This window comes from Desulfitibacter alkalitolerans DSM 16504 (genome assembly GCF_000620305.1).
In the GTDB taxonomy this organism is placed as follows: Bacteria; Bacillota; DSM-16504; order Desulfitibacterales; family Desulfitibacteraceae; genus Desulfitibacter; species Desulfitibacter alkalitolerans.
In genome coordinates, this window is the sequence record NZ_KK211102.1 from 84,504 (window position 1) to 142,174 (window position 57,671).

Sequence of the window (57,671 nt, forward strand, 5' to 3'; positions counted from 1 at the left end):
TATTTTATCATATTCGTCCTTGCTAGTGCCATATAACATTTTGAGTATAACATGTAACATGTTAGCTTAGCAAGTAAAACTTGTACAACCTAAAGCTAATTTGCTATAATAACTATATCAACTGTAGGGTGTGATATGGTGAATATTAAAAAGGCTCCAAGCTTAAAAGAACAGGTATATGATTATCTTCGTGAGGCTATCTTAAATACTGATCTTGAAATTGGCAAGCTTTATTCTGACCAGTGGGTTGCCAATAATATTGGTGTCAGCAGGACCCCAGTCAGGGAAGCTGTTTTGCAGCTGCAGCATGAAGGGCTAATTGATGTTGTGCCCTACAGGGGCTTTATTATAAAAATGATTTCCAAGAAAGAAATAATTGATATCTTCCAGCTTAGAGAAGCAATTGAAGGCTTTTCCATAAGACAGCTTATCCTTTCAAAAAAAAGCTCCCCTGCCAATTTTACAGACCTTTTGCATGAATTAAACCAGGCAATAAAATGCCAGGAAATAGCCAATCAAAAGGAAGACTCAAAGGACTTTTGGAACGCAGATAGATTATTCCATGAAAGCATAGTCAAGCATTGCGGCAATAAATGCTTTAATGATATTTACAGATCCCACCGCGACAAAATACAGCTAATTGCCCTGGAGACACTCAAGGATAAAAGCAGATTATATTCTGCCTTATCAGAACATAAGATTGTTGTGGAAGCAATAGAAAAAGGCACAGAGCTTGAAGCTTATGAAAAAATATCATTTCACTTAAACAGCACCAAATCCTTGATTATGAAAGCACTTGAAAAATATAATCTAGGCGCAGAAGCTTCTAACAATTAGCTAACTCTTGCCCCCACCTTCTTGTCTTTATACCTTGCGTTTTCTTGGTAAAAAGGGGGCAGCTTAGGTGTTCCCTGGCTGGCCCCTTTAAATAACCTACTTGGTCCATTTTAGATAAGCGCCCTTCATGGGTGAGGTGGCCATGGATTGAAATAACCCTAGAACACCCTTGTTCTCTTTAACTGGTCTAGTCCAGTTCTTTTTACGCTCTGCTAGTACTTTTTCAACTTCTTCCTTACTTGTTTCTTTGCCTGCTATTCCTACTATTTCCAGCTTCCTTGCAGGAATGTTTACTGTAATCAGGTCTCCTTCTTCTACTAGGGCCAGGGGCCCTCCTGTTGCTGCTTCTGGGGACACGTGACCTATTGCCGGTCCTCTGGTTGCTCCTGAGAATCTTCCGTCTGTTATCAGTGCTGTTGTTGCTACTAGTTCTGGGTTTGTATATATAGCTTCTGTTGTTCTAAGCATCTCCGGCATTCCTGCTCCCTGGGGTCCCTCATATCTAATGATAATCATGTCTCCAGGCTTTATTTCTCCTGATAATATTGCTTCTACTGCTGCTTCTTCACTGTCATATGGTTTTGCCGGTCCTGTGTGGACGTGCATTTTGGGGTCTACTGCTGCGTGTTTTACTACTGCTCCTTCTGGGGCCAGGTTTCCGTATAGTACTGCTAGTCCTCCACCCTGCTTGTATGGCTTGTCTATTGGTTGGATTACTTCTTCTGTTGTCAGGCCATAGTTTCTTAGGTAGCCCTTGCCCACTTGGAAGTAGCCGTCTCTTTCTAATTCTTCCAGGTTTTCTCCTACTGTTTTGCCTGTGACTGTCAATGCATCCAGGTGCAGGTAGTCTTTTAGCTGCATCATTAGTCCTGGTACTCCTCCTGCAAACCACAGAAGTTCTGTGGGCCATTTGCCGCTTGTTTTCAGGCTTACTAGTACTGGTACTTTGGCGTGTATTTCTTCAAACAGGTCTGCTGTTATGTCCAGGCCTACTTCATGGGCTATTGCCGGTATATGCAGGGTTGCATTTGTTGAGCCTGAGATTGCTGCATGGATGACGATTGCGTTTTCAAAGGCTTTTCTTGTTAGTATTTGTCTTGGGGTTATGCTTTTTTCCATGAGCTCTTTTACTTTTTCTGCTGCTTTATACGATAAGTGCTCCAGCTGGTTGATGCTTGCCGGCATCAGGGCGTTGCCCGGCAGGCTCAAGCCCAATGCTTCTGACATGGTCTGCATTGTGCTGGCTGTGCCCATGAATTGACATGCTCCACAGGTTGGGCAGGAGTTGATTTGTTCTACCAGCAGTTCATGGCTTGTGATTTCCCCTCTTTTTTCTTTGAAGCCTGAGCCATAGAGCTTTTCTGATGATAGATAGTCTGGTCCTGGCATCATTGCTCCACCACTAATATGGATCCCTGGCATGTCAAGTCTTGCTAATGCTTTGAGATGGGCCGGTATTGATTTGTCACAGCTTGATATGAGCATGATGCCGTCAAAGGGTGAGCTCAGGGCATGGATTTCCACCATCATTGCTATGACTTCTCTTGACACCAATGAGTAGTTCATTCCGTCATGGGCCATGGCTATTCCGTCACACATGTCTGTTACCGTGTATACTGCCGGTTTGCAGCCCACGCTGTATAATCCATTTTTTGCTGATTTTACTAATTTGTCCAGGTGATAGCTTCCTGGGTGGCTGTCTCCAAATACACTGTCTATTAACACCTGCGGCTTTGCAAGGTCTGATGGTGTCCAGCCGCTTCCCAGGCGCAGTCCATCTCCCTGGGTGTTTACTTTTCTAAGGTGCTGGCTTTTTAGCATGGTTTTTTCTCACCCCGATTTCACTATAATTGGTTTTTATATTTGCAAGCTCCACTCTAGTTTTCTTCTAATGCCTTCCTAAGCTTTGCTAATTCTTCCTCACTAATCTTGTAGCAGTGCTCCGGACCTGGGAAAGCAACATTCTCAACGTCTGCCTTGTATTCAAGAAGTGCTTTTTCAATATACTCATTCATATTTGCATATTGCTTAACAAACTTGGCAACATGTCCTCCAAAAAAACCCAACAGGTCATGTACCACAAGAACCTGACCATCACAATAGGGGCCTGCACCAATACTTAAGATAGGAATTCTTGCCCTTTCAGTAATAATCTGGGCTACTTCAGCAGGTATAGCTTCCAATAGAACGCTCACACAGCCTGCTTCCTCAAGGGCTTTTGCATCTTCTATGAGTTTAATTGCTGCTGAAACATCCCTGCCTTGAGCTTTAAATCCACCAAGCATGGCAACTGACTGGGGAGTAAGTCCCAGATGTCCCATAACTGGAATGCCTGCCTTTGTAATAGCACTGATTCGGTCCACCATTTCAATACCACCTTCAAGCTTAACACCATCAACGCCAGCCTCCTGCATTAGCCTTCCTGCATTAGCAACGGCCTGTTCAACAGATACTTGATAGGACATGTATGGCATATCACCTATTACGAAACAATTTGGAGCTCCCTTTCTTACAGCCCTGGAATGGTTTACCATCATATCCATGGTTACCGGCAGTGTGCTGTCAAACCCGTAGACACACATTCCAAGAGAATCTCCCACTAAAATAATATCAATACCTACTTTGTCTTCTATAGCAGCAGTGGGAAAATCATAGGCTGTAATAAAGGTGATTTTCTCTCCCCTTGCTTTTTTCTCCATTAGGGTATGAATTGTAACCTTCTTTCTTGTTGAAGCTTGAGTTGGTGCTGTCCAAGTACTCATATTTATTCCTCCTCGTTTATGCAAAAATACAATCTCTATGTTATCAAACACTAAGGGTGGGGAGGAGGAAGTGGTTTTTATGCAGCCACTTCCTTTCTCAAAAGCTGGTATTAGCTGTATTTTTCTATTTTTTAACTATAGGAAAAGTATTTGCACCTTGCGGCATAACAGTTACTTTCGGATTTGTAGTTCCACATTTTTCATAAGCAATCTTTAAAGCATCCTCAATGGAAGTTACAGGAATAAGCTTGGCCTTTTTAGCAAATTCAGCGTTCTCCGGTTTTGTCAGCAGGATAAAAGGCCCCTTGTCACTGCACTCTACCTCTTTAAAAGCAACCCAGCCTGGAATTGTAAAGTTTGCTCTTAATGCCCTTTCCATCTCATAGGTTGATTCATAATTAAACCACTGGGTAAACTCCTCAGGCTCCATAATATCTGGACATTCTGATAAGATAATGGCAGCTCCGCCCTTTTTCATGGCATAATAGGCATTATCCATTGTCTTTCCTGTCTGGTAAAGGTTTATATCCTTTGGATATCCCCCGGCAGTTGCAATAACAATATCAGCTTCCTCCTGGATTTCAATTCCATACATTTTGTCCACAAGCTCTGTTCCATGGAGCCATGCTGAAATCCAGTTGCCGGCAAAAACCCCTGCTATATCCCCTTCAGGATTAGGAACAACATTTACTATAAAATCTGGGTTGACAAAGGCTGCTATTTCCATCATGTCCTCATGACATTCATTGCCCCTGGTATATTTTGAAGCAGAACGTGGATTTGAGCCGCTTCCTAGTTCAGGTCCCATGGCCCACAGGTGGTTTTGCTGAATGGTCTTAATTGAAGCAATCCCAGGTAAAACACTTTTTCTTCCGCCACCATATCCAACCATATAGTGATAAATGATACCACCAGTTAATATAACCTTGTCAGCTTCTGTAAAGATTCTATTAACTGAGACCTCAGTGCCTCTACTTGTCTTGCCAAGGTATACCATGTTCTTAGTATCCCAGGCGTCATGATTGACAACTTTAACCCTGTTATAAACTTCCTCACAGCATAGTTCCCTGCATTCTTGCTCCGTATTTGCCCTGTGCCCACCTACAGCAATAACTATGGTAATATTCTCATCAGGTACCCCTGCTGCATTTAAATAGTTAATAAGAAGGGGCAGTGTTAAATAATTTTTCTGCCATGCTCTTGTAATATCGCTTACTGTAATAGCCACAGTATCCCCGGGCTTAATAATTTCTTTTAAGGGAGGAGCATCAATGGGATGATCAAGGGCTGTTAAATATGCTGCTTCTAGATTTTCAAGTGCCGGATAGTCTGCACCCAGTACAACATCAAGAATTTGTTCTTCCGGAATGGAAAATGTTACTGTTCCTTTGCCATATTTAAGATTAAACTCTCTTTCTGCCAAGACTTACGCCTCCTTGTGCATATTTGTAAAACCATTCAGGATTTATCTAAGAATACTTGGCAACCATAAGCTTAGCCCTGGGAAATAGGTAATAACAAGTAAGGCTATAATTGATGCCAGTAAATACCACCAGTTAGCATTTATGAGCTTTTCTATTGGCATCTTCCGCATACTAGATGCAACAAAAAGATTCACGCCAAGGGGTGGTGTGATCATACCTATTGCCAGGTTCACTACCATGATAATACCAAAGTGAATTGGATCTATTCCCAACTGAATAACTGCAGGGAAAAGTATGGGAGCCAGAATAATAATAGCCGCATTTGTTTCCATAAATGTACCAACAACTAGTAACAGCAGGTTTAAGATCATAAGCAGCATTATAGGATTATCTGTAATGGCTATTAACATTTGCGCAACCTTCATGGGAATCTGCTCTCTTGTTAGAATTAAACCAAAAGCTGATGCCGCCGCTACAATTAGCAGAACCAATGAGCTGCTGATAGCTGCAGTTCTCAAAATTTGGGGTAGATCTTTAAAAGATAATTCTTTATATACAAATAAACCTACTATTAAACCATAAACAACAGCTATATTGGCAGCCTCTGTGGGTGTAAAGATACCCCCATAAATACCACCAAGTATGATGATAGGCATGAATATAGCCCAGATGGCATCCTTAAAAGAAGCCCAGATCTCTCCAGGAGTAGCTGGCCTGTCAGCCCCGCGATAGTTATTCTTCTTGGCAATAATAACTGCTACTATAGCAAGGGATAAACCAATAACCATACCTGGCACAAAGCCCGCCATGAACAAGCCGCCAATTGATGTGCCAGTTACTACACCATAGGTAATCATGGGAATACTAGGAGGAATAATAACTCCTATATAACCGGAACTAGCCTGGGTAGCCGTTGCAAATTCTTCCTTGTAGCCATTTTTGACCATGGCTGGAATCATAATAGCACCAATGGCAGCCACAGTGGCAGGAGAAGAACCTGAAATAGCAGCAAAAAACATGGATGCCAGGATTGTAACCAGTGCAAAGCCCCCAAAAAAGCTTCCTACTAATGAATTAGCAAAATTAATCAGCCTTTTAGAAATACCTCCCCTTTCCATTACAGCTCCAGCAATCATAAAGAAGGGAACTGCCATTAATGGAAAGGAGTCTACAGCTGTAAACATTCTTTGTGCTGCCACTTGAACAGCAACAATGTCAGTAACCCAGATTGTTAAAATAGTAGCCAGCCCAATACTAACTGCAATTGGCACACTAGCTATTACAAGTACTGCAAAAAGTCCAAAAAGCAATGCTGCAACCATATTACCTTACACCCCCTCTTGCTTAAATTGTCTATAGGTTGCTTGTAAAAACCTAATACTCATTAAAACAGCTCCAAAGGGAAGTGAGGCATAAGCTATCCAGATTGGAATAAGCATGGCAGGAGATTTTTGTCCGGTTTTCATTAAAAATGATACTATTATTAATGACAAGTACACCAATAATGCAGAAAAAATAAATGATACAAACATTGCAAAAACCCTCATATATTTATTAAAGGGCTTGGGTAATGAACCTACAACTACATTAATACCAATGTGAGCCCCTTCCTTAGCAGCAATAGCTGCACCAATAAATACAGCATAAGCCATAATATATCGTGCTAATTCCTCTGACCAGGGAAGCGAGGACTTAATCACGAACCTAAAAAATACCTGCAAAAATATAACTACTATCATAGTTAAATAAAGAATTGTTACAGAATAGTCTTCAAATTTGTCTAAAACAGTAAAGAAGGAAGATTGCTTTTTTGCTTCCATGATTTTCCTCCCTGACACTTTCATAATAATATCAGTGTCTATTATCATTTTAATTTTGAATTAGATTTTATTATATAGTTGAGCAGGAATTAAATCCTGCTCAACTCATTTGATATTTGGATAGACTTTATTCAGCAAGCTTTCTAATTTGTTCAATTAAGTCCTTGCCAATTGTATCTTCCCATTTGTCATATACTGGGGCCATTGCTTCCTGCCATGGACCTTTATCAGGAGTTGTAATCTGCATTCCTGCTTCTGCTAATTTATCTACTAGCTCATCATCCATATCCTGAATCATTTTTCTCTGAATTGCTGTAGCTTCAATAGCTGCCTGCGCAAATATTGCCTGGTCCTCAGCGCTTAACTTATCCCAGGTAGCCTGACTGATTAACAGTGGAGCTGGAGCATAGAAGTGACCTGTTAAAGCCAGGTGTTCCTGAACCTCCTGGAATCTGGAAGTATAAATAATTGGTAATGGGTTTTCCTGTCCATCAACAGTTCTTTGCTGTAAAGCTGTAAATAATTCACCAAATGCCATTGGAGTAGGATCTGCACCGATTTGTCTAAAGGAATCCATATGGATTGGGTTTTCCATTGTTCTAATCTTAATGCCTACCATGTCTTCTGGTAGATTAATTGGTTTTTTGGAGTTGGTAATATTTCTAAATCCATTTTCCCAGAAAGCTAGACCTTTAATTCCAGTACCTTCTAATTGTGCAAATATACCTTGCCCAATTTCACCGTCTAATACTTTATGGGCATGGGCCTTGTCGACAAACAAGAATGGAAGGTCAGTTACCAGGAAGGCATCTGAAAAACCTGCTAGTGGAGCAGTTGATACAACTGTTAAATCTACTGTGCCCATTTGCACACCTTCAATAACTTCTCTTTCTGAGCCCAACTGTGCAGCAGGGTATACTTCTATTTTATATCTTCCTCCAGTTCTTTCTTCTATCATCTTACCATACTCTATCATACCAAGAGCATATGGGTGAGTTGCGTCAGGAGTAACACCTGCTTTTAGCACAACCGTTTTAACCTCTTCTCCGCCGCCTCCAGTACCTGGATCTTTAGATCCTCCACCACAACCAGCTGCTAGTGCCATGGCAAATAAAGCCACTACTAAAAGCACTAAAATCTTTAAACTTCTCTTTTTCACAAATACTCCTCCTTAGTGTTTGTAATCTGTAGTTTAAATCTAGTACACCTTACAGTAAATCATTTCTGATTGCCTATCACCCCCTTAAAATACTATGGCCTCGTATAAAACCTTACATGGTCCTTGCTATACGACAAATTGCAAAATCTCTTTGTCCTAAAACTTCTGACTTCGTCTGCTTCCCATTTATAACCTGTAGGTATTCTTCATATATTTCTCTGCCAACTTCCTCAACAGTTTTGCCGCCAGTCATAATTGTACTTGCATCAATGTCAATGTTATCCATCATTGTTTTAACTGTTTTGGGATTTCCACAAACCTTTACAACTGGTGCTATTGGAGCACCTGTCGGTGTGCCTCTGCCAGTAGTAAATACAATTAGTTGCGCACCACCGGCTATCATGCCGGTAATTGACTCTATGTCATGTCCTGGAGTATCCATTACCACTAAACCCTTTTCACTGGGTTCCTCTGCAAATTGAATCACTTCATTTATAACGGAAGATCCTGCCTTATAGATACATCCAAGAGATTTTTCCTCTATTGTTGTTAAACCTCCCTCAATATTACCAGGAGTAGGGTTACCCCCTCTAATATCAACTCCAAGTCTTTTTGATTCCTTTTCAACATTTGCCACTATCTCATAAATCTGCCTGGCTACTTCAGCATTCTTGGCCCTTTTAGCCAGAATATGCTCGGTACCAGTTAACTCCGTTGTTTCTGAAAGAATTACAGTACCACCTGCTTCAACAAGCAGGTCAGATGCAAAACCTGTTGCTGGATTAGCAGCTAATCCAGATGTGGTATCAGAACCTCCACATTCTGTCCCCAGAATAATGTCACTTATGTCTACTGGTTGTCTTTGAATCTGAGATGCATTCATAACCATATCCCTGACTATTTCTGAACCCCTGGCTACAGTTTTTAAGGTGCCTCCCTCATCTTGAATTGTCATATGAGCTACAGGCTTTCCTGTCACCTCTATTTCAGCAGCAAGGTCTTTAGGCTGCAGGGTTTCACATCCCAGGCCAACTACAAGTACTGCTGCCACATTAGGATTTTTGCCAAAGCCTATTAAGGTACGCGCAGTTTGCTCCTTATCACTTCCAATTTGGGAACAGCCATGTTGATGTATTATAGGGATGGCCCCTGGAACCTGAGCCGCTATCATTTCCACTGCCCTGTTGGCACAGACAACTGATGAAATAATAACCACATGATTTCTTATGCCTACCTGTCCATTTTCCCTGCGAAAACCAGTTAATTGCATCTTATATCCCCCTTAATTACTCAAATCCCCTCTACCCCTCTGGCTCAATACATTGTGCACATGAACATGCTCGCCCATGGATATATCTTCCGTTGTTACTCCAATTTCCTCTCCATATTTATATACTGGGCTTCCCTTTTTAATGTCTTTTATTGCCACCTTATGCCCAAACTTAATGTCTGCTTGAAGGGTAATAATAAATGCTTCGCTGCCTGTTTCAACTGCAATTTCCTGACCCTTTTGCAAATCTACTGTAGCTGTAGCCACATTATCCTTTGGATTTATAACAATTAATTGCTGCATTATTCCACCCCCTACAAAACCTGTTTATCATCTAAAAATGCTTCATTTTTATATCCTAATTCCCTGGAAATAGCCATGGCAGTGCTCTTAACTTCTTCAACTATTTCATTAAATTTCTGCCCTATTATTTTTGCTGTTGGCCCAGACACACTTATAGCTGCCTTAACCCTGCCATAATTATCAAAGATTGGCGCCGCTACACAACTTACTCCACTAATTAACTCTTCATTATCCAAAGCATAGCCTTTTGCCCTGATTATTTCTAATTCTTTTACTAACTCTTCAATATTTGTTATAGTTTTATTTGTATAACGGGGCATGCCTCTTTTTTCAACTATGCTTCTTGCTTCATGGGTTGGCATATATGCCAGCAATGCCTTGCCTACTCCTGTACAGTGAGTTGGCATTCTCATTCCAACCTGTGTCACTACCCTTAATGAAATACGGTGCCATTCCCTTTTATCAATGTAGAGCACTTCATTGCTGTCCAAAATAACAAGGTGTACCGTCTCCCCCAAATGCTCAAGCAGCCTTTGTATGTGAGGTGATGCAACTGTTCTTACATCCCAATTATGAGAGACTATGGTTCCCAGTTCAAAAAGACGTATTCCTAGTCTATACTTGCCATTAAAGGGCGACTGCTCTACATAGTGATAGTCTCTTAATGTTGACAGCAGCCCATGAACTGTGCTTTTTGGAAGCCCTAACTGATTAGTTATTTCCCCAAGGGCCATCTCTCTATTTGCTGATGCTAAAATGTCAAGTATTTTTGCGGCCCTGGCCACAGATTGTATTTGGTTATTTTTACGTACATCAGCAACCATGTCTTTTATACAGCCCCTCACTCAAAAATTCTTAAAACCCCCAAAAACAACATGAGTGTAACATGTACCATGTTACGCTAAGGCGCTCCATTATCAAGAGCTTCCCTTCTTGCTTTGCCATTATTAACCGTGAAGTTACCAGTATTGAAATAACTTGACTTATATTCTAAATATTCAAACCTTTTAAGACCACTATTTATTACACTTTTATTAGTTGTATCTTTTCGACATTAGTTTGTTTATTCCTGCAGGAAATGTTCGGCAATATCGAATTGTGTTCGGTTATTTAGTCAGCAATGACACTAACTTTATTTCTCCGGCAGCCATCCCATGCTCTTAGATATTGCCCTGCCCGCTTCCTGAACTGAATCCACCAGGCCCTTAATGGTTTCAACAGGAAACTGAGAAGCAGACCCAGAGGCACTAATGGCAGCTATTATATTTCCTTTATAATTATATACTGGCACAGCTACACAGTTTAGGCCTAATTCAAGCTCCTCAAGATCCAGTGCATATCCTAAAGCTCTAGCCTTTTGCACCTGTTTTAGTAATTCATATAAATTATCTACCGTGTTGGGAGTTAATTTATTAAACTCGCTTTTGGACAGTGCTTTGATAATTTCTTCATCAGGGATTCCCCCAAGAAGTATTTTTCCAACAGCTGTGCAGTATAGAGGCACTCTCTTTCCAACCCGGGAGTATCTAATCATGCCCTTGGGCGGCTCAACCTTGTCAATGTATATTGCTTCCCAGCCATCCATAACCACAAGGTGGACGGCAATCCCACAGGCTTCTGCAAGCTTTTCAATGTGTGCTCTAGCTCTATGCCTAATGTCCATATTTGCTGCTACCATATTGCCCAGTTCAAATAGCTTTAGTCCTAATCTATATTTACCGGTACTTTCATTTTTTTCTACAAAACCTTCCCTTTCCAGGGTAAAGATTGACCTGTGCACAGTAGTCCGGTGGATACCTGTAATCTTACTTATTTCTAAAACTGACAGTTCTTTTTTATTATAATCGAAGGCAGATAAAACCTTGACACCTTTAGCGAGAGAGTGTACAAAGTAGCCATCTAGTTTATTAGTCAAAAGTGAATCCTCCCTGATTGATGCGACTATTTAGGCACTATGTTTCATGTTACATGGGCGAACATAAAGTTCAAACGCCTATATTATTCTATTTGATTCACAAATATCCTTTTTTATTTTTAAAATTTTTATAAATGTGCGAATTAATCCTAAATCTTAAATTAAGCCTGTTTTTTACCTGACCAGAGGCAGAAAAAAATCCAGCAAGCCTTAAGCCTACTGGATTTCTATAAGGAGGAGGTTAAAAAAATTTCATTAAATACTAGATTTTTTCTTAAACAATGGAGCACATATTGCTATAATTGCCAAAGTTAATAAAATAGCACTAATAGGCCTACTAAAGAATATTGTATAATCCCCATTTGCCATTTGCAGTGCACGGCGAAAATTAACTTCAGCTAAAGGTCCTAGAACTACACCCAGTATTATAGGTGGTAAGGGAAACTTGTTTTTTTCTAAGTAAAACCCAATAACCCCAAAAATTAACATTATCCAAATATCAAATATCGAATTTCTTACAGAGTATGTTCCTATAATACATAAAACTAAAATAATTGGACCCATAACAGTATAAGGCACTCTCATGATTTGGGAAAATAATGAGATAAATGGTTTGGAAAAAACTAAGATTAATAGATTTACCAAAAGCAAACCCATAAAAATACTATAGACCAAGTTTGGTTCTCTTACAATTAACATGGGTCCTGGCTGTAATCCATGAAGAATAAAAGCCCCTAAAATTACTGCTGTTGTGGCACTACCGGGGATTCCAAATGATAACAATGGAACCATAGCACCCATGGCTGCAGCATTATTAGCGGATTCAGGAGCAGCAATCCCTTCAGGTATCCCTGTACCAAATTCTCTAGGGTTTTTTGACCACCGAACTGCTTCACTATAACTAAGCATAGCCGCTGTAGTTGCTCCAACCCCAGGAAGTATTCCTACAAAAACACCAAGGAGTGATGAACGGGCTATTGTACTAGCTATGCGCTTGAAAATTGAAAGATCAAAAATTTTGGTTTGAACTTTCTTGAAAGTAAGTTTTATATTTTTTTCACCTGATTTTCTAAAAATTTCTGAAACGGCAAACAACCCAATTAGTACAGGTATAAGGTTAATACCTTGAATAAGATTTAAAGAGTTAAAGGTAAAACGCAAGGTTCCTGTAAGTGGATCCATTCCAATGGTCGCAATGAATAATCCAAAAAGTACACCAATTAGACCAAAGATTAGCTGTCCACCACTCAAAGAAGCTACAACACTTAATCCTAAAACTGCTAATGCAAAATATTCAGCAGAGGAGAACTTCAGTGCAAAAGATACTAATATCGGAGTTAGAAAAATTAGCATAACTACCCCGAAAGTTCCACCTGTTACAGAGCTAAATATTGCTGTTCCCAGTGCTCGCCCTGCATGCCCCTTTTGGGCCATTGGATAGCCATCAAATACTGTTGCAATAGCCTCTGGTGTGCCAGGTGTTCTAAACAAGATGGCACTTATCATTCCAGAGAAAACAGAAGCAGCATATATACCTGTCAACATTAAAAATGCAGAGACCTTATCCATACCATATGTTAAGGGTAATAATATAATTACGAGCATAGTTCCACTTATACCAGGTAACGCTCCCCCAAGAAAACCTATAGCAACTGCTAAAAAAAGATAGAATAAATGCAAAGGCTCTAAAACCGAGAGTAACCCATAAAATAATCCTTCTAACATTGTTTTCCTCCTCCATATTTTCTACATATATTTTCATTTAATAAAACCATAAACTAATATTCCTGAAAATTCCAAATCCGCGAGGCAATGGAATTTCTAAAAAAATTGCAAAAACATAAATTACCCAAATACTACTTATCACAGTCATTAAAGTTAGATGAGTCCAACGTCTCATTCCCAGTACCCAGGCTGAAGACAGAATTAATAACGGCGTTGCAATTATAAATCCTATATAATTTATAAATAAGGCATATAAAAACAGTAATAAGATAATAATCCAATAACGATTAGGATAAGCAATCTTTGATTCAACGAATTCCTTTTCTATTTCTCCTGACTCATCGGCCATAACCTCATCTTTTTTATTTTTTTCTACCTTATTTTTATATGTTTGAACAAGTAACATTACACTAAGTATAAACATAAGACTTAAAATAGCAGTTGGCCAAAAACCGGGACCTAGTAGTCCAGCTGTTCGGGCGGCAGGAAATTTCAATGCATAAGGCAAAAATAATATTGGAAAAGCAATTGTGATAACTCCTATTATCCAATTAAAACTCATAGCTTACCTCCCAATTAAGAATTTTGGAGATAAGCCTAAGCTTATCTCCTTTACCCACTCCTATAGCTGATGTAAATTCTATCTATTAAGTTCCTCAAGTACTGCCTTAAATTTAGCTATATCTTGTTCCAGTTTGGCAGTATATTCTGCTGAGCCCATCCAGCCTGGTCTCAGATGTAAGAAAGATTGTTTTTCATATTCTTTGTAAGTAGGTGTTTCCATTGCTTGTTTAATTGCACTTTCTAATTTTGCAATAATTTCAGATGGAGCATCAGCACGAATAGCAAGGGCCCTTTCTACACCAGTTGTTAAATCCCAACCATACTCTACAGTAGTTGGAACTTCTGGAAAATCTTCTAATCTTTTGTCATTAAATATTACAATTGGGATTACATCTCCACTTTCAATGTATGCTATGGCAGGGCCTATCTCTTCTATCATGGCATCAATATGACCACCTAAAAGCTCAGCATGCATTAAACCAGCCCCATCAATGGGTATATAGTTCAATTCAATGCCAGCCATGTGCGCAAACATTGCTGCATGCACTTCGTCTACACCCATAGAACCTGTTCCACCAATTGTTATTTGGCCCGGGTTTGCTTTTGCTGCTGCAAGAAATTCATCCAGGTTCTTGAACCTGTCAGGCCTAACTTGTACAGCAAAAGTATCTGCCTGCACCCGGGCAATTGGAATTAGTTTGTCTAATCCATTTGGATTTGTCCCTGCTGCTGTTGTATAAGGGAATGAGGAAAATACCACAAGGGTGTACCCATCAGCTGGTGCCAGGGCAGCATTTTGTTTAGCTATTACACCTGCCCCTCCTGGTTGGTTAATAACTATAATGTTAACACCAAGGATTTTTTCCATTTCTTTAGCAATTGCACGGGCAAAAAGATCTGAGCCTCCTCCTGCACCATGTCCCACTAAGATTTCAATATTACGTGTGGGATAATTATCTGCAGGGTTTGAAGATACATCATTTTTCTCTTGTTGATTTCCACAAGCTGTTAAAACTAGACCTAGTATTAATACGAAAGACATTAAAACAAGCCAACTTTTTTTCATAAAAATCCTCCTCGTTTTAATAATTTTTGAATTTTCCATCTTCTCATGATAAAAAGAATAGAAAGAGCTTAATTCACCCTAACTATTTAAATTATTCTGGACCATTTTAACAGCTAATTTCATTGCTTGCATTTGGGCACCAGGGTTAGCTATTCCTCTTCCCACTATATCAAATGCTGTGCCATGGGCGGGGGTTGTTATTACTACAGGTAACCCTCCACTGATAGTTACTCCCTTATGAAACCCTAGTAATTTCATCCCCGTTTGTACTTGGTCATGGTACATTCCAACTAAACAGTCAATTGGATTGTTTTGCAATCTCAGGAAAATCGTATCTGCAGGATAGGGGCCAGCTACATTTAATCCCTGTTGTTTAGCTTCATTAATAGCTGGGATAATTTCATCAATTTCTTCTCTCCCAATTAATCCTCCATCGCCTCCATGGGGATTTAATGCACATACAGCAATACTTGGATTTTTAAAACCAGCCCGTATTAAGTTGGCATTAGCAAATCTAATTATTTCACCAACTCTTTTCTTGCTAATTAACCCACTTACTTCTTTTATGGGTACATGGGAAGTTACACGGGTTACCCAAAGGTTTTCCATTACATTTATTTCTCCAAACCTTTCTAGACAATTAAACGTATCAGCAAAGAAGTGAATTTCATCATTAAAATCTAAACCACCCTTATGTAGTGCTTCCTTATTTACAGGGGCATATACTATTCCATCAAGTTTTTTATCCAAAGCCAATTCCAGGGCATACTTTAATGTTTCCCCAGTTATTTTTCCAGACTTTTGAGAAATAGTACCCATTTGAATAGTATTAGGATCAATGTTTTTTAGGTCAATCATCCAAATAGAAGCCTCATCAGTAATAATCTCATCAGTGGATTGGATTTTTTTATAAGGTATAGTTAGCCCAGCAATATCCTGACCCAGTTTGCATACTCTTTCGTCACCAATTAAAACCCAGACTGCCATTTGTCGTACTTCACTCACTTGAAGGGCTTTAATAATTAATTCAGGACCAATACCTGCTGTTTCTCCAAATAGTAATCCCATAACTGGCTTTCTTCTTTGCCTCATTATTCTTCCCCCTCTTACAGACATCCTCTACCCTGGTGCCACTTTATATTAGCTTACCTCTTGAATATACTTGCTTAATTCTTTTAAGATTAGTGCAGCTCTTTCAATATTAAATATTCCACACATACATGGCTTTGCCAGTTCAAGGGCTGCATCTTCTGCTGAAATACTTCCATTTCGTACTCGCTTAATCATATATTCAACTAACTGGGCAGGAACCATAGCGTGACCACACATGGTGGTAACAGTTAAAATGTCCTCAGGGGGTAAAAGTTCAGTATTGCCCCACATTTTTAGTGAACGATTTTCTGTATGGAGCTTCAAGCCTGCTTTTCCACAACATTCTTTTACAGATTCAAAAATCCCTTGAACAACTACAGATAATCCTAAGTCTGCCTCTTTTAGCGCCTTTAAGTAATTAACTAATTTCTCTTTATCACTAAAGCAAGCGGTTACAACAGCTCGATCTTCTATGGCATCTAAAAATTTTTCTCTGCTGCCATGCCACCATTCATTCCCTAATCTGGCATCTCCAACATTTACTGCTCCATGTTCAATGGCCATTTCCAAAAATTTTCTTAGTTTTGGTCCGGAGCCAACGTGATTTATGTCTTTTGATGGCATACATAAAACTACAAAGTCCTGCTCTACGCCAAATCTTCCTCCAATACGATGTAGTGAATGTGTCATAATTTAATCCTCCTGTATCTATTTTTATATTATTTAGCTAATGCAAGGGGACGCCCAAGGCCTACATTATTTTTTGAGTTTGGCCGATATTCAACTCCTAGCTCATCTAGGATAGGTAATACTGGGTTATTCATATTTTCATCTAGTTTACTGGCTACACATAAGCTGAAAACAGTGTTTATTTCTTCAGAAGCTTCTCTTAATTTTTCTATAATCTGCGGCAGTTTATCAAGGTCAGTTTTTATTTCAATAATTGCTGACAGGCACCTTTCTTGTAGTACTTCTTCTTTGAATTTACCTGTTTTTTTATCTTCAATTAGACTTGTAATTGGGTTTTGAGGCTCAAATTCGACATCTAATTCTGCTAATTTCATGGCAACTTTTTCTACTTCCACTAGAAGAGTTGATACTCCATGTCTTCCCATTTCAACACCTATACCAACTTCACCAACACCAAATCTAGCTGTTACTTCATTAGTTTTCATTTCTTCTGTACCACGGCCGGAAATTCCTGATTCTTCTGCAACTGCTAGTTCATCGCTCATTAAATTGCGAATAGTGCGAGGCCAAACAAGTTTTTGGCAATAGAGTGCATCTTCTTTACATCCGCTTTGGCGATAGCAATTGTAACACTCTACACATTTGTCCAGATCTACTTCATAATATTTTTTGCTCCTGTTTAAACTAATTGCATTCATTGGACAATAACGAGCACATTTACCACATTTACTGCATTTATCTCTTAAAATGATCATTTAAAAACCTCCTTGGTAATATTGGTAAAGCATTCATGATAAAGATTTAAAACTGCAACCCGCCCTCCTTTCGCAATATTAGCAATATTTTAATTATTAAATTAAAGTCTAGTCACTACCCCCTTTCGGTAAGTTTTTTTTGCAAAATAACAAATATAATGTAAATATATGTCTTAATTTATATTTTGTGGTGTATTTTTGTATACATTCAGAATTAAAAAATTACTTAACTTTTAAACAAAATAGGAGTTTGTGTATTTTTGTATACATAGTAAGCTTAAAAAAATGTGTGATTTGTTTGCCTAAAGTATTTAATAAAATTTTCTGCTGAAATTTACAAGGTGGGACATACAAACATAAGGTGCAAAACCAAATAGATATTAGTACGGCTATACCTGGGGTAATACCTGGGGTGTTAATAAATTATTTGCTTCACCTTCTAATCATCTTTGCTGCTAACTCGAGACAAAATAGTTCTTCTGGCTTCTTCTAAGTGCTCTTTCATACTTTGACATATTGCTTCATTATCTTTTCTTTTAATATTCTCAAAAATTCTTTTATGAGCTTCAAATGATTCTTTTGCCCCTTCCATACTACTTAAGCTTATGCTCCTGTAAAGGGCCAGATAATCCCTAAGGCCTATTAATATATCAAATAATTTATCATTATTGCTGGCATTAATTATAACATCATGAAATTGTGTATTTAGTTCAACTATTTTCTTGTAATTTTTTCTTTCTATCAGCAATTCATTTTCTATTAATATTTCTTCCATTTTTTTAATATCTTCTTCTGTGAAATTGTGTACGGCTTTTTCTACAGCATAAGTTTCTAGGAGAATTCTTAATTCAAATACTTTATTTATTTCTTCAGTAGAAATTTGCGATACCTTTACTCCGCCACCTGCTAGGTTTGTTAAAAGTCCTTCTTTTCTCAATTTATATAATGCTTCTCTAACAGGCGTCCGACTAACCCCTAGTTTTTTTGAAACTTCCACCTCTTTTAATCTCTCTCCAGAAGGGATTTGTCCATTAAGAATAGCACTTTTAATTGTGTTATAAACTTGTTCTGCTAAAAGAGATCTATTTGCATTTATTGGTTTCAAGGTATTGTTTAACATTGATCCACCCCTCAATAATTTAGCGCTACATTTTTAGTTTTTTTATTTCGTTTAATCTTATGTCCGTGTATACATGTATTCTTCGCAAGAAAAAAGAATCCTGCTAATTATTTAAATTTTTTAAAAATAATTTTGACTGGGTTTTTATATTAACCTTATTGCAAATTGGGGGCATGCTGGATAACAGTAACCACAAAGTATACATTTGCCATGATCTACTTCTATATTTTCATTGCCCAAATGTAATGCACTATTAGGGCATGCATCAATACATATGCAGCACTTTTCACAGAGAGAGTCTCTTACAAATATTTTCTTAGTGTTTTTTAACTTAGACAGCATGTCAAAGGTGATTACATCGCCATTAAATATTTTTAGGTTTAATTCCAGCTCCTCTTTTCTTATCATGCCTACAGCAATTGAGTGAATTCCTTTAGTATTCCTAACAAAACTAACAGCTTCAAGAAGTTCACCAACTAGGTTCCCTCCTGCTAGAGCTTTCATGGCGTAAAGACCTTTACCAGCTGCATGACATTTCTCAATAGCTTTAGCCATATCTGCAGCAGTACCATTTACTATTCCTCGACTGCTCTTATTAATCAATGGATGCACTATATCAATTTCAGGTACAGTTGATGCCAGCTCTGCTACCTTAACATTATGTGTAGCTATACCTGTGGCACGTACATGACCTTTTTGTTTGTAATCTAGTATGCATTGAAGGGCATCTCCCCTCTCATTAAAGACGTCAGTATCTGCTCTGGCTGCATGCAAGTGAAAAATATCGATTGCATCTCTCTTTAAAGCTTTAAGAGCACCCTGGATAGCGTCTTCCATACCCTTATAGTCCGATGCCGCTGATTTTGAAGCTATGACAACTTCTCTTGGAAACCCATGAGTTCCCCTTAAAATATGTTCATAGGTTCCATATAATTCAGCCGTATCTATAAAGTTAATTCCCATCTCTAGTGCATGTCTTATTAAAGCTCCTCCTTCTTGCGAGGAGATATTTGCCTGTATAGGCCCCATTGGTAATAAGCCAAAGCACAGCTCAGAAACTGTTATATCTGCTAAACCGAGTTTTTTGTACTCCATTGTTTTCCTCCATTAAAACGGCTATATACAAAACACCTGTGCAATTTGCACCACGCCTTTGTGTATCCATGTATACATTATTCTCTGTATAAATCAAGAATCCTGCTTTATTTGGAAAAATTTTAATAATTAGTACAAAAATCCAGCAGACTATAGGGCCTACTGGATTTCTAAGGAGGAGGTTATTTGTCAAGGGTCTTTGCTAAAATTTCAAGTGAATATTTGCCGCATACTTACTAAAATAGTTATATTGATACTAAAATCCTAAATCTAAAAGCTTTCTAATAAACAACCATAACCATGTATTTTTTCGTGTACTCCTGATAGTCTTAAGCAATCCCAAAAGGTTGCTTGTATTGCCGAAATTACTGGTTTGTTAAGGTCCTTTTCGAGAGTTTTTATTATAGGAATACTTCTAATACCTGTACATGCAATAAATATCCCATCAGCATTTTCTACATCTGTACTTTTAGCTAAATTATAAACAGTTTCAAGATCCTGCCTGTTTATATCATAGTCTTCGATCAAACCTAATCCAGCTAAATTTAATACCTTAAAACCCTTTTCCTGCAAATATTTTATTGCTCTTAAATTTATTTCTTCAACATAAGGAGTTACCACCGCTAACTTATTGACTTTTAATTTATCCAATGCCTTGCTAACAGCACTTGCAGTGGTAGTACATGGTATCCCATTAGTTACTTCCTCCATGCTTCTTATCAGGTTTTTATCATATTCTGACCCATTTATAAAGCTTCCACTAGTACATCCTAATACTATGACATTTAGTGGAGCCGTCGCCAGTAATCGTGCCGCCTCAATGGAAGCTGCTGCTATCTCAGTTACCCCTTTAACATCTACGGTTTTTAATTCAACCCTTGTGGTATGAATGGAAACTCCTTCTGGCGCCATTGCATAAAATTCTGGTTCCATTACCCAACCAGAAGCAGGATAAATCAAACCTATTTTAGCTCTCCATCCATATAATTTATCTTGCATTGCTTAAATCACCTTCACTACCAATTATTTTATAGAAAGTCTTTCGTGGCATTAACAAAGGAAGATATATTTACATTATTTCCACTTATAATAGTAACAACATTATCCCCAACATTTTTAACGCCTTTCTTTAAAAGTGCAGCAACCCCCGTGGCTGCAGCCCCTTCCACAACCATTTTATGGTTTTTAAAAATATAGGACATCCCTTGAGCTATTTCTTCTTCAGAAACAAGTACAAATTCATCAATATATTTTGCCAGCATACTAAAGGTATATTTATTTTCTTCACCCAATCCACCCAATAAGCTATCCGCTAAAGTATCTACCTCATCTAGTGCAACCTGCTTACCTGCTTTTAAGCTATGATACATTACTGCCCCATTTTCCATTGATACCCCTACAACACGAATGCCAGGTATCAGGGTCTTTACGACCAATGCAATTCCGGCACATAAACCTCCACCAGATACAGGAACTATAATTGTATCAATATTGGGCAATACTTCTATAATCTCAAGGCCGATAGTTCCCTGACCTGCAATTACAAAGGGATCATCAAAGGGCTCAATAATAGTTAAACTTTTTTCTTTTGCTAGCTGATAGCAATATCTTTCTGCTTCATCCTGACTTTTTCCATATATCTCAATGTTGGCACCTAGTTTTTTTAGAGAATTGACTTTAACATCAGGCACACGACTAGATATGCATATATAAGCTGGAATAGCAAGCTTTTTTGCCATGTATGCCACAGCCAAACCATGGTTGCCTGTGGAAAAAGTTGCTACTCCTCTGCTTCTTACATCTTCTGAGAGACTCAAAATTTTATTTGCCGCCCCTCTAATTTTAAAAGCACCAATTTCCTGCAAATTTTCAAGTTTAAGAAGTATAGATTTATCGAAACAGAGAGAAAGCTCCTGTGAAGCTATTAATGGGGTTTTTACAACAAAGGGCTTTATCCTTTTATGAGCTATATATACATCACGAATATTAGGATAGTTAAGTTGATTAGAAGGTTTTGCATTATTCATTCTTAGCCTCCAACAATTTACTCAGTTTAAGGTTAGTGATATAGATAATTTAAGGATATTATTTTTTAACTGCTATAACATCGATCTCTATTAGAGAGTTTCCTGGAATACCACTTTGAACAGTGGTGCGTGTTGGATATGGCTTTGTAAAATATTGGCCATATACTTCATTATATCCACTAAAGTCATTTATATTTGCCAGGTGACAGTTAACCTTAACCACATCATCCATTGTGCAGCCAGCAGCTTCAAGAATTCCCTTAATATTCTCCATAACCTGCCTAGTTTGAACCATAATATCCCCCTCCACAAGCTCATCTGTTCCTGGTTTCTCAGGGGTTTGGCCGCTTACAAAAACTAAATTGCCTGCAATTAATGCTGGTGTATAAGGTCCTGCTGGTACTGGCGCACTTTCTGGATGGACCGGTATTTTATTCATTATATAACACTCCCTCGTACATTATTTAAAAATTCCAGCTGCATAAAGAGAAAGTGCAGGGGATTTTCTCCCCTGCTAAATTCATATTTGAGGGGATAGTTACCTCAATGCTTCAACTTCTTGAACCAAAAGGTCCAATATTTCCTTTCCTCTTGGTCCCGCAATGCTAACAAACCTTTCTCTTGCAGGCATACTAGCTTGTCTGAATAAATCCCTTTCCTCTTCTGTTAATTCGATAACATTTAAACTGGGCCGTGCTGCCTTCATGGCCTCTAGTCTTTCACTATTTAAACGCTTTTGAACTTCAAAAACATATTCATTGCATTCCTCAACTGCTTCAGCAACTATATTTTTAAGCTCATCAGATAATCCTTCATAAAAATCTGTGCCTGCAGCTAAATAGGCCACAAAGGTATCCTGCTTAGAAAGCATTATATAGTCCTGAACTTCATAAAACTTCATTTCCTCAATTGCAAAAAGTGGATTAACCTGCCCTTCAATCAAACCAAGCTGCAAACCGCTATATACTTCTAAGTATGGCATTGGAGTTGGGTTAGCACCATATGCTTCATAAGTAGCAACAATTAAAGGTGATTGCATTGTTCTCATCTTAAATCCTCTAAAATCATCTGGTGTTCTTAGAGGCTTATTGGCAGTCCACATCATATAACCCTCTGGGAACCAGTCTAAAACTTTAAGACCATGTTCTAAATGTAAATCATTAAGCCTTTCAATAGCTTTACTTGTATTCAGTATTTCACGAACCTGCTCTTCATCATCTGGCAATAAAAAATGCAGATAGAATAATTGTGTCTCTGGAATTGTAGTTCCAATATTTCCAGGGTTAGTTAATACAAATTCTAATACCCCAGATTGAACAAACTCAATATGCTGAATTGCATCTCCAATCTCTCCCACTGGATAAACTTCAACCTCTACAGCTCCATTAGTTTTTTGTTCAATTAACTGCTTAAATCTTTGAGCATATTCATCCTGAACACTACCTGGAATTTCTTCATGGGCAATCTTCCAAACCTGTTTTTCTATTTTGTCACTACCACCTTTATCAGCTTGTTGACCCCCACCGCAACCTGCCAGAAGTAAACCAATCATTAGGAATAAAGCAAGTAAAATTATACTTTTTTTCATTAATTCCACTCCTCTCCTTTTTTAAAAAAGTCAATATCATCTTAAAACATCCTACCTAATACACTAAAAACACCTGTGTGAATATCACCTCCTTAATTAAATAATGGAAAGATGCAATTTAATTCTCTTTTTGCAAAAAACTCATTGCAGTTTTTACATGAAATTCAACACCTAGAGGTAAAACATCCTCATCTATATTGAAGCATTGATGATGCAACGGGTAGTCTGTCCCCTTATCCTTGTTTCCAGACCCCAAAAAATAGAAGGCACTAGGAACCATCCTGCTAAACTCGGCAAAGTCCTCTCCTGCCATGCAGGAGTAATTTACAATTTTAGTTGTATCACCCAAAATATCTTTAGCAGCATTTACAACGAATTCTACTATTTTCGAATTGTTTAATAACGCTGGGTTACTGGGAATATACTTCAAGTCATATTTAGTTCTGGCAGCATGACATATTCCGGTTATGATTCTTTCAAATCTATTCAGAAGCTGCTTTTTTTCTATCTCTTCATTTTCATATAAGTACCTAATGGTACCTCCTAGCTTTACATCTCCAGCTACTATGTTTCTTGCAGTTCCTCCATTTATTCTTCCAAACATAATAGTTGTTGGGCTCAGTGCACTTACCTCTCTTGTTTGTATGGTCTGCACCATTTGAATAATATTTGATGCAGCTATAACAGGGTCAATTGCCTCTTGTGGCGAAGCTGTATGGCCGCCCATCCCATAAATTGTTAATTCAAATTCCTCTAATGCCGCCATAATTGGCCCTGATGTAATACCAATTGTTCCACTTGGAATATAAGGCCAAAGATGGATGCAAAGGGCAGCATCAACTGGCGGATTATCAAGCACTCCTTCTTTTATCATATCTAAGGCTCCTGCAGTCTCTTCATTTGGCTGAAATATGAATTTAATATTCCCGTTAATCTGGTCCTTGTATTTTGATAATATTTTTGCAGCCACTAAAAGCATTGCCGTATGCCCATCATGTCCACAACCATGCATTTTCCCGTCATATTTGGATTTATAGGTTACATTAGTCATTTCTTGCAATGCAAGGGCATCCATATCAGCCCTTAACATAACTGTTTTTCCATGTTTCTTTCCCTTAAGAAGACCTACAACACCGGTTTTGGTTACCCTTTGAACTTGTATTCCACAGCTCAATAGATAGTCTGATACTAATTTGGATGTCCTGTACTCCTCATAACCCAACTCAGGATGCATGTGTATATCCCGCCTAATATCAATTAATTCTTTTGTGTACTTAGCAACATCGTTTTTATACATTCAAAATTCCTCCCTGCTAAGTAGTTAAATATTATCTAAAAGCCCAATCTCTAAACAGCAAGGCTATTTCCGGGAAGAAAATCATAATAGCTGATACAATAACATACATAATTATGTATGGTAATGTACCTCTAATTACTTCCATATAAGATTTGTCAAATATGGCACAAGCTGTGAAAATATTGCATCCAAAAGGTGGCGTTGCAGAACCAATGGCCGCCTGTAGTGTAACTACAATACCTAAATGTATGGGATCAATTCCTGCCATCATTGCTGATTTAAAGAAAATTGGTGTTAGGATAATAATTACGATCAACTGATCAACAAACATACACCCCACGAAGTAAAAGATTGTAACCATCAGCAATACCCATAAAGCAGTTGGATCAGGGCCTAATACATTGGCAGTTATCATTTGAGGAATTCTTGCAAAAGATATTACCCAGGAAAAAGCTGCTCCCGCTCCTACAAGGATAAATACAGCTGCTGTAATTAGCCCAGTTGAAAGAGCTATGTCGGGAATCTCCTTTATTTTCACTGATTTGTAAACAAAGACTTCTAAAATCAAGGCATATAAAACTGATGCTGCTGCTGCTTCAGTTGGACTAAAAAAACCTGTATAAATCCCACCAATTATTATTACTGGAAAACCAAAGGGCAATAAAGCTTCTCTAATTGATTGAAACCTTTGCTTCCATGTATATTTAGGGGTTACAGGTATGTTATAATGTCTTGCAGCAAAATAGTTGTATATAGAAAAAATTAATAAAATTAGCAATCCAGGGCCTATTCCAGCTATAAATAATTCACCTACTGATGTACCAGTTACAACTGCATACATAATCATTACAATGCTTGGAGGTATTAGAAGAGCAATGTTACTGGAGTTAATTATTAAAGCATATATATCTTTTTCTCTGTAACCTGATTCAAGCAATTTAGCATGCATTGGCCTGCCAATGGCCACTACGGTAGCCTGTGTAGATCCAGAAATAGAACCGAATAATGTACAAGCTGTAGCGGTAGTAATTGCCATTCCACCTTTAATATGTCCTACAAATGTCTCAACAAAATAAAGTACTCTCTTTGCAATCTGTCCTGCACACATTATGTCAGCAGCAAAGATAAACATAGGTACAGATAGAAGAACGAAGGGTTGAACTCCCGCTATAAGATGCTGGGTCATTAAATGTGGATTTATGTTGGGAAAATATAGTATTAATACTGCTAATGGGGCCAGCATCATGGATATCATCATTGGAAAGCCCATGAGTAACAAGACAAACATAATTATCAGTAAAGTTAGTACCATGGTCTTACTCCTTCCTTCCAAAAGTTACTTATTACATTTAGTTTCCAAACTACATTGAGTTTCCAGAGCTAAAGGTTTATCTGTTCCTATATAGATTTCTTTTTCTCTTAGGTTTAGTACAAAGTTTATTAGATACTGTATTCCAGCAAGTAGAAAGCCTGCGGGAATAAAGACTACCATGAAATAGGCAGGAATTCTTAAAGCCGGAGTAACTCTACCAGTACCTATTACAAATTTCATATACGTAAATCCTAAATACGCAAAATATAGTAACGTAACTGCTGTCGCTAAAGATATTATAAGAATTAAAACTTTTTTAGCTTTGATTGGTACAGCATCAAAGACAGCAGACATTCTAATATGCCTACCATTTCTTGCAGCATAGCTAACTCCTATAAAAGTGATGATAATAACCATTAATTGTCCCACTTCTTCAACAAAAGTCCAGCTGCGATTGAATATAGATCTGCTCAATACATTGCCTATCAAAACAATGGCCATAGCGATTACAGTATAACTAAGTAAAAATGCTTCAACTTTTGCCAGATACCTATCAATTTTTTTTAAAAAACTCAATGAACCCCTCTCCTTTGAAATTTAGTAAACAGTACTTAACAACTATCATACTTTTCAATTTTTTCAAATTATCCCAGGGGTCTTTCTGGGAGGACCTATCAGCAGGACCTCCCATCCATTTTTTTACTTTATAAACAATTGACGCGGGAAGTTTGCAAGGGTCTTGGCACCAGTTTCAGTGATCCTAAATGATTCACTTATCTCAACTCCCCAGGTGTCATACCACATTCCAGGAATCATGTGGAAGGTCATATTGGGTTGGAGAACCGTTTTGTCTCCCGGCCTGATGCTTGCTGTATGCTCACCCCAGTCAGGTGGATAGTTTAGTCCCATGGAGTATCCAATGCGTGATTCTTTTTCCAAGCCGTATTTATTTAGCACCCTTCTCCATGCTAGTTCCACTTCCTCACAAGTTGCACCTGGCTTGGCTGTATCTAGGGCCACATTTATTCCTTCAACAACTATTTCAGCTGTCTCTGTAACTTTTGCCGGAGGTTTACCCAAAAATACTGTCCTGGCTAAAGGGGAATGATATCTTTGATGACAGCCTGCTATTTCAATAATAACTGCATCACCATCTTTATATCTGGAATCTGTCCATGTTAAATGGCATGCTCCTGTTTTTTCTCCTGATGGCATTAATGGTACTATAGACGGATAGTCTCCACCAAATTCAGGCGTTCCTGTTATTTGGGAATAATAAATTGCCGCAGAAGCATCGCATTCTCTTACTCCCACATTAATAGTATCAATGGCTGTTTGCATGGCCTTTTCTACTATCTTCCCTGCCCTTTCCATAAGGGTTATTTCCTCATGGGATTTAATAATACGAACCCAGTTTACAAGTAATGTTCCATCTGTAAATTTAGCATTTGGTAAACCTTTTTTTAGCCTTTCATAACACAAAGCCGTAAAGTAGTATGCATCCATTTCAACTGCAATAGTTTTATCTCCAAGCCCTCTTTCTTTTAATAGGTTAGCAACATAATCCATTGGATGCTTCACATTACTTTGAACATGATCATCGGAATATCCCTTAATATTTTCATTTGCTAACCATGTGGTAAACTTGGCACTTAAAGCATCCATATAACGACCTGCCCAAATAGGTTCAGTTTCATCTAACGCTACTATCACCATCTGATGCACATAAAAAGACCAAGCATTATATCCTGTTAAATAACACATATTAGCAGGATCTGTAATTAAGAGTACATCTATCCCCTTACGGGACATACTATCTTTAACCTTAGTAATTCTTTCCATATACTCAGTTTTGCTAAATGGCAACATAGTAATTTACTCCTTTCATAGGTTAAAACCAATATTTTACACAAAGTCCTTCACAAAACTTATTTACCCTCGCTTTTTGGCTGATAACCAAAATATGTGGACACTTTTAAGGTTGCTTTTGCCAAGGCTTCTTTAATATCCATTATTTTAGAAAAATTTAGACGTATTGATGGGCCACTCATACTAATAGCCGCAATAATATTATTAGAGTTGTCACGTACGGGCATTGCAATGCAAGATAAACCCAAGCAGAACTCCTCATCATCTATGGCATACCCTTGCTCACGAACCTTTTCTAATTCTTTGATAAGCCCTACCATTGATGTAATAGTATTTGGAGTTAAAGGTTGTAACTCATCAGAACCTAAAATGCTATAAATAGTTTCTTTGTCCATTTCAGAAATTAAAACTTTTCCTAAACTCGTACAATGGAGAGGCTCTCTTTCACCAACATGTAGGTTTACTGTCAGCCTTGTTTTTGGGTCATATTTGGCAATTATTACTATTTCATTTTTAACCCTAACACCTAGATTAACAGTGACTTCATATTCATTGCATAAATCTTCAAGAATTTTTTTATCAAAATTATATAGATTACGCTGCCGCGGAACCACATTACCCTTCTTAAATAGCTCCCAGCCAAGTCGATATCTGTTATTCTGGGGGATCTTTTCTACATATCCATAGGCAACAAGAGTATCTAATATTCTATGAATTGTGCTTTTGCCCATACCAAGCTTATTGCTTAATTCTGTAATTCCTAACCCGTCTGCTGTTTCTGTTGATAAGTACTCAATTACTTCTAACGATTTCTCTAAAGTTTGCACAGGGTACTTTGGATTATAAGACATATTTTTTTCTAATTTTGCCATTACATTAACCTCCATAAATTATTTATTTTACAAAGATTATATCATTCTAAATATAAGACAGCCATTCTAATTTGTGCCAGGGGGTTAACCAGCCTTTATCTAGTCCATTCTTATACCCTATGCTTATTTTCCTAGTAATGACATGGATGTTCTAAGGTGCATCTCTACTCCAAGGGAAAGGCTATCCTCATCAATGTCAAAAAGTGGATGGTGATGAGAATATGTTGTTTTCTTGGCTTCATTGCCTGTGCCAATGAAGTAAAATACACTTGGCACCTCCATGGAAAACTCTGAAAAGTCTTCACCTGCCATACTTACAAAAGGAACTATATTCTCTTTTCCAACTACTTCCTCAGCAATACTCTTTACAACTTCCGTTAGTTTAGCATCATTTGCTAACAATGCACTACTTGGAATAAAGTCCAATTTATAGCTAACCCTGTATGCCGAACAAACGGAACCAACTATTCTTCTAAATTTGTCCTTTATACTTTCATCTTGATTGTCCTCATGAAGGTACCTAATGGAGCCTTCAATTTCTACTTTTTCAGGAATAATATTTGGACCTGTACCTCCGTTTATTTTGCCAAACATGATAAGTGTAGGTTTTAATGCTCCAATCTCACGAGTTTGTATTATTTGCACACTTTGAATAATATTAGCTGCTGCAATTATTGGGTCTATGGCATTTTCAGGAATAGCCGTATGTCCACCTTTACCAGTCAAGTCGATTTTAAAATTATCATGACCACCCATTACCGGTCCTGCCGAAATCCCTATTGTACCGCTTCTCAAAGGTGTCCACAGATGAATTCCAAAGGCAAAATCAACATCCGGGTCAAGCATTACCTCTTCCTCAATCATTTTTCTAGCACCAGCATCCTCTTCATTTGGCTGAAAAACAAATTTTATATTTCCATGCAGCTGGTCCTTATATTTAGTCATTATTTTTGCTGCTACAAGCAGCATTGCCATATGTCCATCATGGGCACAAGCGTGCATTTTCCCCGGACAAACTGATTTGTAAGAAACATCCTTTTCATCTTCAATAGGTAAACCGTCCATATCAGCTCTTAGTAAAAGAGTACGTCCAGGGTTATTTCCTTTTAAAATACCCACCACACCTGTTTTTGCTAGTGTTTTAACTTCTAATCCAATACTTATTAGATAGTCGGAGATTATTTTTGATGTTCTATATTCTTCAAATCCTAGCTCAGGGTGTTTATGAAAATCTCTTCTTAGTTCAATCAGTTCATGAAGAAAACTGTCTATTTCTTTTTTTATATCCATTAAAATAACCCCCGATTATTAGTTTAGCTTTATGGTTGGAGGAGGGTTTCTTTTTATGAAAGTCATTTTCTTTCATAATTAAGAAACCCTTTTGTCTATTATTTAAATACTATACCCATCCCCTTGCTTTCATTGCCTCACTAATCTTACCTAATGCATTTGCCCATGCAGCTACTCTAAGAGAAGGATTATTTAGCTTTTTGCTAGTTTCTATTCCTTGATTATAGGCTTTCAAAATACGTTCATGTAATCTGGTCTTAACAGTATCTAAATCCCAATACATATCGGTAAGTCCTTGAATTCTTTCAAAGTGGCAGACAATAGCTCCACCAGAGTTAGCAATTACGTCTGGTACAATATAGATCTCTTTTCCAAGGAGAGTTTTTTCTGCTTCTGGAGTTATAGGTCCATTTGCACCTTCTACAATTAGTTTAGCCTTAATATCTTTTGCGTTGCTTTTATGGATTACGCTCTGAACTGCAGCGGGAATTAAAATATCACAGTGCGCTGTTAACAACTCATCGTTGCTAATAACCTTAACCCCAGCGAAATCTGCTACTGTACCTGTTTTTGCAACATGCTTATCCAGCTCATCAATGTTTATTCCACCTTCAGAATAAACACCACCATTTATATCGCTTACAGCAACAATCTTATATCCCTCATCAAATAATAGCTTAGCAGCAATAGCACCAACCTGTCCGTATCCCTGGACAGCAACTGTTGAGCCTTTGCTTAATCCAAGATCTTTTATGGCCTGTACAGTTACATAAAAGACTCCCAAACCAGTAGCTTCAAAGCTGCCAACAGTACCATTTAGAATCGTGGGCTTATCATTTACAGCAGCTGGACTATGATAACCCATTATTTCCTCGTACTCATCCAGCATCCAGCCTTGAGTTTGTGCACTGGTACCAATATCTGCTCCTGGGACATCTACCCAAGCACCTTTTACAGGTAATCTGCGCATGTAGGCACGAGTTAGTTTTTCTAGTTCATTCTTACTTAATTTACTGGGATCTACCACTATTCCACCTTTTCCGCCTCCAGCAGGAATATCAGCAACAGCATGCTTAATTGTCATCCAAAAACCCAAGGCCTTAACTGTGTCTGGATCTAAATTTGGAACAAATCTAGTTCCATCCTTGGTAGCTCCTAAGGCGTCATTATATTGACATCTGTAAGCAGTAAAAATTTTCACTTCTCCATTATCCATCTTTAAAGGTATGTTAAACTCAGTAATTCTTTTTGGTTTGCTTAAAATTGCAACTACATTAGGATCAACATTTGCTGCCTCGCTGGCGCTGTATAAGCTATTTAGCGCAGTTTCAAAAGGGTTGCTCATTAGATTCTTCCTCCTTATTTTTAAAATTTACTAAGGTCTAGGAATTGACAGGTCTTCTTTATAATCATTGAAAACAAGATTATATTCACTCTTTTCACACCATTCTTTTGCAATAACTGCATACTTCATTTTTAGTTTAACCAATTCATTTAAATGGTCTGGTGAAGCCCAAGCATTATAAATATCACACTCATTTTTACCAGGTTCAAATTTGAAGTATACAGGAGCACAAATTCTTGCAATTTCATCTGCCTCAACGTATCTCTGAAATCCTCCCATAGAATCAACCAAGCTCATATATACATCCATGGGAATCTTAGTTGCACTTCTAATAGAAGCAAACATTGCCAAAGATAAATCTGCAAGAGGATTAAAACTGTCAGCTCCTAATTGCTCTAATAGCTGTCCTCCTACTGCATTGCCATGACCTGCAAATACGGAAACCTTAAATTTAACATCCTTTGGAATTACTCCGTCTATTCTCATCTTATTAAGTAGATTTAGCAGGCCTTCATCAGTAATTAAAAATCCTCTTATACCCGCCTCTAGACATCTATTAAATTCCTTAAGCCACATATATAAATTATCATGGCCCCTTAAACGCATTCCTGACACATATCCTTCAGGAGTTATATACTGCCTCCCTAAATCCCAGCCCCTACTTGGCAGGGCATTCAACATTACTTCTATGTTACTATCTGATGCCATTTGGGCATAATACCTCAACTCCTGCCAATCCAGCTTTGCAGAACCACCTACAGTTCCGATCACCCTGTGAATGGGAATTTTGCGTTTGTCTATTTCCTTAATTAGAATCTCGAAGTTTTCTGCGCACTCTATACCTGTAATCTCCATTCTGTAATGCGCTCCACCTTCAAAGGTCAATGGTGATGAAGGCAAATCATGCCTATCCTTCAATGGAAAATCAGTTTTGTTTTCAATAAATCTAGTGATATTTTCAAAAGTCATAGTTCTAGCCTCCTTAAAATTATAAAAACTTAATTTTGGCATATATACAAGTTGCTAAAGGCTACATTTATTTCTATTAAACATCACCCCTTTGAAGCCGAATAAATAGAATTTAAATTTTTATATTTTCCAAACATTATTCATAAAGTAGAGCAGTTTACATTTTAGTGATTTTAAAAATAAATACTGCTTTACTGCACTATTTTGTTTTTGTTCCTATTTTTAGAACAGTGTTTTATGTATTTTGTAATTTTGAATATTCAACATGATTTCTGAATCTCCTGCTAACTTTTAAAAAATTTTTCTATTATTTTTATATATTGTTCTTATATTTAGAACATCTTACGCTTTTTGCTTTGATGCTGGCAAAAACCTGTCTTTTTCAGGATAAAAATAAGCAGTGTTAACAATTCCAGAAAACATTGTTCTGTTAAATGGAAATTCTTCGCTGGAAATAATGGAAATAATAAAAAGACGTCCACAAGCAGCAGGATTTTACCTGCATTTGTAAACGTCATTTCATCTTACCCATATTACATTTTTTCAAGCTAAAAGCTTAAGACTTGCCAAAACGACTTATATAGCCCATTAAAACATTGGAGGTGTTATGGCGGATAGGAAAACCAGTTCTTTATCCCCCACGTTCTTAAGAATATGCGGGACAGCACTGTGATAGTAGATGGAATCTCCCTCTTCAAGAACATAGGTGTCACTGCCTACTGTAATTTCCATTGTTCCTTCCAGCACCACAATACATTCCTCACCTGGGTGAGACAGGGGGGTTTCACAGCTGGCAGCTCCTGGCTTAAGCCTGGCTACCATTATTTCCATGCTCTTCTCCAGGTTAGGAGATAGGAGCTCATAAGTTAGATTTGATTCTGGAAGCTGCAAAACCTTTCTTTTGTCTTTTCTTATTACGGGACTAGTGTCATCAGGCTCTAATAAAAAGAAAAAGATTGGCACATTCAGGGCACCAGAGATTTTTCTCAATGACGTAATAGAGGGCTCTGTCAAATCCCTTTCCACCTGACTTAAAAAACTTGGTGTTAGACCAGTTTTTTCTGCCAGATCCCTTAGACTCATATCCTTTTCAGACCGAATTTTTCTGATTTTTTCACCCAGCATAAATCTTCCTCCTTGCAATGTACGGCGACACACCTCTATTCTAAAGTCAACCCCTGCCTGGGAGAAAATGTCGCCAATTCTCTTTCAACAACATGGTCAAAGCCAAAATCAGTCCTAAAATTTGTCGGTGCTATTTTATTTTATACTTTTATATTTTCAATTTTAAAGTTCTCTCAACGCAAGCTGACAGGATGGCCTCTAGCACACCTCCAGCAACTGCCCTTGCTTTATCTGATACGGTATAACAGTGCTCCCTTGATGCCCTTGGATCAATATCTCCAATTTTCATGCCCATACTCACCACTAATCCAGATTTGAGCAGGCCCCTGAGAATGCCAGTTATCTCAGCCTTTACTGCAATATTATTTACCTGACCAACAACCTCACCTTCTTGAACAAAATCACCAATTTTGTGGTTAGAAATAAATACCCCACCAGCAGGTGCCCTTAAAAGTCTCTTTAGGCTTTGGCCGCCAATCTCCCCCGGAATGCCGGTGTTTGGCCGGGCAGGGCCCTCGTAGATGACCCTTCCAAGGTCATGACCTCGCATGGTTTCTATTACAGCTTTAACATCAACTCCCGCAGTAAAACCAGGCCCAAGTCCAATGGTAAGGGGCGCCTGCCCCAGGGAAGTTCCTGTATTTTTCTTGGCAAGTATAGCATCCACTAGAACCTGGGGTTGAATCCTCTGAACAGAGAAGCCATGGGGGTCTATAATAACTGGGATCTCTTTGCTGTCCCAAATGGGGTTTAGATCAGTATCTATATCTACCAATCTTGCAGTAATGCCCTCAATTGTTACACTGCCCTGGTAGACAGCTTCTCCAAAGGAAACAGTTCTGCGAACCATTGTAGGCTGGGCAATTTCAGTCATGATTACATTAAAGCCACTTCTTGTAAGGCGATGGACAACCCCTGATGCAATATCCCCTGCTCCTTTTATAAGAACTATCATTTTAGTTCCCCCATTTCAATCATAACACTCATAATCCAATCATTTCATATGAAACCGTTAATCTGCCAATGAGCAGATTAAAGATTAAAAAGCTCTATCGTTTAACAGTTATTATCATGTATGGGTCATTCTTAAAGGATGTGATGAGCACCCTTTCTATAATAACTGACATGGAAAAAATTTTTTCAGCAATATTAAAGCCATTTTTTATATCCTCTAAGGTATCAGCCTGGTTTAGAACAGGCACACACCTGTATTCTGACCTGTAATAACCCTTCTGGCTGGTTAAAACCATGGCAATGGCTTCTGGGGTGATTAATTCTCCTTCTTGCAAGCCTGTTATCGAAGATACCCTCTGTGGCCGGTGCACATATTGGTTGGTTAGGGGCTTTCCTAGAACCTCAAGGCCAACAACACAACAGAGAATATCTGTCTTTTCAGGTATTACAGGCTCATGGCCGGCAGGTGCTTTAAAGCTCTTTCCAGCAGCACCATCAGCCTCTACCAGGGCATAGGAGGAAAGGGTCTTTAAAATATCCACTTGCTCTGGTGACAGGCCAACAACCTTTCCTTCACCATTTATTTCCCTGCCTAAATAAATAACTCCCGGGCCTTTTTTTGCTTTCAATAGTGCCTTTTCTATAGCATCCCTGCAAGATTGCTGGTCAATTAACAGTAAAGGCTCTAATCCTACAGGCGGAAAAATCCTGGTGGTGGTGGTTACAATAACAGGTTTTGCCTGCCCAGCCAGTTCCCTGGCCAGAGTTTGCAAAAAGGTTGTTTTGCCGCCTGCACCAACTGCAGATACAATATTTCCTGATTTTACTTCTAAAGCTTTCTTAATGGTTTTCAGCACGAGTTAACATTCCCCATATATTTTAATTATATTTTAACAGATATTAAACAAGAAGTCTCCTTGTTCAATGTAAAATCAGAACAATACCTGAAGAAGCCAGTAAAAAAGGCCAGAACTTATGAAGGCCTGACCTAGCTCTTGATATTTAATACTTTTAATTTGTAATACAGTGTGCTTCTAGGAATGCCTAGTGCCTTGGCAGTCTTGGATTTGTTGCCTTGAAAATCCTCTAGTGTTTTTAAAATCATTTGTCTTTCTGTTCTTTCTGTTTCTTCTATCAGGCTTGAAGCAAACTCGTTCTGCTGAACTATCCTGTGCCCCTTAATTTCTTCAGGCAGGTGCTCCCTCTTGACTATTCCGTCCTCTGCCAGAATTACAAACCTTTCAACAACATTCCTTAATTCCCTTACGTTTCCAGGCCAGGAGTAATTCAACAGAATAGTCATTATCTCAGAAGAAATATCCAGGGGTTCTTTTGAATACAGGGTGCAAAACTCCTTTATAAAGATAGATACCATATCAGCTATATCTTCTCTTCTCTCCCGTAAAGGTGCAATGTCCAGGGAAACCACATTCAAGCGATAATAAAGATCCTTGCGAAAGAGACCTTCTGCAATCATTCCCTCCAGGGCTCTATTGGTAGCAGCTATGACACGAACATCAGCATGAACAGGCTCCCTGCCTCCCACCCTGTAAAAGACCTTGTTTTGCAGTACCCTTAGAAGCTTAACCTGCATATCAAGCTGCATTTCTCCAATTTCATCGAGAAAAATAGTTCCATTGTGGGCTAGTTCAAATTTACCCGGCTTGCCCTTTTTATCTGCCCCGGTAAAAGCCCCTCCACTATAGCCAAAAAGCTCGCTTTCAAACAAAGTAGCTGGGATAGCACCGCAGTTAATCACCACAAAGGGCTTGTCCTTGCGGCTGCTCTCCTGATGAATGGCTTCAGCAAACAGTTCCTTGCCTGTTCCACTTTCACCTCTTATTAATACAGAGGCATTTGTAACTGCAACCCTTTTGGCCATATTGACGGCGTCCTGGAGCTTTTTGCTTTTGCCAATTATTTTAGAAAAGGGATTCTGGTTTTCCCCAATTTTGCTTATTGCCTTTTCAAGCTTCCTAACCTGGGAGCTGGCTTTTGTCAATTCCCTGTGGAGGTAGACAGTTTCAGTTATGTCCCTTTCACTTGACACACTGCCAACCACCTCTTCACCAACCCTGATAGGCCTGGCATTTATGAGCACATGGGTGTCATGGCATGGCTGGTGGTATGCATCCTTGTAGTTTTTTGTTGATTGTCTTGCCTCTGTAACAACTAGATTTGTGAAAAAAGAGTTGATTTTTTTGCCAAGAATCTCCCCACTTTTTATATTATACAGGGACTGGGCCTTGTAATTCCAGCCAGTAACATTATCGTCATTGTCTATTATGGTTATTGCTTCATTTACAGTTTCCAAAACCGCCTTTAAAATCCCCTCTGTAACCTTTATTTTTTCCCACATCATGGGTATTAAATCCTTTAATATTATTATTCCCTCTGGTCCCTTTTCATCCTCCACAAGGAGGATGCCATTTTCTCCTAAAACTCCAATAAGTGAAATAATATCCTCCAGGGCAGCTGTTGCCTGCACTGGCAGTATGTTTTTCGTCATTATCCCGGCAGCGCTCAACCCATGATGATTTTTGGCCAGTGAAAGTATTTCTTCCCTTGGTATTAAGCCCATCTCTTCACCTTTTATCAATGCTGCTGCCCATTGACTTTCCTCAAGTTCTTTTTGCAATTCCTCTACTGTCATATCTGGAGCAACCGTCACTATGGGCCCCTTCATAATATTACTAGCCGCCAGATCCTGGACACTAACCAGCGCCATGCAATCACCACCTGTCAATTTAAGAAAGTTCACCAGTGTCTAATATTCGACATTTTTAAGTAAATATCCTTTAAATAGATGTTGCCAGATTAGTAATACTATCCTAGAATAAAAGTAACAATTCTGCCTTACCAAGAAGGGAGTGTCTTTAATGGCGTCAAAGGAACCAACTAAATTGCTGCAGGAATATTATCTTCCTGATAATGAACAGGATATCACTTCTGCTGTATATAAAGCTTTTATCATGTTTGCTGTTTTTACTCTATTATGCATATTCCTTGTCCTGTATTTTAGCTAAAGGGAGTACCAACGGTACTCCCTTTAGCTTTATTTTACCTTAACTATGTAGTAGCTGAGCAACATTATAACCATTCCTTATGAATTCTTCTGATTCTAACAAGCACTTACACATCTCCACAATATCCTTGTCAAACTGTCTGCCGGCTCCAGCCTGGATAACACGCAGTGCTTCTAGTGGGGTTTTAGTTTTTTGGTAGGGTCGTATAGATGTCATGGCATCAAAGGCATCAGCTATGGAAAGTATCTTTGCATCCAGATGTATCTCAGATTTCTTTAGTCCAAGGGGATATCCCTTTCCATCTACCCTTTCATGATGACCTCCTGCAATAGGTGCCAGGTCCCTAAGATTTGTAACCATACTCAAGACTTCTGCGGTATTCTTGGGATGCAGCCTGACAATATCAAATTCCTTATCTGTTAGCTTGCCAGGTTTATCTAAAATATATGAAGGCACAGATATTTTGCCCACATCGTGGAGCATTCCTGCTATTAAAATTCCTTCTACCCTCTCAACAGGCAATTCCATTACATTGGCTATGGCAGCTGAATATATCGCCACCCTATGGGAATGCCCAGCTGTATATTTGTGTTTGGTATCAATAATGGAAGCCAGGGCAAAAGCAGTTGAGTTATGGTCAATGTCCACAGATAATGCAACATGGTTTAGCTTTTTCTTGATTTCATCCTCCACCATTTGCTCATCTTTTAGGGTTTCAAAGAATTCTGAGCTCATAGTCTCTTCAAAAGCCAGGAAAAGGTTAGCTGAATATATTTTATTTATATACTTTGCCATTCTCCCTATTATATCCCCACGGGCATCCCTTGGATAGAATCTAACCATAATATCAAAAACATCTGCTATACAGATTATCTGCCCACCTATAGAAATATCTGAACCCTTTTTATTATTAGGATATCCTGAACCATCCCAGTTTTCGTGGTGATCAAAAATAGCCTTGCTAATCACCGAAAGGCCAGGTATAAGCTTAACGATTTCTGCTCCATTTTTACTGTGGGAAATTATTAGATTTTTATATTTGGGATTTGGCTTTAGTGTTTGATGCACAATATGATCATCAAGGCCTATAGCACCAATATCATGAAGCAACCCTCCATAAAAAAGATGATTACTATTGGGAATATTTAATTTTTGAGCAACTGCTAGAGAAATTAATCCGGTTCTCCAGGCATGATAAAGCTTGCCGCTGCAGTCCATATCTAAGGCAAGAGATAGGGCAGCTATTAATTCATTATATATGATTGAATTCTTTCTGTTCATGCGGCACCTCAAGTACTTAAAAATTAACAGTTATTATTTCACCTATAAGATTGGATATTCCTCCTATAGTTTATAAATTAGATAATTATTTCCTCAAATAACACTAAAACACCAGATATATAATAGCTTAAATTTATTGTAGAAAGCCAAACTACAGATAATAAAACAATTTTTAATTTAAGGTTGCTTTAAAACAATAATTTGCTTTATATTAAAATTTTTAGGAGGTAAGGAAATGGCTAAAAGTAAAAGTACAACCACTAGCTGGGTAGTTACAGGATTAGGTGCAGCTGTTACTGGTGTAGGAGCTACTGTTTTAGGCGGGACAGCTTTGGGTGCCGGGGTAGTAGGGTTTGGCCTTGCCCATATTACCCTTGGAGTTCTTGATATGTACAGGCCAACCATTAGAAAAAACAGCTAAAAGTCAGGTATTATTTTACCAACTTACGTTAACACTAGAGAGGCTAAATTAGGAGGTGACGATTAAAATGCGCGTAAAAGTTGACGATGATCTTTGTATCGCTTGTGGCGAATGCATTGATATCTGTCCAGAAGTTTTTGACTGGAATGACGATGGAAGTCTGGCAATCTCAAAAGTTAATGAGGTGCCTGCTGACGAAGAGGAATGTGCGAAAGAAGCGGTGGAGTCTTGCCCAACAGAGGCAATAAAGGAATTTTAATGGTTAAACCCGACATTTACTGTCGGGTTTAATTTTAGCCCCATTTATCCTTTTTAACATGAACCTCTATTTCTGCTAGAGAGTTCTGTTTTAATAATTTCGCCTGTTCCTTTAGCTTTGTGAAATAGCCTAAACATCCAGGGTCAAGATTAATCTCAACCCCGCGTTCACCTATAGCTTCCAATTCATCTAATAAATCTATAGAGGTCATTAAAAGATGATTAGTTTCCCTGGCTCCAACAATTTTTTGTTCTGCAGCTTCCTCTAGCCTGCTAAACTTTTCCTTTGGAGCACCACACTTAGGGCATTTTTCAGGTGCATCTTCACCCTCGAAGATAAAATTACAAACTGAACACTTCCACATTATAAACCCACCCTTACTTATAGTTTCTCCTCAAACCTTCTTCAACTTATGTTCCGCAGCTTGGGCATACTGTAAAAGGTTCTCCCTCATAGCCACAGCTTTCACATTTGGTTCTTTTCTCTTGTTGTGCTTCCTGACAATTGCAACCTTCACACATTTAAAATACCTCCTTCCTCGTGATAATTTATCGGCTTTGTAAAAACCAACGCCTTAACAGTTATAGCAATAGGGTTTCCAATTCCTTGCTAAATTATTTTACTTATAGATATTATCTTTTTTTTGGAAAAATCCTACCTTGGATTGATTTCTTCACAAAAAATTAACATCTAGGTCCAATTATGCAATCACCAGATTAATAAAAAGAAATGCTATCCTCCATGAGGGAGGCAGCATTTCTTAGATTGCTTGAATTACCTTCTGCCAAGTTTTAATCTGCCCAGTAGTTTTCCTACTATTAATCCTTTAATAAACGCAATTGGATATGCTAAAATTGCCAACCAGTTAAACTTTCGCATTCTGCTTTTGGATTTAAATAACATTACTAGATGCCTCCTTTTTACTTATTTTCCCGTAGAAGGCAGCTATTTATGATTATCTAATTGTGGTATTTATTGCATTTTTTAGCAGTAGAAGTATGTTGGTTGATGATTTTTTGTTAGTAGGCTTTAACAGATCTTGGTCCCCTGGTTACACTAATATTGCCGGTTCTAACCACTTCTATAATCCCATGGTCTTTTAAAACCTCACACAAGGCATCTATTTTGTCACTTTCACCTGTTAGTTCTACAACCATGGTTTCTCTGGTTACATCAACTATGTGAGCTCGAAAAATGTTAACTATATCAACAATATCACTTCTTTTTTCCGGCAGGGCATTAACTTTAATTAGTGCGAGCTCTCTAGCCAGTGAAGGCTCAGCAGTCAAGTTTTTCACCTTAATAACATCTACCAGCTTCTCCATTTGGTTTATAACCTGATGTATTTCGGTTTCATCGCACTCAACCACAAGGGTTATTCTTGTGACCTTTTCCTGCTCAGTTGGTCCAGCAGCTATACTTACAATGTTAAATGCCCTGCGGCTCACTAACCCTGAAATGTGGGATAAAACAGTAGGTCTGTCTACAACTAAAAGCGCAAGTATGTGTTTCATAGCCATGCTCCTCTTTTTTCTGATAAGTATAAAGGTAGTATAGCTTTTTTGCAACAAAAAAAATGCCGGTTTACTGTAAAATAGTACAGAACCGGCCAAACTTTGAAGAGCTATCTAACTAGGTTTGGAAATAAAAAACTCCTCGACCAATAAGCTGAGGAGAATAATGACTGCTCAAAGAAACTCCTATCAACCGTAGGCTTTCGTTAACTTGCTCCCTGGCAGGTATCCTGACTTAGGTTCCTCGCTTCCTTACGCCTTCCCAGAAATCCCAGTGGCATATTGTAAAAAAGCTCCCCAATACAGTGGCGGGACCGCACCGGACTCTCACCGGTTTCCCTTTTAAACATCTTGTACCAGACATCACTTTTAAATTTTTACTCTATAAAATAAAGTTCTACACTTCTTCTAATAATCCTTCTTTTAAAAAAAATTTCTTTTACATTCTCTCTAAATATTGAGGTTAAATTCTTTATAAAACGGCAATATATATAACATAGAACATTTTGGCAGGTGAAAATTGTGAGTTTAACCAAAGATAAGCTAGAACAGTTTGTAAAACAAGGTAAGGCCTATGAAAAGCTGCTGCAATCTACCGAAAGCAAAAATAACAATAACCCTATTCTTCTCAAACAGCTTAAACAAACAAAAAAACTCTTAAAGAAAATCAAATAAAAATCAACCGAAACAAACGCAGCTGTACATCTTTTTTAGCTCTATAAGCCTTAATATATGCTTCTTTTCTTCTGCAATAAGGTTGTTAATTACACCTGCATTCCCTGGGGAAACCAGCTCTTTTAGCTCCTGAAAGAACATTATTGAGTCTTTTTCAAAGCTTAATGCCATGTTTATACCATCTACCGGACTTTTAATATGTTTGATGGCCTCATCTATTCCCTTTATAAACACATGATTCTCAGCAAGGCCCTTTACATATTCCTCATACTCCCCTGGGTAGCTTTCATTTAAAGGAGCAGCCTTTAAGTCACCAAGAAGCCTTTGAAAATCAACTATATGTTTACTCTCTTGATTTGCCAAATCAGCAAAAATCAAACTCAGCTCCCTGTTGTCTAGCTTATCTGCAAGGGCTTCATAAAACTTTTGGCCGTTTTTCTCAATTTGCACTGCAAAATCAACAACCTCTTCAGCTTTGAATACTTTCCACATATCTATACCTCCTTATTTTCAACCAGGCCGCAATCTGGAGTATAACAATTGTCATCTATAAACGTACACTTCTGTTGACAGCTAGGACATTGTTCCGGAGGTTCTTTAGCTTCCAACCTATAACCACAGTTACCACATTTCCATTTATTCACTTTTAACCCCTCCCCCTTTTTAATAATAGAAGTATCATATTAAGTTTATCATTATTTATTTATTCTCTTAAAGTAAACCTATTCCTTTAAGATACATACAAACTTCAAAATTTCCTCATAATTATTTGTTAGCTCTTAACATTAGCCCTCTTAATTTCAACTATCTCTATTATTCCTAGTAAACACCCTTGCTGTCAGCCATTTTATAAATCCTTCTTCAGAATTGACAGTTTCCCCTTCAATAAGCTGTTTCAAAGCACCTGTAATGCGTTTAAGGTGATGATTTATCTGCTCCATTTCATATCCAATGTTGGATATCTCCATAAGCGAAACGGAATTGTTCTTGTTCTCATCAGTTAAGTGCCACTTATTTATTTGCCATCTAAGATCCTTTACAAGCTCAGTGCTTTGGTGCCCACAGTTTTCTAAATACAAACACAGGTCCACATTTTTGCTTGTTAAATAGCACAGCAGGTTTTCCTGCATGCTAACAGTAGTAGTTAAGAGCTTTTGCAATGTCTCCAGAATATCCCTGTATTCCTTTGAAGCTCCTTCAATATCTATGTCCCTTTGGGAGCGATTTAACTCAGTATAGTAGATACCTAAAATTCTTTCGAATATAAGATTAAAGCTTGTTACCACTGTCTCATATTTCTTAACCTGTTGGCTTTTTAATACCTTCCTGTATCCTATTTCATCTTTAAATTCAAACATTTTCCTGCGGATATCCTCTAGTTTACCCCTTACCTCTGTAATTTCCTTATCAAGCTTTTCCTGGTCGTATCCATTATTTGATATAAAGCCATTTAACACAGTAACATAAAGATTTTTTAGATGCTGGTTAACCTCAGTTAATCCCTCAATTAAGGTCTTTTCAGTGTTGGGAGGAGAAAATACGAGATTTACACCCACACCTACTCCAATTCCCACCAGAGTTTCTATTAGTCGATGAAGAGCAAAAAGCTTTGGGTCTCCCGTTACATCAACCATGACAGCAGCCACAGTAATAGCAGCTATAACTATGCCCTCCTGCAGTTTGAGCCTAATTGAAATGGTTATGGCAAGTATTACAGCCAAACCCACCGTTATTGGATGGGCTCCAAAATAATTGACAATAATAAAGCCTATTATCCCCCCAATAATAGTAGCCGCTACCCTGTTGCCACCTTGAGCAATGGACTTGGTGATTGATGGTTGAATGGTAAGAATGGCAGCTACTATTGCCAAAAGGGGGGGACCTAAATTCAAGGACTGGACCAAAAATATACATAAAGCTACGGCTATGCCTGTTTTCCATATTCTAGGACCTATAACCATTTACCTTTTACCCCTTTCCAAAGGAACAAGCGGGAAATGTGCACGACGGACAGGTGGTGCACAGGCCTCCATGGCCTAACCTGGATAAGTCGTTCTTACTTAATATCTCGCCAGCTAATACCCTGGGCAGTATGAGATCAAATACTGTTGTCTTGGAGTACATAACGCACCCTGGCAATCCCATAATAGGAGTTTTACCATGAAGATAGGCTAATAAAAACATTGCACCTGGCAGGACCGGTGCACCATAAGAGACAATATGGGCGCCTGTACTACGAATAGCCAGGGGTGTAAGGTCATCAGGGTCTACTGACATCCCTCCTGTTACTATAACCATGTCTGCACCTAACACAAGATATTCATTAATTGCTTTTAAAATCATCTCAACCTTATCATCAACTATTGTCTGGCCCAGAACCTGACAATTATACCTTTCAACCTTATCCTTCACAACTGGGCCAAATCTATCCTTTATTCTCCCGTGGTATATTTCACTGCCTGTTGATACTATGCCTACCTTTTTTGAACTAATGGGCCTAATATTGATAATGGGATTGGAATTACATACTGCTTCAACAAATCGTATCCTTTCTTCCTCTATCACCAGGGGAATGACCCTGGTGCCTGCCAGTAATTGATTCTCATCTACAACCTGGTTTTCATGAATAGTTGCACACATTATATGCTCTATAGAATTGATCCTGTTTAGCCGCTCCACATCAATTTTTAATATTCCCTTTACTTTAGCCACAAGGTTTATTTTGCCTTCAGAAGGCTCTGACAGGCCTATCCTTTCTCCAGCTACTGCCCTGGCTATTCTTAAAGCTGCCTCATCCTCATGGAGCATTCCCTCTTTATGCTCCCATACAAAAATATTTTCCTTGCCCAGCTTTAACAGCTCAGGAATATCTTCCTCTCTAATAACATGGCCCTTTTTAAATGCACAGCCTTTAAATTCTCCTGGGACTATTTTTGTCAAATCATGACACAAAATCATTCCAACAGCATCTTGGACTTTAACCTTTTTCAAAAAAGACAGCTCCTATCACTTGAGTATAATTAAAACATCTGCTAATTCCTACCTCGATTTAATGGGAGGGTAAACCAAAAGGTACTGCCCTTACCCAAAGTACTAACAACTCCAATTTTACCATCATGAGCTTCCACAAGATGCTTGACAATTGAAAGACCCAGCCCGGTACCACCTAAATTCCGGGTTCTAGCCTTATCAACCCGGTAAAACCTTTCAAAAACCCTTGGCAAATCAGCTTGAGGAATGCCAACACCTGTATCCCATACCTCTATCTTTATTTCATTATCTATTGTACTGACCCTAACCCCTACTTTTCCCTGGTCCATGGTATATTTTATTGCATTATCCAAAAAATTAATTAGTATTCTTGTAAGGGCATCTCTATTCACCTGAACCCCTGGCAGTTCATTGGGAATTTCCACTTCAAGCTTCAATTGCTTTCTTTCTATCTCAGGATAAATGCTGTATATAGTATCCTCCAAGATAGGCTTAAGGAAGGTTTCCTGCTTGTCAAGGGTAGATTTGCCTGCCTCTGCCTTTGCCAAGTCAAGCAGAGAATCTGTAATCCTCATAAGCCTATCAGCTTCAGAGTCAATGATTCGTATGAATTTTTCACGTATTTTTTCGTCTTCCATGGCACCATTAAGTAAGGTTTCAGCAAACCCCTTAATAGATGTAAGGGGAGTCCTCAATTCATGGGATGCATTTGCCACAAACTGGGTCTTTAGCTGCTCTAATGCCTTAATCTCTGTCATGTCATGTATTACTATAATAAGAGAAGAAAGCCTGCCTTTTGTAATAACCGGTATTAAATCTGCCTCTAAAATCTTTTCTGACGGATAGTTTATTATTAATTCACTTCTAGCAGGCCTGCCACTTTTTAGTACTTCCTCAATTTTTGTAGTAAGTCCGTAATTTCTAAAAACCTGAAAACTATGCTTTTTATTAAAATCCTTGCACCTGACTCCCAAAAGCTTCTTTCCAGAAGGATTTATCATCTCAAGCTTTCCCCGGGGACTTAATACAAGAATACCGCTTAACATGTTGTTTATAACAGCTTCTAACTTACCTTTACTTGTTTCCAACTCCCCTATTTTTTCCTGCATGGTGTCTGTCATATAATTTAACGACGTTGCCAGATTACCAATTTCATCAGAGGTTCGTGGGAACACCTTTTTACCCCAGTTTCCCTTGGCTATTTCTACAGCAATATAGTTTAATTCTTCAATAGGCCTGGTTATCGTACCGGCAAGCTTTAGACTTAACAGGATGGCTATAGCTGTTATTACAAGAATGCTGAGTCCTATAGTATACCCTATTCTATCTATATTTTCCTGAACCTGAGTTAATGATAATGCTAATCTAACAACTCCAAGAATCTGGTTGTCATTTTGTACCGGCAGCGCCAGGTAGAGCATATCCGCTCCAACAGTTGCACTATAGCGGGTGGAAACCCCAACCTTTCCAGTTTCCAGGGCCTTTTTAACCTCAGGACGGTCAATATGATTATCCATATGCTTGGCATATTCATGGGAGTCTGCCAGAACCTTTCCATCTTTATTAATAAGGGTTATTCTAGATTCAATATCCCTTGCCACCTTTTTAATATAGCCGTCAATTTCCGGAGAATCTAAAAAAGCCTCTTCTCCTAAAAATTCTCTTACTAGAATAGCCTCTGCTAAAAGGCTTTGTTCAATGTTTTGCATATAGTATTTTTCCAGCGGAGCTTTTAAGGCTAATCCCAGTAAAAGAAAAGAGAAAGAAATTATAATTATATAGATTAGTATTAATCTCCCTTTTATCCCTTGAAATAATCTACCCATACTATTTACTCCTGAAATTTGTAGCCAACTCCCCTAACAGTTTTAATGAATTTAGGGTTAGCCGGATCTTCTTCTATTTTCATTCTTAAATGTCTAATATGAACATCAATTGTCTTGGTGTCACCATAGTAGTCGTAATCCCACAAGCTCTGGAGCAGGCTCTCCCTGCTGAAGACCCGTCCCGGATTGGTAATCAAGAGCTTTAGCAAATCAAATTCCTTTGCTGTTAAATCAACCTCCTTGTCCCCATAAAACACCTGATGCTTTATTGTATCAATCTTTAATTTTCCATTTACAATAGTACCCTGGGTGGTCTTAACTTCATTTTCGCCAGATCTTCGTAAAATGGCCTTTACCCTTGCAGTTAGCTCTCTTGGACTAAAGGGCTTGGTAAGATAATCATCAGCACCCATCTCCAGTCCCAGCACCTTGTCAATTTCCTCTTTTTTTGCAGTAAGCATAATCACAGGGACTTGTGTTTCTTTTCTGATGGTAGATAGGACCTCAAGTCCATCTATTTCAGGGAGCATTACATCCAAGATAACTAGATCAGGCTGTCCTGAACGATACTTTTCTATAGCCTCTTTTCCATCTGCTGCAGTAATGGTTTTATACCCAGCAGCCTGTAAATTATAAACCACCAAGTCCAGAATATTTTGTTCATCATCCACAACAAGAATTTTGCCTTTCAACATTTAACCTCCTTGTATACTATGAGCAGCCCCCGATTTGGACGTTAATTTCCAGTTGGGACATTGCTCATTTTTTAATGTAGATCTTTAACAACTACAACAACAAGTTATTCATCGTAGCAGGGCTTGTGGGTATGTGGGCAATGCTTTAGCATTGTCCAAGCGATTGTGGACCCTGTGGGCAGGTGCGCAGCAGCTGTCCACAAGTCCACATGAGCGGCATATCCACAAGCCAATAACTAATATGCTATCTTTTTTAAAAAGGGTTTACAGTCCTGGGATGTCTTTGGGAAAATATAGCCAAAGGTGTCTACCAAGGGAATGTTCCATTTCCTCCAGTTGCCCCGTTATAGGGTGTCTTCCATTTTTAGAGTGTTCCCCTGGCCCCATGTTATAGACCTACACGCTGACTGTTTCCCGGTTTGCCTCTCCCTCTGTTAGCAGACGGAGGCCAGTGCACCGAGGGGATCCGGTGTATTCCTATAGCTCGCAAGGCTGTCGTTCATGGGTTTCCCAGGGACATCCCAAGACTGTAGACATCTATATATTTTAAAGTGAAGGAGGTGATTAAGATGTCTAACCCTTTGTTTGTCGGTATCGATATAAGCAGCAAGGACAATGTTGTTTGTTGTTTGTCTAATGATGATGAAAAGCGTCCTATAAGCCGGTTTAGTGTTTTTAATAATAGACCTGGTATTTTTGAGCTTAAGGATCGTATCAACCAGTTGGTTAGTAAACATGATTTTGATAGAATACTTTTTGGTTTAGAGCACACCGGTTGCTACTCTACCCATGCTGCCATCTACTTGCATCGCCATTTGGACTTTGCCTGCCCTGATGTTAAGGTCTACATGTTTAACCCTAGTCTGATTAAGGAGTTTAAAAAGGCTCATTTCTTGGATGCTCCTAAAAATGATAGGTTCGATGCCTGGTATATTGCTGCTAGGCTTAAAAGTGGCTATCTGCCTCATCCTTTTACTTGGAGTGAACCTTTGATGGCTCTTCAAAGGCTTACTCGGGCCAGGTACCACCTCATGCAGGCTCTAGTACGTGAAGCTAATTTTCTTATGTCTAACCTGTACCTGAAGTGTAGTGATTACTCTTTAGTCTTTTCTAACAAGTTATCTGCTACTTCTCTGGCTGTTTTGGAAGAGTTTGAGTCCGCTGAGGCTCTAGCAGATGCTTCTTTGGATGATCTGATGGAGTTTTTAATTCAGCATGGTAAAAACCGCTTTGATGATCCTCAGGCTGTTGCTAAACAGTTGCAAAAGGCTGCTCGTTCTTCTTACAGGTTGCCCAAGGCCATGTCTGATTCTGTTAACTTGGCCATGGCCTCTAGTATTAGGGTTATTAGAACAATCCAGGAACAGCTGCAGTCTTTGAAAAAGGCTATTGAGGACCATTTAAAGACTATTCCTCAAACTCTAGATTCTGTTCCGGGTATCGGTCCTATTTTTGCTTCTGGTATTATTGCTGAAATTGGTGATATCCATCAGTTTGACAGCCATAAACAGGTAGCTAAGTTAGCTGGTCTTGCCTGGACCCAAAATCAGTCTGGTGATTTTACTGCTAGTAGTACAAGGCTTATTCGCTCTGGCAACCGCATTTTAAGGTATTACCTTATTGAGGCGGCAAGCAGTGTTCGGGTGCACGACCCTGTTTTTGCCGAGTATTATGCCATGAAAAAAGCGGAGCCTAAGCAGTATGCTCATAAACGCGCCCTTGCTCTTACTGCCCGTAAACTGGTACGGTTAGTCTTTTTTCTGCTGAAGTCTAACCAACTCTACCAACCGAAAGGGGGAAACCGACAATTAAATTAGAATAGACCAAAGCTCAGGATTCCTTCCACCTATTTATTGTTATATTTGTAATAAATATACTTGTCATAGGGTGGGCTTGTTTAGTGTTGCCTTTTTTAGGCAAGCACCCCCTTTTGTGCAGCGAATTCTTTGAAAAATTTCCAATTACCTACTTGACATCATACCGCTGCTCTAAAAACCGTTATCTTCACCTCTATAATACACCTGCAGCCTCTTATCTTCAAAGGCTTTTTGACCAAGAATATGGAGCATATCAGATGGAACAGTTAATTTCTCCAGATCACCATCACTTACATAGCGCAAATGGGGGTTTTCTGCAAAGTAATCAAGCCATTTATTTAAATTCTCCTCATCTCCCCGAATCCTGGGTATTCTTAAGGGGTTATAGCTTTTGGCAATGGGAGCCGGTGCAGGATTGGCTCCTACCAGCAGGACCCCTTTATTCTCGTATTTAACCCCCTCATATTCCCCTGAAAAAACATCAGCGGAGGATGGATATACGCCATAAGGCAGGGCAAGAGAGTCAATCTCATAATCAGGAAGCACCTCCTTAAAATCCTTTACAAGCCCCCCTAGCTCCTCAATAATCCTGGCAGTGCCATGCTGCTGCATATTGATGTGTGTTCTAGTGTGGCTGCCAATATCCATCCCAAGCTCATATACCAGATACTCTACAGCATATTTCCAATTACCCCCATTAAAGGGCTGGGAATTTACATAGAAAATTCCCTCCAGACCAAAATCAGGATGCTCCTGATAGAACTCATACATGATGCCTGCTGCAGTTTGAGGCCTTAAAACCCATTCATCACCATTTTTTTCCACACTAAACTGATTGGAGTACCCATCGTCAAAGGTAAGGATAACAGGCGAGTATCCTGCTGGAATAGCAATTGTGTTATTTAAATAATCCTTGATGCTGATTAACCTATATCCTTCCTGATATAATCGTTCTAGATCTGAGCGAAAATTATCCCAAGTTCTCTGCCAGGTGCTTTCCGTGTCCCCAAAGCGGTGATACATGAGAACCATGATCTGTCCAGCCTCATTTGGGGGAAGCAGGCCTTCAGGGGCCGCTATTTCATTTGTTCCACTGCTTATACTATCACTGGAAGCATCCTCATTTGCCTTTTTATCTTCACTACCATTTTCCTTATCATTGGTATAGTTGGTTTTGTTATCCTGACTGACAATTTCTCTCTCGATGCTATTTTCGTTTTCAGTCTGGTTTTGTGGGGCATCATTTGCACCACACCCAAAGGCAAATACTAATAATGATAGTAGAGTTACAATTATTATGCCATATCTTGTCTTCAAGAATATTACCTCCAGTATTTTTCCTAACTTCCTATTTAAATAATTTCCCCTACTATATCATTAAATCCTTCTCTCATTTACTGGTATTTGCTGCACAAAAACAGGCAAAAAGTCCTATTAAGATGACACTCATGCCCCATGGTAGTTATTAAGATATTGGGTTAAGGTTATTGTTAGGAAGGTGTCTGTAAATACTACTAATATTTGACTTCATTTAAGCTTCCCTTTAGATTATAACACCTTTTGGGGTCGGTTCTCAAATAGCCTGGTTATTATACGAGGAGTGAATTTAATGCTTGGAAAGCTATTAAAGTCAGAAAGGGGATCAGTAGTTGTATTGACTGCCCTGTTAATGGTGGTAATCTGTGGACTTGCTGGACTGGCCATGGATGGTGGCCTGCTATACATTACAAAGGCCAAGCTTCAAAATGCAGTAGATGCGGCGGCCCTGGCTGGATCCCAGGCATTATATGAGGGCAATAGCCCAGCAAAAAACATTGCAGAGGAGTATATAGAAAAAAATGGATTTAACAAGGAAACTATCAACGTTTATGTGTCTGAAACAAACAGATCCCTGCAGGTGGAAGGGGAGGTCCAGGTCAATTATACTTTTATGAGAATTATGGGCTTTGATCAGGGAACAGTAAAAGCATCAGCAACTGCCATTTCAGGACCTATTACCTCTATTGATTCAGGCTTAAGGCCCCTGGCCATCTATGATACTAACCTGGTATATGGAAAGGAATATAAATTAAAAGAAGGTGCCCATGGCGGTACAACAGGCAACTACGGATATATCAGGTTAGGAGCTGCCGGTACACCACAAGTTGGGGAAAATTTAAAATATGGTTATGACGGCACTATTAAAGTAGGAGACAAAGTTCAAACACAGCCAGGCAACATATCATCTGATCATATTAGAAATGCATTAGAATATTTGTTCAGCAGCTGCACCCACGGCTGCACATATAAAAATTACCAGGAGGGTTGCTCACGCATTATAATTGTACCAGTTTTTGAAGGTACCCCGCCAAATGGGGCAAAATATGTAACAGTCAGGGGCTTTGCCGTTTTTATACTGGATCCAGTTGTCTTTACTCCGCCATACGGGCAATGCGAAATATCAGGATATTTTATTCAGTATACCACCAGCGGCAGCATTGATAGCGGACAGCCAGATTTTGGGCTTAGAGGTGTAAAACTCACTAAATAAAAGAATTTAAAAGCAGCCCCTAACTAAGGCTGCTTTTTAGTACTGCGAGATGGATTAGGAACATTGAGTTGCTTTTTTAGAGCAGTTTGTAATGTTTGAGAGAAGTTTATACCAGCTTTTTCTGCTTTCGAATTTAACCAGTTTGGAATAGTAAGTGTTTTCTTAACAGCTTTATCATCATACTCACGACGATATTCATCTGTATCAGCAACAATAAAATTCACAAACTGAGGATGTTCTACAGTTAGATTTTCAGCGGGGGCTGGAATTGTTTCTTTATTATCTTCAGCATCACATAGCCACATAGCGATTGCGTCCTGGATCATTTCTATAGCATCAGCTAGATCGCTACCACAAGTAATACAACCAGGTAGATCTGGCACACGAACATCATACTCACCTGTTGGTAGAGGAGTAAATATAGCAGGATAAACATATTTCATAATAGTACTAACCACCTTTCATGCTTTAATATTTTATTTTAGTATTTATTATAAGATTCCCAGAGTGGGGCTTATTTCAATCCCGCAGTTTCAAGGATCCCTTTTGCTGTGTACTCATTAATTTCTTTGTGTCTAGGTAGAGGGATTTTAATTCCTGGCTTGTTGGGGTGTTTGGCCATATCGTGCTTTTTGCCTGGTGTTATAACCCAACCCCCACTTTTTAGTTTTTTATCTATGTCTCGTCTTTTCAATTTCTTTAACCTCTTGAATAAATTTTAGCACGTGTTAATACGTATATAAATAAAAAATACCCATTGCTATGTGCAAAATTTTAGAGGAAATATAACATGTTAAGGTATAATAAGTTATATTTAATATATTAGCTTTAATGTCTGGTGGTGTTTTAGGTGAAGGTATTTGAACAAAAAAGTGCAAAAAACAAGCTCAAGGATAAGGAAAGAGCTATAATAAAAGCTGCCAAGGAAGTTTTTGCAGAAAAGGGTTTTCATAAAGCCTCCATAAGGGATATTGCAAGGGTTGCAGGAATTGCTACTGGAACCTTTTATCTGTATTTTAAAAACAAGGAAGGTTTTTTTGAGGCACTTGTGGAGGAGATGTACGAGGAACTGCTGACCCACATTAAAGAAGAAAGAAAAAAAGCAGCTGATACATTAAGTAAGCTTGAGGCTTCAATGGATGCATGTGTAGACCTTTTCATTAAAGAAAGAAATCTTGCCAAGCTCATGCTTATCCAGGCACCAAATGCCAGCCCACTTATCAATACCCATCTTTCTGCTTTACAGGATGGACTGGTTCAGTTAACCCTTGAAGACCTAAACGAAGCGGTAGCAAAAAATTTAATTCCACCCCAGAATACCCAGGTGGCTGCCCTGGCCCTGGTAGGAGGCTTTTATGCACTTTTAATCAGCTGGCTCAAGGATGATAATCCCTTTGATCTTACTTCTGCAACAAAGTATCTTTTTCACTATAACATGTATGGACTGACCTCAAAATAGTTCATTTATCTCCTTAAAACTCATATTATTAGCAAGGGCAAGGATTAATTTAATTCTTGCTTTTTGTTTGGGCAGATCCTCTCCCATAATTACACCAATCTTTTCAAGCTGGGCTGCAGAACCTCTATAGTCATAAACACCTTTAACTGAGCCTTCGTAACATCTAGTAGTTAGTACTACAGGTATCCCTTTATTAACTGCCGTCTCCACCTGTTCCACGGCTTCCGGCGGTATCTGGCCCCTGCCAAAGCCCTCTAATACAAGTCCTTCTGCACCTGCTTCCAGGGCTTTATCTATAAGGTATCCGTCCATACCCAATGCAAAGGAAATTATATAAACTTTGGGTTTTCTTTGATTCTTTCCTAAAGCAAGCTTTACGCGTTTGTTAACTACCCTTTTAAAGATTACCTCCTTTTCATCAAGATAGCCTATAGGTCCCCAACCTGGAGCAGCAAAAGCATCTAAATTGCTGGTATGCACCTTAATAACTTCAGAAGCAGCATAAATTTTACCATTAAATACAACAAGCACACCTTTGTCCTGACTCTCCTCACTTAAGACTACCTTAAAAGAATCCTCCAGGTTTCTCAAGGCATCTGATGCTATTTCCTCTGGGGGCAGTTGAGAACCAGTTAATACTACAGGTCCGCAGCCATGGAGTACTAGATCCAGGAAGTAAGCTGTTTCCTCAAGGGTATCTGTACCATGGGTCAAAACAACCCCATGGCAGCAGCCTTCCTGGAAGGCAGCCTTAATGGTTTGGGCAATCTCCCTTAAATGAAGCATTGTAAGGTGACCACTAGGCAGCTGAAACAAGTCAACCACCTTACAGGAAAAATCCTTCCAGCTTGGTATTAAGGCTGCCAGGTTGTAGCCGCTAATGACCCCAGATTGAACCTGCCCTGACTCCCTGTCCTTTTTGCTGGCAATGGTACCTCCGGTAGTTATCAGGAGAACCTTCTTTGCTTTATTTTCCATATTGACCCCCACCTTGACCTTTAAATTCTACTACTATCATAATGTAAATATGCAAATAGTCTTCTCCTAATTAGGTAATATATTCACAGCATTAAGCCCACACTTTTGAAATTTAAAGATGTAAGGCTAGGGAAGGTAAACAGGGGCAAGTGGTTTATATTAAAACCAGCCTGCCCCTGTAAGCTGCAGTGTCTTATCCTCCTGCCACCATGTGGATCACCTTGACGTCATCTCCATCATTGATAACTGTAGCAGCATATTTATCCTTGTGTATCACCGTACCATTAATGCTAACCACTATGGATGGGTAAGTGAAGCTGCACTTTTCCAGAACAGTCTCTATTGTCATTCCTTCTTCCCAGTCAACATTTCTTCCATTAACCTTAATCATAATACCACCCTTACAAATTTCATATTACTGCATCCTTCTTCCCATTTCAAAACCGCTAAAACTACAGGTGTTTTTTAACTACTTCCACAACATCGGGGAAGTCAATGCCCCACTTTTTAAGAGTATCAAGCTTGGGAACAGCATTTGCTGTCCAGCCTCTTCTGGCATATACTGTATCGCATAGGGTATTATATTGGTCTCTTCTATATTTTCTAATAGCCTTTAGCTTTTCTTCTGCACTCATTCCTTCTGGATCAATACCCACTATTTCTTTTAACTGCTTATCGTATCTTTCCTCCCTGGACAAATACTCTTCCAATGTTGCAGGTCCCAGGGAGCGCATGGGGGCCTTGTCATATTCTCTGCTGCCATAACCCATCTTAAAGTTAAATACCCTCTGGAAGTTGTATACAGGTGCTGAATGATTTATCAAGTCCGCCATTTCCATTTTCCTGCCGGTAATTGCCGTAAAGAGCTGTACATAGTTTTCCTGGTGTTCGGGAACATTTTGGGCATTCTCTCTTGTATGGTTATCTGCAGGCACTATGTCATTCCAGGGGAGTTTACAAAGGCCTACCAGCCCAAACCAGGTTCTAAAGATTGGAAAATAGAAGAGGGCTTCTGCCTTGTCCTCAAAGGTTGGAAGCTGGTTATTTACCATATCCATGAAAATCAACCAGGCCTCATCATGCTGTGGTCCCTTGTTGGTTAAAGCATATCCGCCCTGCTGGGCCAGGGATTCCTTTGGCATGTACATGGAGTACTCTAATCCCTTGTTTTCCATTCCTATATCATCCAGGAATTCTGGATCAGCACCATATTCTTTAACAAATATTTCTTTTAACTTGCGCACACCCAGGCCAGCAACTTTACCAAAGCCTTCCCCCCTGGCCATCTGGTGCAGGAGCTCTAGAGCAGCTTCCTTATTGCCAAAATTAAGCTCAAGACCGCCAGTTATCTCCTTATTAATTATTCCTTCCTCATAGCATTCCATACAAAAGCCAGTAATATTACCCAGGGAGATAGTATCTACTCCATAGGTATCACAATAGAAATTTGATTCCAGCACATACTGACTGTCAAAAATCCCACAACTGGAACCAACTGCAGCAACAGTTTCATATTCAGGGCCATCAACAACTACCTTTTGTCCCTTGTATGGACCGGTAAGGAGCTCAAAATCTGGAACTACCTTACAGCAGGCCAATGTACACCCAAACCAGCAGCCGTCACTTCCACTCAGTTGGAACCATTTACTGAACTCCTTGGAGGAAAGCTTATGGGCATCTGGATGGGAACCAAATTTAAAATTGTTAGTTGGCAGCAGGTCATAGTCATTCATAATTTCTGTCAAATAAGCTGTGCCGGTCTTTCTCATTCTGTTTTGCTTATCATCCAGGTCATGAATCTCCTTATGGAGCTTAATACCTAGCTCGGCTACCTTTTGCCTGTCGGCTGGCTTATTAGAATCTCCCTTTGTATTGGAGAATTTAACAACTATTGCCTTGACTTTCTTGTCTCTAAAGACTGTTCCAATTCCACCCCGACCGGCCTGCTTGATTCTAAGTGCATTTCTTTTAAGATCCCAGAAAGAAAAATTCAATAAACCAATAAGGGAATTCTCGGCACCCTTGCCTGCTGATACTACTGAGATGTTTCTCTTGTCATATTCACTGTCTGCATACATTTCCGTCAAGTGCTCAGCAATAAGATGGGAGTCTACCTCTTCAAGGGGTGCTTCCTCAATGGTTATACGGCCATTATCACCATCTATATAGATTATCACATCTTTATCAGCCTTTCCTTGAAGCTCCAAGGCATCCCACCCAGAGAACTTTAAATAGGGACCAAAATACCCACCCACATTGCTGTCTATTGGTATTCCTGTTAGAGGTGATAAACTCACTACCAGGGATTTGCCAGTACCTGGGTATTGTGTAATGCCGCCAATAGGGCCAGATGAGATGATTATTTCATTTTCTGGATCATTCCATTTAGTATTTTCAGTAACAGCATTCCATAAATAATAAAGACCAAAGCCCCTGCCGCCTATAAACTTATCCTTAATTTCTTCTGTAACTGGTTTGCTTTCAATCTTATTTTCAGACAGGTTAATATATAGAGTACGATTTGTGTAGCCCTTGTTTACTGAGCCAACGTCATAATTCATTTCCTTTAAAAGCTTGCGGGCATTTTTCATTTCTTCTAAATTATAGGTCATAAAGTTTAATTCTCCCTTCTGTTCTTATTTTTCTATATACAGTGTTTCTGTAGGACACTCCTTAGCACATTTGCCACAAGCAATGCACTTAAAAGGTTCTAGATAATCCCCATGCATTCTCATTGAAAGGGTTGGACAAAAGCCTATACAGGCAAAACAGCCTACACACTTTTCCTTGTCAACCATTATTACCCCCAGTTTGTTCTTATGGAGCGCCAGGGTAGGACAAACCTCCACACATTCACCACATTGGTTGCAGACGTTTATTTGGTATCCCTCTGCTTTCTCACTTACCCTGATGGCAGACTTCTCCCTGTTTTCCTCCTTGAATTGGACCTTGGAACATGTTAATTCACAGATACCGCAACCATCACATAACTCAATTTTAACCTTTAAACTTTTCAAGTAAGCTCCCCTCCCATGTAGTAATTATCATTTAAATCTAACCTTTATTTACAAGTACTTTAAAAGAAATAATATAAATGATGATTTCACTGCAAAAAGTAATATTTAGTTAATCAGTGCGAAAAGATTACTATTTGCCGTATTAATATTTCCACAAAAAAAAGTAGTTTCCTTTTTGAAAACTACTTTTTTTGCCTTCCACTATGTACAGATTCTGGACACTTTAGCAGCAAATCCCCCCAAGAAGGTCTATTCTTTATTCTTATACTCTATATCTGCATGTGGATGATGATGTCTGCACCACTGTTCAGACACCTTTCCATCAATTAAAACCCTCCATGTCCCTGGATTAGCGGCACTACCAAGGTAAGCGTGGACTATAACTGCAGAAACCAGGAGCACTGAGCTTAAACCATGAATTGTGGCAGCTGCAACCAGCCAGCTGCCGCTAAAGCTACCTCTAAAAATAAGGATTATTCCCGTTATGCCAATGAGAAAGCTTAATATCCCGGACATCCAATAAAAAATCTTCTGCCCGGCATTAAAATGACCAGCAGGCACATGGCATTCCTGTTTAGTAAAGTAGCCGCCAAGCTTCTTGAGCCATTCAAAGTCATAGGACTTAATAAGAGCATTTCTATACCAGATAACACTAGCTGTTAATGAACTCAAAATAAATAAAATCCCAAGTATGATGTGTATGATTCTAGTTGGATAATATCCCCCACCCAGATTTAGAATGCCCGTGAGGTTTAAAGCAAAGCCAATGCCGGTAATAATTAAAAGGGTAGTACTTACCATCCTGATAAAATGGGAAACCCTTTCAAAAAGAGAATATCTGGTCATATTCCTGGGCAGCCTGGCCAGATGCTTACCCTTGGGACCAATAACAGCATAATGAACAACTGTAATAACAAAGGCTCCCAGGAATCCAAGG

Annotated in this window: 61 protein-coding genes and 1 riboswitch (1 of these 62 only partly in view); of the genes, 8 read left to right on the top strand and 53 right to left on the bottom strand. The window is 38.8% G+C overall.

Going from position 1 to position 57,671, the window contains the following annotated elements; all coding sequences use genetic code 11:
• Positions 1-135: 135 nt before the first annotated feature.
• Positions 136-837: a GntR family transcriptional regulator gene (locus tag K364_RS25760; protein ID WP_084295906.1), complete on the top strand. Its 702-nt coding sequence runs from the start codon at positions 136-138 to the stop codon at positions 835-837.
• Between the two features lie 96 nt (positions 838-933).
• Here the strand turns inward: K364_RS25760 and ilvD are convergent, their stop codons facing one another.
• The 34 genes from ilvD to K364_RS0114800 all read right to left on the bottom strand — a co-directional run bounded on the left by ilvD (position 934) and on the right by K364_RS0114800 (position 36,973).
• Entirely contained in the window at positions 934-2,658 is a 1,725-nt protein-coding gene (gene ilvD / locus K364_RS0114630) for a dihydroxy-acid dehydratase (RefSeq protein WP_028308638.1), read from the bottom strand.
• A gap of 56 nt (positions 2,659-2,714) precedes the next feature.
• Positions 2,715-3,599, bottom strand: a complete 885-nt coding sequence (panB, locus tag K364_RS0114635) for a 3-methyl-2-oxobutanoate hydroxymethyltransferase (protein WP_051534102.1) — start codon at positions 3,597-3,599, stop codon at positions 2,715-2,717.
• 124 nt (positions 3,600-3,723) lie between these two features.
• Positions 3,724-5,022, bottom strand: a complete 1,299-nt coding sequence (larAH10, locus tag K364_RS0114640) for an NPN-dependent 2-hydroxyacid racemase, LarAH10 family (RefSeq protein ID WP_028308640.1) — start codon at positions 5,020-5,022, stop codon at positions 3,724-3,726.
• 42 nt (positions 5,023-5,064) lie between these two features.
• Positions 5,065-6,345, bottom strand: a complete 1,281-nt coding sequence (locus K364_RS0114645) for a TRAP transporter large permease (RefSeq protein WP_028308641.1) — start codon at positions 6,343-6,345, stop codon at positions 5,065-5,067.
• Positions 6,346-6,351: 6 nt separating this feature from the next.
• Entirely contained in the window at positions 6,352-6,843 is a 492-nt protein-coding gene (locus tag K364_RS0114650) for a TRAP transporter small permease (protein ID WP_028308642.1), read from the bottom strand.
• Positions 6,844-6,970: 127 nt separating this feature from the next.
• Positions 6,971-8,002 (bottom strand): TRAP transporter substrate-binding protein, encoded by a 1,032-nt coding sequence (locus tag K364_RS0114655; RefSeq protein ID WP_028308643.1) that lies wholly within the window; start codon positions 8,000-8,002, stop codon positions 6,971-6,973.
• A gap of 112 nt (positions 8,003-8,114) precedes the next feature.
• A complete protein-coding gene (locus tag K364_RS0114660; protein ID WP_028308644.1) occupies positions 8,115-9,272 on the bottom strand; it encodes a UxaA family hydrolase in 1,158 nt (385 codons plus the stop codon).
• Between the two features lie 12 nt (positions 9,273-9,284).
• On the bottom strand, positions 9,285-9,578 hold the full coding sequence (locus K364_RS0114665) for a UxaA family hydrolase (protein WP_028308645.1): 294 nt from the start codon (positions 9,576-9,578) through the stop codon (positions 9,285-9,287).
• Between the two features lie 8 nt (positions 9,579-9,586).
• Positions 9,587-10,399, bottom strand: coding sequence for an IclR family transcriptional regulator (locus K364_RS0114670; RefSeq protein WP_028308646.1), 813 nt, complete (start codon positions 10,397-10,399; stop codon positions 9,587-9,589).
• 308 nt (positions 10,400-10,707) lie between these two features.
• Entirely contained in the window at positions 10,708-11,490 is a 783-nt protein-coding gene (locus K364_RS0114675) for an IclR family transcriptional regulator (RefSeq protein WP_028308647.1), read from the bottom strand.
• 255 nt (positions 11,491-11,745) lie between these two features.
• On the bottom strand, positions 11,746-13,215 hold the full coding sequence (locus tag K364_RS0114680) for a tripartite tricarboxylate transporter permease (RefSeq protein WP_028308648.1): 1,470 nt from the start codon (positions 13,213-13,215) through the stop codon (positions 11,746-11,748).
• Between the two features lie 37 nt (positions 13,216-13,252).
• On the bottom strand, positions 13,253-13,777 hold the full coding sequence (locus K364_RS0114685; protein WP_028308649.1) for a tripartite tricarboxylate transporter TctB family protein: 525 nt from the start codon (positions 13,775-13,777) through the stop codon (positions 13,253-13,255).
• Positions 13,778-13,855: 78 nt separating this feature from the next.
• Positions 13,856-14,845, bottom strand: a complete 990-nt coding sequence (locus tag K364_RS24300) for a tripartite tricarboxylate transporter substrate binding protein (RefSeq protein ID WP_035269565.1) — start codon at positions 14,843-14,845, stop codon at positions 13,856-13,858.
• A 78-nt stretch (positions 14,846-14,923) separates the two neighbouring features.
• The gene (locus K364_RS0114695; protein WP_028308650.1) at positions 14,924-15,937 is read right to left on the bottom strand and encodes a 4-hydroxythreonine-4-phosphate dehydrogenase PdxA; all 1,014 of its coding nucleotides are present in this window, start codon (positions 15,935-15,937) and stop codon (positions 14,924-14,926) included.
• 48 nt (positions 15,938-15,985) lie between these two features.
• Positions 15,986-16,627, bottom strand: a complete 642-nt coding sequence (locus K364_RS0114700) for a hypothetical protein (protein ID WP_028308651.1) — start codon at positions 16,625-16,627, stop codon at positions 15,986-15,988.
• Between the two features lie 29 nt (positions 16,628-16,656).
• Positions 16,657-17,382 carry a DUF362 domain-containing protein gene (locus K364_RS0114705; protein ID WP_028308652.1) on the bottom strand — a complete coding sequence of 242 codons (726 nt, stop codon included), beginning with the start codon at positions 17,380-17,382 and terminating at the stop codon, positions 16,657-16,659.
• 439 nt (positions 17,383-17,821) lie between these two features.
• Positions 17,822-18,502, bottom strand: coding sequence for a GntR family transcriptional regulator (locus K364_RS0114710; protein WP_028308653.1), 681 nt, complete (start codon positions 18,500-18,502; stop codon positions 17,822-17,824).
• A 144-nt stretch (positions 18,503-18,646) separates the two neighbouring features.
• Complete coding sequence (locus tag K364_RS0114715) at positions 18,647-19,597, bottom strand: aldo/keto reductase (RefSeq protein WP_028308654.1); 951 nt, start codon at positions 19,595-19,597, stop codon at positions 18,647-18,649.
• 270 nt (positions 19,598-19,867) lie between these two features.
• Entirely contained in the window at positions 19,868-20,596 is a 729-nt protein-coding gene (locus tag K364_RS0114720; protein WP_028308655.1) for a maleate cis-trans isomerase family protein, read from the bottom strand.
• Between the two features lie 29 nt (positions 20,597-20,625).
• A complete protein-coding gene (locus K364_RS24305) occupies positions 20,626-21,624 on the bottom strand; it encodes a threonine/serine dehydratase (RefSeq protein ID WP_035269597.1) in 999 nt (332 codons plus the stop codon).
• 58 nt (positions 21,625-21,682) lie between these two features.
• Positions 21,683-22,063: a Rid family detoxifying hydrolase gene (locus K364_RS0114730; RefSeq protein ID WP_028308656.1), complete on the bottom strand. Its 381-nt coding sequence runs from the start codon at positions 22,061-22,063 to the stop codon at positions 21,683-21,685.
• Positions 22,064-22,162: 99 nt separating this feature from the next.
• Positions 22,163-23,212 (bottom strand): TRAP transporter substrate-binding protein, encoded by a 1,050-nt coding sequence (locus K364_RS0114735; RefSeq protein WP_028308657.1) that lies wholly within the window; start codon positions 23,210-23,212, stop codon positions 22,163-22,165.
• 118 nt (positions 23,213-23,330) lie between these two features.
• Positions 23,331-24,509, bottom strand: coding sequence for a M20 metallopeptidase family protein (locus K364_RS0114740; RefSeq protein ID WP_028308658.1), 1,179 nt, complete (start codon positions 24,507-24,509; stop codon positions 23,331-23,333).
• 31 nt (positions 24,510-24,540) lie between these two features.
• Positions 24,541-25,821 carry a TRAP transporter large permease gene (locus K364_RS0114745; protein ID WP_028308659.1) on the bottom strand — a complete coding sequence of 427 codons (1,281 nt, stop codon included), beginning with the start codon at positions 25,819-25,821 and terminating at the stop codon, positions 24,541-24,543.
• A gap of 24 nt (positions 25,822-25,845) precedes the next feature.
• Entirely contained in the window at positions 25,846-26,397 is a 552-nt protein-coding gene (locus K364_RS24310) for a TRAP transporter small permease (RefSeq protein ID WP_051534103.1), read from the bottom strand.
• Between the two features lie 123 nt (positions 26,398-26,520).
• Positions 26,521-27,690, bottom strand: coding sequence for a M24 family metallopeptidase (locus K364_RS0114755; RefSeq protein ID WP_028308660.1), 1,170 nt, complete (start codon positions 27,688-27,690; stop codon positions 26,521-26,523).
• A 59-nt stretch (positions 27,691-27,749) separates the two neighbouring features.
• A complete protein-coding gene (locus K364_RS0114760; protein ID WP_051534104.1) occupies positions 27,750-28,562 on the bottom strand; it encodes an IclR family transcriptional regulator in 813 nt (270 codons plus the stop codon).
• A 123-nt stretch (positions 28,563-28,685) separates the two neighbouring features.
• A complete protein-coding gene (locus K364_RS0114765; protein WP_028308662.1) occupies positions 28,686-29,852 on the bottom strand; it encodes a M20 metallopeptidase family protein in 1,167 nt (388 codons plus the stop codon).
• A 109-nt stretch (positions 29,853-29,961) separates the two neighbouring features.
• The gene (locus K364_RS0114770) at positions 29,962-31,197 is read right to left on the bottom strand and encodes a Glu/Leu/Phe/Val family dehydrogenase (protein WP_028308663.1); all 1,236 of its coding nucleotides are present in this window, start codon (positions 31,195-31,197) and stop codon (positions 29,962-29,964) included.
• A gap of 30 nt (positions 31,198-31,227) precedes the next feature.
• Positions 31,228-32,166 carry a hypothetical protein gene (locus K364_RS0114775; protein WP_035269600.1) on the bottom strand — a complete coding sequence of 313 codons (939 nt, stop codon included), beginning with the start codon at positions 32,164-32,166 and terminating at the stop codon, positions 31,228-31,230.
• Between the two features lie 588 nt (positions 32,167-32,754).
• Positions 32,755-33,291, bottom strand: coding sequence for a helix-turn-helix domain-containing protein (locus K364_RS0114785; RefSeq protein ID WP_028308665.1), 537 nt, complete (start codon positions 33,289-33,291; stop codon positions 32,755-32,757).
• Positions 33,292-33,439: 148 nt separating this feature from the next.
• A complete protein-coding gene (yqeB, locus tag K364_RS24315) occupies positions 33,440-34,246 on the bottom strand; it encodes a selenium-dependent molybdenum cofactor biosynthesis protein YqeB (RefSeq protein ID WP_051534105.1) in 807 nt (268 codons plus the stop codon).
• 94 nt (positions 34,247-34,340) lie between these two features.
• Positions 34,341-35,102 carry a selenium cofactor biosynthesis protein YqeC gene (yqeC, locus tag K364_RS24320; RefSeq protein WP_051534106.1) on the bottom strand — a complete coding sequence of 254 codons (762 nt, stop codon included), beginning with the start codon at positions 35,100-35,102 and terminating at the stop codon, positions 34,341-34,343.
• 131 nt (positions 35,103-35,233) lie between these two features.
• Positions 35,234-36,973 (bottom strand): sigma-54-dependent Fis family transcriptional regulator, encoded by a 1,740-nt coding sequence (locus tag K364_RS0114800; protein ID WP_051534107.1) that lies wholly within the window; start codon positions 36,971-36,973, stop codon positions 35,234-35,236.
• Between the two features lie 151 nt (positions 36,974-37,124).
• On the opposite strand from K364_RS0114800, the gene K364_RS26750 reads away from it, so the two are divergent.
• A complete protein-coding gene (locus K364_RS26750; protein WP_156946489.1) occupies positions 37,125-37,271 on the top strand; it encodes a hypothetical protein in 147 nt (48 codons plus the stop codon).
• A gap of 39 nt (positions 37,272-37,310) precedes the next feature.
• On the opposite strand, the gene K364_RS24325 is transcribed toward K364_RS26750, so the two are convergent.
• Positions 37,311-38,552: an HD-GYP domain-containing protein gene (locus K364_RS24325; RefSeq protein ID WP_051534108.1), complete on the bottom strand. Its 1,242-nt coding sequence runs from the start codon at positions 38,550-38,552 to the stop codon at positions 37,311-37,313.
• Between the two features lie 235 nt (positions 38,553-38,787).
• On the opposite strand from K364_RS24325, the gene K364_RS0114815 reads away from it, so the two are divergent.
• Entirely contained in the window at positions 38,788-38,973 is a 186-nt protein-coding gene (locus tag K364_RS0114815) for a hypothetical protein (RefSeq protein ID WP_028308667.1), read from the top strand.
• A gap of 67 nt (positions 38,974-39,040) precedes the next feature.
• The gene (locus tag K364_RS0114820) at positions 39,041-39,232 is read left to right on the top strand and encodes a ferredoxin (protein ID WP_028308668.1); all 192 of its coding nucleotides are present in this window, start codon (positions 39,041-39,043) and stop codon (positions 39,230-39,232) included.
• 34 nt (positions 39,233-39,266) lie between these two features.
• Here the strand turns inward: K364_RS0114820 and K364_RS0114825 are convergent, their stop codons facing one another.
• From K364_RS0114825 to ilvN, 4 genes are all read right to left on the bottom strand, one after another.
• Complete coding sequence (locus K364_RS0114825) at positions 39,267-39,596, bottom strand: rubredoxin-like domain-containing protein (protein WP_051534109.1); 330 nt, start codon at positions 39,594-39,596, stop codon at positions 39,267-39,269.
• 30 nt (positions 39,597-39,626) lie between these two features.
• A complete protein-coding gene (locus tag K364_RS27630) occupies positions 39,627-39,749 on the bottom strand; it encodes a hypothetical protein (RefSeq protein ID WP_277995596.1) in 123 nt (40 codons plus the stop codon).
• 257 nt (positions 39,750-40,006) lie between these two features.
• On the bottom strand, positions 40,007-40,135 hold the full coding sequence (locus tag K364_RS27635) for a hypothetical protein (protein ID WP_277995597.1): 129 nt from the start codon (positions 40,133-40,135) through the stop codon (positions 40,007-40,009).
• A gap of 116 nt (positions 40,136-40,251) precedes the next feature.
• Positions 40,252-40,746: an acetolactate synthase small subunit gene (gene ilvN / locus K364_RS0114840; protein WP_028308670.1), complete on the bottom strand. Its 495-nt coding sequence runs from the start codon at positions 40,744-40,746 to the stop codon at positions 40,252-40,254.
• Positions 40,747-40,949: 203 nt separating this feature from the next.
• Positions 40,950-41,122, bottom strand: a riboswitch (cobalamin riboswitch).
• A 146-nt stretch (positions 41,123-41,268) separates the two neighbouring features.
• On the opposite strand from ilvN, the gene K364_RS26755 reads away from it, so the two are divergent.
• Complete coding sequence (locus tag K364_RS26755) at positions 41,269-41,421, top strand: hypothetical protein (RefSeq protein ID WP_156946490.1); 153 nt, start codon at positions 41,269-41,271, stop codon at positions 41,419-41,421.
• Positions 41,422-41,424: 3 nt separating this feature from the next.
• On the opposite strand, the gene K364_RS0114850 is transcribed toward K364_RS26755, so the two are convergent.
• The 6 genes from K364_RS0114850 to K364_RS0114875 all read right to left on the bottom strand — a co-directional run bounded on the left by K364_RS0114850 (position 41,425) and on the right by K364_RS0114875 (position 46,933).
• Complete coding sequence (locus K364_RS0114850) at positions 41,425-41,913, bottom strand: ferritin-like domain-containing protein (protein ID WP_035269606.1); 489 nt, start codon at positions 41,911-41,913, stop codon at positions 41,425-41,427.
• A 2-nt stretch (positions 41,914-41,915) separates the two neighbouring features.
• A complete protein-coding gene (locus tag K364_RS26970) occupies positions 41,916-42,065 on the bottom strand; it encodes a rubredoxin-like domain-containing protein (protein ID WP_169734760.1) in 150 nt (49 codons plus the stop codon).
• Between the two features lie 156 nt (positions 42,066-42,221).
• On the bottom strand, positions 42,222-43,382 hold the full coding sequence (locus tag K364_RS25765) for an FUSC family protein (RefSeq protein ID WP_051534110.1): 1,161 nt from the start codon (positions 43,380-43,382) through the stop codon (positions 42,222-42,224).
• A gap of 7 nt (positions 43,383-43,389) precedes the next feature.
• A complete protein-coding gene (locus K364_RS0114865) occupies positions 43,390-44,412 on the bottom strand; it encodes a molybdopterin-binding protein (protein WP_028308672.1) in 1,023 nt (340 codons plus the stop codon).
• Positions 44,413-44,453: 41 nt separating this feature from the next.
• Positions 44,454-46,238: a two-component system histidine kinase PnpS gene (gene pnpS / locus K364_RS0114870; protein ID WP_028308673.1), complete on the bottom strand. Its 1,785-nt coding sequence runs from the start codon at positions 46,236-46,238 to the stop codon at positions 44,454-44,456.
• A 5-nt stretch (positions 46,239-46,243) separates the two neighbouring features.
• The gene (locus K364_RS0114875; RefSeq protein WP_028308674.1) at positions 46,244-46,933 is read right to left on the bottom strand and encodes a winged helix-turn-helix domain-containing protein; all 690 of its coding nucleotides are present in this window, start codon (positions 46,931-46,933) and stop codon (positions 46,244-46,246) included.
• 569 nt (positions 46,934-47,502) lie between these two features.
• Here K364_RS0114875 and K364_RS0114880 point away from each other — a divergent pair.
• Complete coding sequence (locus tag K364_RS0114880; protein WP_028306738.1) at positions 47,503-48,750, top strand: IS110 family RNA-guided transposase; 1,248 nt, start codon at positions 47,503-47,505, stop codon at positions 48,748-48,750.
• Positions 48,751-48,921: 171 nt separating this feature from the next.
• On the opposite strand, the gene K364_RS24335 is transcribed toward K364_RS0114880, so the two are convergent.
• Positions 48,922-50,067 (bottom strand): polysaccharide deacetylase family protein, encoded by a 1,146-nt coding sequence (locus K364_RS24335; RefSeq protein WP_051534111.1) that lies wholly within the window; start codon positions 50,065-50,067, stop codon positions 48,922-48,924.
• A gap of 292 nt (positions 50,068-50,359) precedes the next feature.
• Here K364_RS24335 and K364_RS0114890 point away from each other — a divergent pair, with 292 nt between their 5' ends.
• A complete protein-coding gene (locus K364_RS0114890) occupies positions 50,360-51,280 on the top strand; it encodes a pilus assembly protein TadG-related protein (protein WP_028308675.1) in 921 nt (306 codons plus the stop codon).
• Positions 51,281-51,303: 23 nt separating this feature from the next.
• Here K364_RS0114890 and K364_RS0114895 read toward each other — a convergent pair whose 3' ends face one another.
• Both K364_RS0114895 and K364_RS0114900 read right to left on the bottom strand, forming a co-directional pair.
• A complete protein-coding gene (locus K364_RS0114895; RefSeq protein WP_028308676.1) occupies positions 51,304-51,723 on the bottom strand; it encodes a type II toxin-antitoxin system HicB family antitoxin in 420 nt (139 codons plus the stop codon).
• Between the two features lie 71 nt (positions 51,724-51,794).
• Positions 51,795-51,974 carry a type II toxin-antitoxin system HicA family toxin gene (locus K364_RS0114900; protein ID WP_028308677.1) on the bottom strand — a complete coding sequence of 60 codons (180 nt, stop codon included), beginning with the start codon at positions 51,972-51,974 and terminating at the stop codon, positions 51,795-51,797.
• A gap of 156 nt (positions 51,975-52,130) precedes the next feature.
• Between K364_RS0114900 and K364_RS0114905 the strand changes: the two genes are divergently transcribed.
• Positions 52,131-52,739 carry a TetR/AcrR family transcriptional regulator gene (locus tag K364_RS0114905; protein WP_028308678.1) on the top strand — a complete coding sequence of 203 codons (609 nt, stop codon included), beginning with the start codon at positions 52,131-52,133 and terminating at the stop codon, positions 52,737-52,739.
• On the opposite strand, the gene K364_RS0114910 is transcribed toward K364_RS0114905, so the two are convergent.
• The 5 genes from K364_RS0114910 to K364_RS0114930 all read right to left on the bottom strand — a co-directional run.
• Entirely contained in the window at positions 52,731-53,717 is a 987-nt protein-coding gene (locus tag K364_RS0114910; protein WP_028308679.1) for an asparaginase, read from the bottom strand. The two genes, K364_RS0114905 and K364_RS0114910, sit on opposite strands and share 9 nt — an antisense overlap.
• A gap of 193 nt (positions 53,718-53,910) precedes the next feature.
• On the bottom strand, positions 53,911-54,108 hold the full coding sequence (gene thiS / locus K364_RS0114915) for a sulfur carrier protein ThiS (protein ID WP_028308680.1): 198 nt from the start codon (positions 54,106-54,108) through the stop codon (positions 53,911-53,913).
• 61 nt (positions 54,109-54,169) lie between these two features.
• Positions 54,170-56,329 (bottom strand): aldehyde ferredoxin oxidoreductase family protein, encoded by a 2,160-nt coding sequence (locus K364_RS0114920; RefSeq protein WP_035269664.1) that lies wholly within the window; start codon positions 56,327-56,329, stop codon positions 54,170-54,172.
• A 24-nt stretch (positions 56,330-56,353) separates the two neighbouring features.
• Positions 56,354-56,734, bottom strand: coding sequence for a 4Fe-4S binding protein (locus tag K364_RS0114925; RefSeq protein WP_028308682.1), 381 nt, complete (start codon positions 56,732-56,734; stop codon positions 56,354-56,356).
• 249 nt (positions 56,735-56,983) lie between these two features.
• Positions 56,984-57,671 carry the 3' portion of a formate dehydrogenase subunit gamma gene (locus K364_RS0114930; RefSeq protein ID WP_028308683.1) on the bottom strand. Its footprint extends 1,742 nt past the window's final position, so only the last 688 of its 2,430 coding nucleotides appear in the window; its start codon lies beyond the right edge, outside the window; the stop codon is at positions 56,984-56,986.

Coding starts and splice junctions, on each gene's coding strand:
- K364_RS25760 (WP_084295906.1), top strand. CDS start 136: ATGGTGAATATTAAAAAGGCTCCAAGCTTAAAAGAACAGGTATATGAT.
- ilvD (WP_028308638.1), bottom strand. CDS start 2,658: ATGCTAAAAAGCCAGCACCTTAGAAAAGTAAACACCCAGGGAGATGGA.
- panB (WP_051534102.1), bottom strand. CDS start 3,599: ATGAGTACTTGGACAGCACCAACTCAAGCTTCAACAAGAAAGAAGGTT.
- K364_RS0114645 (WP_028308641.1), bottom strand. CDS start 6,345: ATGGTTGCAGCATTGCTTTTTGGACTTTTTGCAGTACTTGTAATAGCT.
- K364_RS0114650 (WP_028308642.1), bottom strand. CDS start 6,843: ATGGAAGCAAAAAAGCAATCTTCCTTCTTTACTGTTTTAGACAAATTT.
- K364_RS0114660 (WP_028308644.1), bottom strand. CDS start 9,272: ATGCAATTAACTGGTTTTCGCAGGGAAAATGGACAGGTAGGCATAAGA.
- K364_RS0114670 (WP_028308646.1), bottom strand. CDS start 10,399: ATGGTTGCTGATGTACGTAAAAATAACCAAATACAATCTGTGGCCAGG.
- K364_RS0114680 (WP_028308648.1), bottom strand. CDS start 13,215: ATGTTAGAAGGATTATTTTATGGGTTACTCTCGGTTTTAGAGCCTTTG.
- K364_RS0114685 (WP_028308649.1), bottom strand. CDS start 13,777: ATGAGTTTTAATTGGATAATAGGAGTTATCACAATTGCTTTTCCAATA.
- K364_RS24300 (WP_035269565.1), bottom strand. CDS start 14,845: ATGAAAAAAAGTTGGCTTGTTTTAATGTCTTTCGTATTAATACTAGGT.
- K364_RS0114695 (WP_028308650.1), bottom strand. CDS start 15,937: ATGAGGCAAAGAAGAAAGCCAGTTATGGGATTACTATTTGGAGAAACA.
- K364_RS0114700 (WP_028308651.1), bottom strand. CDS start 16,627: ATGACACATTCACTACATCGTATTGGAGGAAGATTTGGCGTAGAGCAG.
- K364_RS0114705 (WP_028308652.1), bottom strand. CDS start 17,382: ATGATCATTTTAAGAGATAAATGCAGTAAATGTGGTAAATGTGCTCGT.
- K364_RS0114710 (WP_028308653.1), bottom strand. CDS start 18,502: ATGTTAAACAATACCTTGAAACCAATAAATGCAAATAGATCTCTTTTA.
- K364_RS0114715 (WP_028308654.1), bottom strand. CDS start 19,597: ATGGAGTACAAAAAACTCGGTTTAGCAGATATAACAGTTTCTGAGCTG.
- K364_RS0114720 (WP_028308655.1), bottom strand. CDS start 20,596: ATGCAAGATAAATTATATGGATGGAGAGCTAAAATAGGTTTGATTTAT.
- K364_RS24305 (WP_035269597.1), bottom strand. CDS start 21,624: ATGAATAATGCAAAACCTTCTAATCAACTTAACTATCCTAATATTCGT.
- K364_RS0114730 (WP_028308656.1), bottom strand. CDS start 22,063: ATGAATAAAATACCGGTCCATCCAGAAAGTGCGCCAGTACCAGCAGGA.
- K364_RS0114735 (WP_028308657.1), bottom strand. CDS start 23,212: ATGAAAAAAAGTATAATTTTACTTGCTTTATTCCTAATGATTGGTTTA.
- K364_RS0114740 (WP_028308658.1), bottom strand. CDS start 24,509: ATGTATAAAAACGATGTTGCTAAGTACACAAAAGAATTAATTGATATT.
- K364_RS0114745 (WP_028308659.1), bottom strand. CDS start 25,821: ATGGTACTAACTTTACTGATAATTATGTTTGTCTTGTTACTCATGGGC.
- K364_RS0114755 (WP_028308660.1), bottom strand. CDS start 27,690: ATGTTGCCATTTAGCAAAACTGAGTATATGGAAAGAATTACTAAGGTT.
- K364_RS0114760 (WP_051534104.1), bottom strand. CDS start 28,562: ATGGCAAAATTAGAAAAAAATATGTCTTATAATCCAAAGTACCCTGTG.
- K364_RS0114765 (WP_028308662.1), bottom strand. CDS start 29,852: ATGGATATAAAAAAAGAAATAGACAGTTTTCTTCATGAACTGATTGAA.
- K364_RS0114770 (WP_028308663.1), bottom strand. CDS start 31,197: ATGAGCAACCCTTTTGAAACTGCGCTAAATAGCTTATACAGCGCCAGC.
- K364_RS0114775 (WP_035269600.1), bottom strand. CDS start 32,166: ATGACTTTTGAAAATATCACTAGATTTATTGAAAACAAAACTGATTTT.
- K364_RS0114785 (WP_028308665.1), bottom strand. CDS start 33,291: ATGCTGGGTGAAAAAATCAGAAAAATTCGGTCTGAAAAGGATATGAGT.
- yqeB (WP_051534105.1), bottom strand. CDS start 34,246: ATGATAGTTCTTATAAAAGGAGCAGGGGATATTGCATCAGGGGTTGTC.
- K364_RS0114800 (WP_051534107.1), bottom strand. CDS start 36,973: ATGGCGCTGGTTAGTGTCCAGGATCTGGCGGCTAGTAATATTATGAAG.
- K364_RS26750 (WP_156946489.1), top strand. CDS start 37,125: ATGGCGTCAAAGGAACCAACTAAATTGCTGCAGGAATATTATCTTCCT.
- K364_RS24325 (WP_051534108.1), bottom strand. CDS start 38,552: ATGAACAGAAAGAATTCAATCATATATAATGAATTAATAGCTGCCCTA.
- K364_RS0114815 (WP_028308667.1), top strand. CDS start 38,788: ATGGCTAAAAGTAAAAGTACAACCACTAGCTGGGTAGTTACAGGATTA.
- K364_RS0114820 (WP_028308668.1), top strand. CDS start 39,041: ATGCGCGTAAAAGTTGACGATGATCTTTGTATCGCTTGTGGCGAATGC.
- K364_RS0114825 (WP_051534109.1), bottom strand. CDS start 39,596: ATGTGGAAGTGTTCAGTTTGTAATTTTATCTTCGAGGGTGAAGATGCA.
- K364_RS27635 (WP_277995597.1), bottom strand. CDS start 40,135: ATGTTATTTAAATCCAAAAGCAGAATGCGAAAGTTTAACTGGTTGGCA.
- ilvN (WP_028308670.1), bottom strand. CDS start 40,746: ATGAAACACATACTTGCGCTTTTAGTTGTAGACAGACCTACTGTTTTA.
- K364_RS0114850 (WP_035269606.1), bottom strand. CDS start 41,913: ATGTGGAAAGTATTCAAAGCTGAAGAGGTTGTTGATTTTGCAGTGCAA.
- K364_RS25765 (WP_051534110.1), bottom strand. CDS start 43,382: ATGGTTATAGGTCCTAGAATATGGAAAACAGGCATAGCCGTAGCTTTA.
- pnpS (WP_028308673.1), bottom strand. CDS start 46,238: ATGGGTAGATTATTTCAAGGGATAAAAGGGAGATTAATACTAATCTAT.
- K364_RS0114875 (WP_028308674.1), bottom strand. CDS start 46,933: ATGTTGAAAGGCAAAATTCTTGTTGTGGATGATGAACAAAATATTCTG.
- K364_RS0114880 (WP_028306738.1), top strand. CDS start 47,503: ATGTCTAACCCTTTGTTTGTCGGTATCGATATAAGCAGCAAGGACAAT.
- K364_RS0114890 (WP_028308675.1), top strand. CDS start 50,360: ATGCTTGGAAAGCTATTAAAGTCAGAAAGGGGATCAGTAGTTGTATTG.
- K364_RS0114895 (WP_028308676.1), bottom strand. CDS start 51,723: ATGAAATATGTTTATCCTGCTATATTTACTCCTCTACCAACAGGTGAG.
- K364_RS0114910 (WP_028308679.1), bottom strand. CDS start 53,717: ATGGAAAATAAAGCAAAGAAGGTTCTCCTGATAACTACCGGAGGTACC.
- thiS (WP_028308680.1), bottom strand. CDS start 54,108: ATGATTAAGGTTAATGGAAGAAATGTTGACTGGGAAGAAGGAATGACA.
- K364_RS0114920 (WP_035269664.1), bottom strand. CDS start 56,329: ATGACCTATAATTTAGAAGAAATGAAAAATGCCCGCAAGCTTTTAAAG.